We start from the raw sequence: 57,671 nt of genomic DNA on the forward strand, positions 1-57,671 counted from the left end.
TGGGATTTCGATGTCACCGTGATCCGCAACAATTCGCAGATCTTCCGTTTCCTGACCGCCGTGCCGAAAGGCAGCGACGCCCTTGAGCCAACGGCCAGTGTCTTGCGCGCGAGTTTCCGCCGCATGACGCCCGCAGAGGCAGCCTCGCTGAAGCCGCTGCGCATCCGCGTCGTCACCGTCCGGCCGGGTGAGAATATCTCGACGCTCGCAGCCCGCATGATGGGCACAGACCGCAAGCTCGATCTCTTCAAGCTCATCAACGCCCTGCCCACGGGTGCAGCCGTTTCTACAGGCGATCGCGTCAAGATCATCGCCGAATAAAAAGGCCCGGCTTGCGCCGGGCCAGTCTGTGCTGCTGGAGGGGATAGGCTTCAGGCGTAGGCCGCCATATGCGGATCGGCGCTGACGAGCGCGCTGCGAAGCTTCTCCATCGCCCGGCTTTCGATCTGACGCACACGTTCCTTGGAAATACCGAGATCGGCGCCAAGTTCTTCAAGCGTGGCACCGTCCTCCGCCAGACGCCGGGCGCTGATGATCTTCATCTCGCGTTCGTTGAGATGTTTCAGCGCCGAGGCTAGCCAGACGCGGCGGCGCTCACCGTCGATCATGTTGGACACCTGCTCGTCCGGCAGGGGATCGTCGCTGACGAGGAAGTCCATCTTCTCCGCACTCTCGGCATCGCCGGAGACCGAAGGCGCCTGCAGGGAAGCGTCGTTGCCGGAAAGCCTGGCATCCATCGTTTGCACATCGGAGAGGCTGACGCCGAGGGCCGCGGCGATTTCCTGGTGAATGGATTGCAGCGTCAACTGCGTGTCACCCTTGGCGAGTTTGGCGCGAAGACGGCGCAGATTGAAGAACAGCGCCTTCTGCGCCGAACTCGTACCGCCGCGCACGATCGACCAGTTGCGCAGAATATAGTCCTGGATTGAAGCCCTGATCCACCAGCTTGCATAAGTCGAAAAGCGCACGTCGCGCTCCGGCTCGAAGCGAGCGGCGGCTTCCAGCAGGCCAACATAGCCCTCCTGCACCAGATCGCTCATCGGCAGGCCGAAATTGCGGAATTTGCCGGCCATGGATATGACGAGGCGCATATGGGCCATGGCGATCTGGTTGCGCGCGCCGCGGTCGTCGTGATCCTTCCAACGGGTGGCGAGATCGTGCTCTTCCTGACGGGCGAGATAAGGGGCGGCCATCGCGATTTTGATCATGCGCCGATCTGCAGACATGTTCTTCATTTCGATCTCCCGAAACAGGCCTCTCGCCCTGAAATGAACAATAAAACTCATCTTCCGGAACATCGCTGTCCGGATTGAATGGTGTTCTGAATGCATAAAAGCCTCGCCCCTGGACTTTTCAGGGGGAGGCCCTATTTCTCATCATGTGCCGGTAAGACGGCTGGGCTGGACCTGTTTCTTCACCTTGCCGGATTGGCAATATAGAAAAGGCATGATCCGCTCCTCATCGAACATTGACGGAATAGCAGTTCGCTCGCTGAGGCATTGCCCGACGAGCAGTCCGCAATTACGTATGTTAAACGCGGCAGTCGGAAAAAAGTTCCAATAAAAAAACCCGGCGCGAAGGCCGGGTTTTTTGATGGAAAAACAGGGTCGCTTTATGCGGCTTCGTCCTGTGAATCGTCTTCTTCGATCGCCTTGCCCCGCTTCGGACCCTTGTTGAGATTGGTCTCAACGAGGCGGACGGCTTCTGTTTCCGACATCTTGTTGACGGCGGCGATTTCGCGCGCCATGCGATCAAGGGCAGCCTCATAAAGCTGGCGCTCGGAATAGGACTGCTCGGGCTGGTTCTCGGCACGATAGAGATCGCGCACGACTTCAGCGATGGAAATCAGGTCGCCGGAATTGATCTTCGCATCATATTCCTGGGCGCGGCGGGACCACATGGTACGCTTGACGCGTGCCTTGCCCTGCACAACCTTCAAAGCACGCTCGACGAAATCCGTTTCCGAAAGCTTGCGCATACCGATGCTCATGGCCTTGGCGACCGGAACCTTCAGACGCATCTTGTCCTTCTCGAAATCGATAACGAAAAGTTCGAGCTTCATGCCGGCAACTTCTTGCTCTTCGATAGCGGTGATGGTACCGACGCCATGAGCGGGGTAGACAATCGATTCACCGGTCTTGAAGCCGTGACGTGCTGTAGAAGGCTTTTTCTGCTGAGTCGTCATTCTATTCAAAAACTCCCTGTTACGCTTCCGGCGGCGGCCGGAGCCGGGTCAGTCAGGCCCGGGTGAGACGGTAGTATCCGTCGGGTGACTTCACTCTGGTCCCATCGGGCAAAAGCAAAGACTTCTTGCGCTCGATCTTGGGACCCGGCGCTCAAAGCGTTGATATGTCACGGAAACCGTGTACGGATTTGTTTTGCTTTCGTGATGGTTTTGGGCATGCGTCATGCCACAAATGGAACAGTAGACGAAACCTATCATAAAAATATGAGGAAATCAATAATTTGCTTCGCTTGAGTCATGCGGGCAACACATGTCACCCATATGCCTCACGCAGCTTTTAAAACGTTTTGCCCGACGGTCGCCCGAATCCGGCGACCGAATGTAGGCGCTGTCTCAATCGCCGGAACCGGGCTTGTCGGAGAAATACTTCTCGAATTTTCCGGTCTCGCCATCCATTTCCTTGGCCTCGGGCAACGGGTCCTTCTTGATCGTGATATTCGGCCAGATCGTGGCATATTCGGTGTTGATCTTCAGCCATTTGTCGAGGCCCGGCTCAGTATCGGGCTTGATCGCCTCGGCGGGACATTCCGGTTCGCAGACGCCGCAATCGATGCATTCGTCAGGATGGATGACGAGGAAATTCTCGCCTTCATAAAAGCAGTCGACAGGGCAGACTTCCACGCAGTCGGTGTATTTGCACTTGATGCAATTGTCGGTCACGACATAGGTCATGAAGAACTCCAGGATTTCCATGCGGATGGGGCCGGGCAACCTGGAACGTCGCGCCTATCCCCGTGCCGGAGGAAAAGCGTGAGCAGGCTTGGGAGGCAAGCACGCTTCCGGCAGGTTGTCAGTGACGTATCGGCTTTAGCGCCGGATTTCAAGGATAAACGATCTGCAAAAACCGCCGCCGCAGACAGAGTTTTCTAATCCTCGTCCGACATCAGCCTGTCGATTGCACGTCTTTCCTTTTTGGTCGGACGGCCGGCGCCGGTCGCCCGGATCGCCTGCTCGTAGGGTGTGAGACGTTTTGCCTCATCCGGCGGCGGGGATTGGTCGTCGTAGAGCAGGCGCGCCTCCTCGTAAGGACCGCGCCGCTCGCCGGCAAGGCGCATGACGAGAACGACATCGCGCCGCTCCAGCGTCAGCTCGATACGGTCGCCCGGCTTGACCATCTGGCTCGGATGGCTGCAGCGCTCGCCGTTGATGCGCACATGGCCCGATTGGATATGGCTCTGCGCCAGCGAGCGCGACTTCACCATGCGCGCGAAGAACAGCCACTTGTCGATGCGCTGGCGCGAACCGCTTGTCGGCTGTGTCTCCCCGCTCATGATTACTTCTTCATCTGCTCCTTGAGAGCTGCAAGCTTGGCGAAAGGCGAATCCGGATCGATCGGCTTCTCCTTGCGCGGTGGCTTGGCCTCGAAGCGCAGCGGCTGCGAGCCGCTGCGATTGTTGTTGCGGTCGTTACGATCGTTACGCTCGCCGCGATCCTTGCGATCGCCACGATCCTGCCGGTCGCCGCGCGGCTGGTCGCCCCGTGGTTGATTGTTGCGGTCGCCTCTTGCCTGCTGCGGTCGGCCGCCATCGCGACCGGCGCCGTCCTTGCCGCGGTTCTGGCGATTGTTGTCGCGGCCGTCGCCACCGCGATTGCCCTCGCCGCCTTCACCGCCGCCCGGCCGGCGATTGCGGTCGCCGCGCTCCTGGCTTTGACCGCGCTGCTCGCCCTGGCCGCCACGGCGTTCGCCATGCCCGCCACGCGCCTGGCGCTGATTGTCGTTGCGACCGCCAAGACGCCACAGAAGAACCGGCTTCGGTTCCGCCGGCTCGCCGGCTTCCCCGGAAGCAGGTACTGCTTCATCGGAAGCCGATACCGCTTCCGCAGGAGCCGAGGTTTCCCCGGCAGCTGAGGCTTCCGCAGGAGCGGATGTCTCGATCGGTTCGGCCGGAGCGGCGATTTCCAACCCTTCCGCCACGGGCGCGTCGGCGACTGCCGAAGCCGCCTCGGTTGCGGGGGGCTCGGCAGCAGTCTCTTCTGCCGCGCCGTCGGCATCGTCGTGGTCGGCCTTTTCGGCTGTTTCTTCCGCGGGCGCTTGCGCGCTGGCGGCGGGCGCTGAGGCTGCATCCTGCGTCGCAAGATGTGCCGACGCTTCTTCCGCCTTCACGGCATCGGCGCGATAGCCGAGACCCTTGAGGATTTCTTCCATGTCCTCGAGTGTCGCACCGAGGATCGACAGCATCGCCGTCGTCGTCGTGAAGCGGCGGCCGTCATAGGCGCCCTCCGGACGGTTGTTCTGACCGGGCTTCCATTGCAGCAGCGGACGGATGATATCGGCAAGCCGTTCCAGGATGTCGATACGCACGGCACGCTTGCCGAGGAAACGGAAGCCGGCGAGCTTGTAGAACATCCGCTCGAAGCTCGGATCGGTGACGACGGAGGTGCGGCCGGCGGCAAGCACGGGAATGAGATCGCCGTAGCCCGGCTTGTCCAAACCGTCGTTCTTCAGCGCCCAGAGCAGCGTGATGAGTTCGGCCGGCGCCGGCTTCAGAAGGGCCGGAACGAAGATATGATAGGCGCCGAAACGCACGCCGTAGCGGCGCATGGAGGCGCGGGCTTCCTGGTCCAGCGACTTCACCTCCTCGGTCACGTCGCGGCGGAACAGCACCCCGAGATTCTCGACGAGCTGGAAGGCAAGCCCCTTGGCGAGCCCTTGCAGGTCCTCGGCGCGCGACAGATCGTCGAGCGGCTTCAGCACCGTGCTGATATGATGATTGACGAAGCGCTCGATGCGCGCGGCAACGTGATCGCGGGCATTGCCCGTCAATTGCTCGTCGGCCAGCAGGATCACGCGCGGACGCATGATGTGATCGCTGCCCGAAAGCCGCGCCACCGGGTCGCCCAGCCAACGGATCAACCCATCCGAACCGATCACCAGATCGCTGTTACCGGCGGCATGCATCCGGGCCGCGCGGGCTTCGAACTCGAGCCCGAGCGCCTTCTGCGACGCAGCCTGAACCGCCTTGGCATCCGGCCCGTCCGTTCCCGCCACCGGCGTGAAACGGAATCCGCTCAACTGCCCTACATGATGTCCTTCAACGAAGACATCGCCATTCACACTGATTTCAGCTTCCAGCATCGCATTCTCTCTCAGGCGCTTCATGAGCACAGATGTCCTGCGATCAACAAAGCGTTTCGTCAACCTTTCATGTAACGCGTCGGACAATCGATCTTCGATTTCCCGCGTCTTTTCCTGCCAGTGTGTCGGATCGGCAAGCCAACCGGGCCGATTCGAAACGTAGGTCCAGGTCCTTATCTGCGCGATTCGCGCCGAAAGCGTGTCAATTTCGCCATCTGTTCGATCGGAGCGATGAACCTGCTCCGCAAGAAACTGCTCGTTCACCGTGCCATAGCGGACGAGATCGGAAAAGAGGGTCGAGATAAGATCGGCATGTTGTGCTGGGGTGATACGCCGATAGTCGGGAAGCGCGCAAGCCTCCCAGAGTTTTTCGACGCGCGCCGGCCTGTCGGCGAGATCGATGACCTCGGGATAACGCGAAAGCTGCTCCAGCGCCTGCTGGTCGACCGCAGGCAGCGCCCGCGTCAGCCCCGGCACGCGCGGCCCGACCTCAAGGCTGGCGCGCAGCGACGCGATTGAGGAGAAGTCCATCTCCGTCGTCCGCCACTGCAAAACCTTGACGTTATCGAACTCGTGTCCTTCGATGCGCTGCACCAGCTCGTCGTCAAAAGGCGAGACTTGTCCGGTGACGCCGAAGGTCCCGTCTCGCACGTGCCGCCCGGCGCGGCCAGCGACCTGGCCGAGTTCGCCCGGATTGAGATTGCGGAACTGGTAACCGTCGAATTTCCGGTCCTGGGCAAAGGCGACGTGATCGACATCGAGGTTGAGGCCCATGCCGATCGCATCGGTCGCCACCAGGTATTCGACGTCGCCCGCCTGATAGAGCGCCACCTGCGCATTGCGGGTGCGCGGGCTGAGCGCACCGAGCACGACCGCCGCGCCGCCGCGCTGCCGGCGAATGAGCTCGGCGATGGCATAGACCTCGTCGGCGGAGAAGGCGACGATGGCCGAGCGCTGCGGCAGCCGGGTGATCTTCTTCTGCCCGGCATAGAAAAGATGCGAAAGCCGCGGCCGCTCGACGATTGTGATGCCGGGCAGGAGCTGCTGCAGGATCGGCCGCATTGTCGCCGCGCCGAGCAACAGCGTTTCCTCGCGGCCGCGAAGATGCAGGATGCGGTCGGTGAAGATATGGCCACGCTCGAGATCGCCGGCGAGTTGCACCTCATCGATCGCGACGAAGGCGGCTCTGGTCTCTCGCGGCATCGCCTCGACAGTGCAGACGGAAAAACGCGCATTGGGCGGCGAAATCTTTTCCTCGCCGGTGACCAGGGCCACATTCTGTACGCCGACCTTCTCCACCACCCGCGTATAGACCTCGCGCGCCAGCAGCCGGAGCGGCAGGCCGATCACGCCCGTTCCGTGCGCGACCATGCGCTCGATGGCATAATGGGTCTTGCCGGTATTGGTCGGCCCGAGCACCGCGGTCACACCGCGCCCGCTCAGAATCATCGGCTGCGAAGTCAGAGTCATGGGTCCATGCAAATGAGGCGGGTGGCCCCAGGAAAATCTCGGCTCCTCGGTGGAAGCAGAGAACACATGGACAGCTGCCGCCGCAAACGCAAGGGCAGATTTCAAAATGCCTCGGGGATTACGACCTTTGCGAGTCGTGCGGAATGCCCGAATTTCCGATTCGGAACAGCGTGAGAACGAATCAGCGACGAATCGCTGACTCCCGCTGATTCAGCTTTTGTTCACGGCTAAGTATTGATTTTGAATCACTTTTTCCCACTAGATGCTGAATCATGAGACTCTCTCCCGTTTGCATTTTCGAGATCGCGGTGACGATTCCCGCCCCGATGTTGAACGGGTGAATATCCGCCCGAAATTAACCTCTCGACCAAAGCCGGAACGAATCGGAGACGAATCGCTGACTCGGCCATTTTCACCTTTCGTTCACGGCCACATCTGGTAGCGACTGCAGGTCCGGGTGCTAGATGCGGATCGATGATAGATCCCTTTGCCCTGCCTCGTTGTATGGGCATTAATCTTTCGAGAGCCGGATTCAGACGGCGTTAAGTCAAAGGCGGCTCATATTGGGGCCCCGATCAAACACGGAACGAATCGCTGACGAATCGGCGACATCGCGATTTTCCCGATTTGTTCACCGCAACATATTGTATTTACATGTCTTTTTAACCATAATGGCAATTTCCGGAAATAACGGAACCTAAACCGTGAATCAGGCGCCGTCACATTTCCGGAGCTTAACCGGGAACAAAAATCGCCAATGTGTGTTTCTCGTCCATCCAAATTGCCGATGAAATGAAGGAAACACACCATGCTTGGCACAATACTTCTTATTATCCTCATTCTGCTCTTGATCGGAGCCCTGCCGAATTGGGGTTATAGCCGTGGCTGGGGCTATGGACCTTCCGGCGGTTTGGGGCTAGTTCTCGTGATTATCATTATCCTTGTACTAATGGGCCGCATCTAAAGCCCAACTAACCTGGGGAGTTACGACATGATGAAGAAGATTGTTCTTATTGGTGCCCTCGTCGGCGCCTTGGCATCCTGCACACCAACCGAGCAAGGTACGGCGATCGGCGCCGGCACCGGCGCGGTTATCGGCGGTGCCGTTACCAATAGCTGGGGTGGTGCCGCCGTCGGCGCCGTTGCCGGCGGCCTGACCGGCGCTCTGATCGGCCAGTCGGTCGAACGCCGCGGCTACTGCGTCTATCGCGACCGCTACGGCCGCCGCTACGAGGCTCGTTGCCGCTACTGATCGGCAAGCATATCGGACTCCCAACGGGCGCTTCGGCGCCCGTTTTTCTTTTGGCTGCCACATCCGTCAACGTAACGTTGACAATTGGTTGCGAAAGTCAAATCTACCGCCGCCAAACGGCCAGGCACATATTTCCTTTACGAGCGCAACGGATAGGCAAAGCCGCCCGGCGCACCGGAAAGGAAACGTTTCCATGATTCACACTTTGCTGAATTCCCTCGTCGCCGTTCTCATCGCGTCGGCTTTCCTGGCGACCGCGATATCAGTCCTCAGCAGCGAAGATCGCTCGCTGCGCAAAGTGCCGGCCAGTGTTCGGCCACAGCGACGTCCATAAACAGAGATTGGCGCGTTCAGCCGGACGCGCCAATTGCTTTGAATCTGATCTCTACTGTCGACTCCAAGACAGAAATGTCTAGGCGAAGAACTGTCCGCCATTGGCCGTCAGCGTCGAACCGGTGATGAAACCGGCATCGTCGGAGACGAGGAAGGTGACGCAGCGCGCGATCTCTTCCGGTTCGCCGAGACGGCCGACGGGAATCTGCGGAATGATGCGTTCGTTCAGCACCTTCTCCGGCACGGCAAGGACCATTTCCGTTCCGATGTAACCGGGGCAAATGGCGTTGACGGTGATGTTCTTGTTCGCCCCTTCCTGGGCCAGCGCCTTGGTGAAACCGAGATCGCCCGCCTTGGCCGCCGAATAGTTCACCTGGCCCATCTGGCCCTTCTGCCCGTTGATCGACGAGATATTGACGATACGGCCGAAGCTTCGGTCACGCATGCCGGTCCAGACCTGATGCGTCATGTTGAACAGGCCGGTGAGGTTCGTATTGATCACCTCGTGCCACTGCTGCTGCGTCATCTTGTGGAACATCGCGTCGCGGGTGATGCCGGCATTGTTGACGAGGATTTCGACCGGACCGATCTCGCTTTCGACCCTGGCAATTCCCTCGCCGCAGGCGAGGTAATCCGAAACATCCCATTTGAACACCGGAACGCCGGTAACGTCGTGGAAGGCTTTGGCCTTCTCGTCGTTGCCGGCATAGCTGGCAGCGACCCTGTATCCGGCATTTTTCAGTGCCATGGATATTGCCGCGCCGATGCCGCGTGTGCCCCCGGTGACCAAAGCCACTCTGCTCATGTTCCGCTCCCCTATTGTTTTTCGCCCCGCCGCGTGGCGGGATCTTCAATCAAACATGGATCGTATGCTATTTAAAGCGCCTCAAAGCACATGGCCACACCCATGCCACCGCCGATGCAAAGCGTGGCGAGACCTTTCTTCGCGCCGCGGCGCTTCATTTCGAACAGCAGCGTGTTGAGAATGCGCGCGCCGGAGGCGCCGATCGGATGGCCGATCGCAATCGCCCCGCCATTGACGTTGACGATCGACGGATCCCACCCGAGATCCTTGGTGACGGCGCAGGCTTGCGCCGCGAAGGCCTCGTTGGCTTCGACGAGATCGAGATCCTTCACCGACCAGCCGGCCTTCTCGAGCGCCTTGCGCGAGGCCGGGATTGGTCCGGTGCCCATGATCTGCGGATCGACACCCGCCGTTGCCCAGGAAACGATGCGGGCGAGCGGCTGGATGCCGCGCCGGACCGCCTCCGCTTCGCTCATCAGCACCGCCGCAGCGGCACCATCGTTGAGGCCGGACGCGTTCGCGGCGGTGACCGTGCCGTCCTTGTCGAAAGCCGGGCGCAATTTCCCCATCGCCTCCAGCGTGGCGCCGTGACGGATATATTCGTCGGCATCGACCGTAACGTCGCCCTTACGTGTCGTGATGACGTAGGGGATGATCTCGTCGACAAAGCGACCGGCTTTCTGCGCTGCCTCCGCCTTGTTCTGCGAACTGACGGCGAACTGATCCTGGTCGTCGCGCGAAAGCTGCCACTGGCGCGCAACATTCTCGGCGGTGATGCCCATGTGGTAGCCGTGGAAAGCGTCGGTCAAGCCGTCCTTGATCATCGTGTCGATCATCTTCATGTCGCCCATCTTGACGCCGCCGCGTAAGTGCGCGGCATGCGGCGCCATCGACATGGATTCCTGGCCGCCGGCAACGATGATCTTGGCGTCGCCGGTGGCGATCTGCTGCATGCCAAGCGCCACCGCGCGCAGGCCCGAGCCGCAGAGCTGATTGACGCCCCAAGCCGTCGCTTCCTTCGGAATGCCGGCCTTCATCGCCGCCTGGCGGGCCGGGTTCTGGCCCTCGCCGGCGGAAAGCACCTGGCCGAGGATCACCTCGTCCACCTCGCCGGGATCGACGCCGGCGCGCTCGAGAGCGCCCTTGACGACGGCCGCCCCGAGCTCATGCGCGAGGACTGTCGCGAAAGCGCCGTTGAAGGCGCCGACTGCTGTTCGCCCTGCACTGGCGATGACGATGGATGGATTGCTCATGGGGACGCTCCTCGTTTTCGTCTCACTTACATAAGTGGAAACTGGCAAAGCTTGGAGCACAAGTCAAACGCGAAGACCGGCAGCCGTCATTTTTAGGCAAAGCCCGTCAAAGCCCGATTCATCTGCTCTGTGAAAGGTTTGCCGCATCGCACAAAGAGATTGTCACCGGGCTTCTTTTGCGTTTACAGTCTCAAATGGAGGAATATCCATAAATCAGACGGGGGTCCAGGAGACTGATATGGCGAAGCATGAGGGTCAGATCGTTATCAAGAAATACGCCAATCGCCGCCTATACAACACGGGCACCAGCACCTACGTGACGCTGGAAGACCTGGCGGAGATGGTGAAGAAGGGCGAAGAATTTACCGTACAGGATGCAAAAAGCGGAGATGACATCACCCATTCGGTGCTGACCCAGATCATCTTCGAACAGGAATCGAAGACCGGCAACACGTTGCTCCCGATCTCCTTCCTGCGCCAGCTCATCACCTATTACGGCGATCAGATGCAGATGGTCGTGCCGAGCTTTCTCGAACATTCGATGCGCTCCTTCACCGAACAGCAGGCCCAGATGCGCGAGCAGGTGACCCGCGCCTTCGGCGAAACGCCGCTCGGCAAGAACCTGCAGTTGCCGATGCAGATGGTCGAGGACCATGTTCGCCGCAACACCGAGCTGTTTCAGCAGGCGATGCAGATGTTCTCGCCCTTCATGACGCCGCCCGCCAAGGAAAGCCGCAAGGCCGAGGCCAAGGATATCGACGAGTTGAAGGAACAACTCCGCGCTCTTCAGAACAAGCTCGACAACCTATAATCCGATCGACACATCCCGCCCGGCGCTCCGGATCGACACGGCAAAACCGCCGATGACATCGATCAGAGCGATCGTCATCAAAATGAAGAACACCTGCGTCGCAGCATCCCGGACGAGCAAAAACTCAACCAGGAAGGCGATGAACACCAGCATCGACAGCATGTGGTTGACGAGATTGCCGGGGCCGGTTCTGGTGGCTTTGAGGATTTCGAAGAACAGCACGACAAGTGCGATGACGATGAAAAGATCGCCGAGCGCCATGCTCCAGATGGCGCCCGAGATCATCGACAGCACGATGATATCATGTTGCAGTGCCGGAATGCCGCCATCGCCCATCAGGCCCAGCATCGCGAGATTGTAAAGAATAAACGGGATAATCATTAGGGGCATGGCGGCTATCATCTGCAATCTCCCAGCGCATCATGGAAGAATACTGCCGCAAACCGTTGCCTGACTGCAAGTCATTGCAAATATTATATCGTCGATATGCAAAAGGCCGGCGTGACGCCGGCCTTGAAACTTCGATCGGACAAGCCGGATCGGGAAATTATGCGCTTTCCTTCGGCGTCAGAACCTGGCGGCCGCGATACATACCGGTCTTCAGGTCGATATGATGCGGGCGACGCAGTTCGCCGGAGTTCTTGTCTTCGACGTAAGTCGGAGCCTTCAGGGCGTCTGCCGAACGGCGCATACCGCGCTTGGACGGGCTTGTTTTTCTCTTCGGTACAGCCATTTCTCTTACTCCACTTGCGGGCAAAACATTCCCACGGCCAGACTGGCGGCCGAAACGGACATGTCGCGATTTCGGAATTTGGCGCGCTTATACATGCAAGGGGTGGCGTTGACCAGTCCCCATGCGTATTTTTTGCGAAGCCGATGATTCCGGGCTCAGACTTCGTCCTCCGGTACGATCCACGGCTCGGCGCGGGCCGCCTCTTCCCATTTTCGCCAGGCCGGATGCGCCTTCATGGTCTCCATATAGGCCAGGATGTCGTTTCGGCTGACGAGATCATAGATGTCGAACCGGTTGACGACAGGTGCAAACATCGCATCCGCCCCGCTGAACGCGCCAAACAGAAACGGTCCGCCGGATTGCTGCAGGAGGTCGCGCCAGATCGTCTCGATGCGGCTGGTGTCGGCGTCGACACCATCCGGCAACGCGATCTTGCCCTTTGGCCGGCGGATATTCATCGGGCAGGCGCTGCGCAGCGCCCGGAAGCTCGAGAGCATTTCCATCGAAACCGATCGGGCGAGCGCCCGCTCGGCCCGATCCCTCGGCAGAAGGCCGGCGTCCGGATAAAGTTCGGCGACATATTCGATGATCGCCAGCGATTCCCAGATCTTCAATGCGCCGTGCTTGAGAAGCGGCACCCGCCCGGTCGGCGAAATCGCCTTGATATTGGGATTGCCACCCGCATCGTCGAACGGGATCAGGACTTCCTCGAAATCGATTCCGGCAGCCGTCAGCGCCATCCACGGCCGGAACGACCAGGAGGAATAGTTCTTGTTGGCGATGTAAAGCGTCGGTTTGTCCATGGGCCTCTCCCGTTCAGGCTTCGAAATCGAAGATCAGCAATTCGTGGAAATGGTTCATATCCTCGAACACGCAGAATGCCGGCGGTGTCAGCTCGAAAACAACCGCCTTGCGGCGGATATCGTCGGCCACATCATCGAGCATCGCCTGCCAGCGCGGCAAGGCTTCATCCTCCAGCCGTTCGATCGCATAGGCGAAGGTTATATGGAACTTATAGTCCTCATGGTTCGGCTGGCGATAGCCGAGAAGATCGGCCAGTGCGCTGCGCCAGGCGCGCATGATCTTGCGGTCGTTCGCCGTCGCCCCGTCGACGAGCAGGCCCGACGGACGCGCTTCGACGATGGCGACCTTGAAGGGGTCAAACATCGAGAAACCTTCCAGCCTTGCCGCCATCAGCGCGGTCATGTCGTCGATGGGCGTATCGAGAGGGAGATCGCTTGGCCAGTAATCCTGCCGGCGCCTGGTCTCGATGACACCTTCGAAAAGCGTCATGTGAATGCTTGATATCGGCGTGAAGAGGAACTGCGGGGCCTCGGTCATCGCCAGATATTTTTCACGCGCTTCGATCAGCGCCGTCTGCGTCTGCGAGCCCTTCTCGAGATGACAGACGATGGTGTTGCCGGCTTCCGGCAGAAAGCCGCCGTGCTTGCCATAACGGCTGCCGAGATGGGCGGGCGGGGTCGGATTATGCGCCTTCGAATAAAAGAGAAGCTCCGGCGAAAATGTCGTGATGGTCATGGGCGAATCGGGGCTCTGGTTGGACTGCATTCGCCCATATGGCAGAACCAAGACTGTCAGATGACGCTTGCCGGTTTCAATGACAAGTTCTGATGTCAATCATAGATGCACCTGATGTAATCGCCCGAACCTTGCCCGCGTCTCTCGATGACGCCCGCGAGCCGGCGAAGGCCTCGTCCGGGCTTGCCGGCATTGCGGTCGATCGGGTTTGGCAGCGAGACGGCAAGCAGCGATGCCTGGCGCCGCGTGAGCTTCGAGGCGGGCACCTTGAAATGATGCTGGGCCGCCGCTTCGATGCCGTAGATGCCGGGACCCCATTCGGCAATGTTGAGATAAATTTCCATCAGCCGTCGTTTCGACAAGACGAAATCCGTGGTCACCGCGAGCGGAAGTTCCAGCCCCTTGCGCACGAAGGAGCGGCCGTTCCAGAGGAAGAGGTTCTTCGCCGTCTGCATTGGGATGGTACTGCCGCCGCGCGTCGCCTGACCTTTCAGCGTATCCTCGACCAGCATGCGCATTTCCGCCCAGTCGACGCCGCCGTGAAAGCAATACTGCCCGTCCTCCGACATCATCACCGACTGCACCGCAACTGGGGCGATTTTATCAAGCGATACCCATTGCCTGTCGTAACCACGCAGCAGCACGAGATCGCGCAGCATCAGCGTCGAGACGGGGTGAATGAAGGGCAACAGATAGAAAAAGATCAACGCATAGGGAAGGATCAGCACGATCAGCATGGCAACAACGATGCGTTTCAACACACGCCGGTCTTCGAACCATCGCCGACGAGCCGGCATGTCGACGCTGTCCTCTCTCTCTGGCGCTATATCCAATGTCCCCAGTCCGATTTCGCTCCTGTCGTTCTCATAACGCCTGTGCAGAGCTTATGCCAGAGTGCGTGGCAAAACTTGCTGCCGCCATCGACAATTCCGTTGCAAGCCCGGGGGCGCTCATGCCAAACAGCGCCCATGGACGCGAACCGGGACACTTTCGAGACGAGGCTGAAGAACAACGCCCGCGAGATCGAGGCGCTGCTCGACGCATTGCTTTCACCAAATGCTCTTTCCGATGAAATGGCCAGGCCCGAGACGCTGCGCGATGCCATGCACTATGCCGTGTTGAACGGCGGCAAGCGGCTGCGCCCGTTTCTCGTCGTCGAAAGTGCCGCCCTTCTCGGCGGCGACGCCGAGGCGGCACTTCGCGTCGGCGCCGCGCTCGAATGCGTCCACTGCTATTCCCTCGTGCATGACGACCTGCCGGCCATGGACGATGACGACCTGCGCCGCGGCAAACCGACGGTACACATCAAGTTCGACGAAGCGACGGCAATCCTCGCCGGCGACAGCCTGCTGACCTATGCCTTCGACATCATCGCCGCGCCGGAAACGACCCTTGCCGATACGAGCAAGGCATCGCTGGTACTGGCCCTTGCCCGCGCAGCCGGTCTCGGCGGCATGGCCGGCGGCCAGGCGCTCGATCTCGCGGCGGAAAGGCAGGCGCCCGACGAGGCCGGCATCATCCGCCTGCAGGCGATGAAAACAGGCGCGCTGATCCGCTTCGCCTGCGAAGCCGGCGCCGTCATCTCGGCAAGCCCGCCGGACGATCGCCGCCGCCTGCGCGCCTTCGGCGAAAAGATCGGCCTTGCCTTCCAGCTTGCCGACGACATTCTCGACCTGACCTCGGATGCGGCGACCATGGGCAAGGCGACCGGCAAGGATGCGGCCCGCGGCAAGGGAACACTCGTCGCCTTGCGCGGTATGGAGTGGGCTGAGAGCCAACTCCGTGAGCACGTCCGCGATGCCGAGGCGCTGCTGGGCCCCTACGGTGCCCGCGCCTCGACCCTCATCGCTGCAGCGCATTTCATCGCCGACCGGAAGAACTGAACCGCAGGTCAGGCTGCCAGTATCTCCTTGAGAGCTGAAACCAGGCGAGCACACTCCTCGTCCGTGCCGATGCTGATCCGCAGGAAATCCGAAATACGCGGCTTGGCGAAATGCCGAACGAGAATGCCGCGCTCCCGCAGGGCGGCTTGAAGCGCTACCCCCGACCGGCTTTCGTGCCTCGCGAAAACGAAATTCGCCTGCGACGGCAGAACCTCGAAATCCAGCGCTTCAAGTTCCGCGACCAGGTTTTTCCGGCTGGCGATGACTTTCCCCCGGCATGTCTCGAACCATGCCTCGTCCTTAATCGCCGCCGTCGCAGCAAGCTGCGCCAGGCGATCGAGCGGATAGGAATTGAAACTGTCCTTGACCCGCTCCAGCGCCTCGATCAGCGGCCGCTGTCCCAGCGCGAAGCCGATGCGCAGACCGGCAAGCGAACGGGATTTCGACAGGGTCTGGATTACCAGCAGGTTGGGATGCCTGGCTATCAGCGGGATAGCGCTTTCACCGCCGAAATCGATATAGGCCTCGTCTATGACGACGACCGCATCCGGATGGGCGGCAAGAAGTGCTTCGATACCGGCAAGCGGCAGGCCGATACCGGTCGGTGCATTCGGATTGGGGATGATGATCGCGCCGCATGCTCTGTCGTAATCTTCCAGCCGGATCCGGAACCCATCATCAACAGGTATCTCGATCGCTTCGACGCCGTATAGCAGGCTATAGGTCGAATAGAAGGCATAGGTCACATCGGGATAGAGAAGCGGTCGCTCATGTTTCAGCAGCGCCTGGTACGCATGCGCAAGAACCTCGTCGGAGCCGTTGCCGACGAATATTTCTTCCGCCGTCAGGCCGAAACGGGCCGCGATCGTCTCGCGCAATTCGGTAGCAGTGGGGTCGGGATAGAGCCGCAGGCGATCGTCCGCCGCTTCCCGGATCGCCTCGAGTGCCATCGGGGACGGCCCGTAAGGATTTTCGTTGGTATTGAGCTTGACCATGTTCGCGATACGGGGCTGCTCGCCGGCGACATAGGGCCGAAGCTTGCTGACGATATCAGACCAGAACCGGCTCATGCGAACCTGCGGGCGCTCATTCCGCCGCCGTCCGCTGGCCGAAACGCTTCTCGATATAGTCGACGACAAGCGCTTCGAAGTCGGCGGCGATATTGGGACCGCGCAGCGTCAACGCCTTCCGGCCGTCGATGAAGACGGGGGCCGCCGGCGTCTCGCCGGTACCGGGAAGCGAAATGCCGATATCGGCATGTTTGCTTTCGCCCGGCCCATTGACGATGCAGCCCATGACGGCGACGTTCAGTGCCTCGACGCCGGGATATTTCTCGCGCCAGACCGGCATGTTCTTGCGAATGTCGTTCTGGATGTTCTGGGCAAGTTCCTGGAACACGGTCGATGTCGTGCGTCCGCAGCCCGGACAGGCCGCAACGACGGGAATGAACTGGCGGAAGCCCATGACCTGCAGGATTTCCTGCGCCACCTGGACTTCGCGCGTGCGGTCGCCGTTCGGTTCCGGCGTCAGCGACACGCGGATCGTATCGCCGATGCCGTGCTGCAGCACGAAGCCCATCGCCGCCGACGAGGCGACGATGCCCTTGGTGCCCATGCCGGCCTCCGTCAGACCGAGATGCAGCGCGTGATTGGAGCGTTCGGCAAGCATGGAATTGACGGCGATCAGGTCCTGCACCTGGCTGACCTTCGCCGACAGGATGATGCGGTTGCGCGGCAGGCCGATCTCTTCGGCAAGGGCTGCCGAAAGCAGCGCCGACTGCACGATCGCCTCCCGCGTCACCTGCCGGGCCGAAAGCGGCGATCCGGCTTCGGCGTTCCGGTCCATCAGCGCCGTCAACAGCTCTTGATCGAGCGAACCCCAGTTGACGCCGATACGCACCGGCTTGTCATAGCGGATCGCCATCTCGATGATCTCGGCGAACTGCTTGTCCTTCTTGTCCTTGAAGCCGACATTGCCGGGATTGATGCGGTATTTCGCCAATGCCGCGGCACAATCAGGATGATCGGCGAGCAGCTTGTGACCGATATAGTGGAAGTCGCCGATCAAAGGCACGTCCATGCCGAGGCGCAGCAGCCGCTCGCGGATCTTCGGCACGGCGGCCGCACTCTCGTCGCGGTCGACGGTAATGCGCACCAGCTCCGAACCCGCCCGGTGGAGAGCGGCGACCTGCGCGACGGTCGAATCGATATCGGCCGTATCGGTATTCGTCATGGATTGCACGACGACCGGCGCCCCGCCGCCGACGATGACGCCGCCGACATCGACGGCAACGGAAGCGCGGCGCGGTTTCGGATCAAAATCGGCGGCTGAAGACATGGAGAGTTCTTGCACCCCTAAAAACAGTGCTTTTCAGGTGGATCAAGGCCGGCTGCTTGTCAACCGCCCCTGATATCACTTTTGTTGGGAGGCGGCTCAGTGACCGCCCCTGGAGGTCTCATCGGCATAATGGGCTAGGTTAGACAGCAGCAAAACGACGAGCAGCAGCAACGGCAGCGCCATGAAAACGACGGCAAAGCCGATATGCTCGGCGACGAAGCCGATCAACGATGGCGCAACCAGCATGCCGGAATAGCCAACGGTCGTGACCACCGAGATACCGATGCCAGGCTTGAGGCCGGGTATATTGCCCGCCGCCGAAAAGGCGATCGGCACCATGTTGGAAATGCCGATACCGCAACAGGCAAAGCCGAGGATGGCAAGCTCGGCATTGGGCGCCAAGCCTGCAAGCAGCATGCCGACAATGGCAAACAGCGTACAGATGCGCAACGTCTTGACGCCGCCGAGACGGTCGCGCACCAGGTCGCCGCCAAAGCGCATGATGGCCATGGTCGCCGAAAAGGCTGCGAAGCCAAGACCGGATAGTGCCACGGATGCATCCATTTCCTGCCGGAGATAGAGCGCGCCCCAGTCGAGAACCGCGCCTTCCGGCACCATCGAGAACAGCGCCATCAATCCAAGCAGCCACGGCAGCGGCACCATCGGCAGCTTCGTCTTTTCCTTCTTGGTGTCGGGATGCGGCGGATCCGCAAGGATCATCGGCCATGCCAGAGCAAGGAAGATTGCCGCCAGCACGGTCGCCAGTTGCGCATGGCCGAGCACGCCGAGCTTGGAAATCACGATGCCGCCGAGACCTGAGCCGATCAGTCCGCCAAGGCTCCAGAAAGCGTGGCAGGACGACATGATGGCGCGGCGCATGGACTTCTCGACCGAGACCGCATTGGCATTCATTGCCACATCCATTGCGCCGATAAGGCCGCCGAACAGGAAGAGCGAAATTGCCCCGGTCAGCACATTTGGCGCGAGCGTCAATGCCAGCAGCAACGGCAGCATGCAGACAGCCAGTACCTGAACGACGATACGCGAGCCGTGTTTGGCGATCTGTGCACCGGCGATCGGCATCATGACCAGCGAGCCGACGCCGAAAACGAGGATCATCAACCCAAGCTCGAACTTGGTCAGCGCCAGACGCTCGGCAAAATCCGGGATCTTCGGCGCCCAGCAGCCGACGACAAAACCGTTCATGAGAAAGAGCAGGGAAACCGCCGCCCTGCTTCTGGTAATGAAGCCGCTTCGGGCTCCCGGCATACTCACGTGACTATCCATTTCCGGTCTTTCCTCATTGCCGGGCTTGCTTGGCCCGGTTTCCCAAAACTCTGTGATGGCGCCTCAGTTCGCTTTCTCGGCGAGAACAGTCCTGCATCCGCGCTCGCGGTAACCGGCAAGAACGGCCGGATCGGCATCGTGCTCGACGACCAGGCATTCGCAATGCGCAACCGGCAGTATGCTATGGGGGGCAGCAGTGCCGAATTTCTCCGAGGTTGCGGCCACCAGCACCCTTTTGCTCCTGGATGTTGCAAACCGCTTGAACTCCGCATCCTCGAAGCCGAACACCGTGATGCCGGCCTCGAGATCGACGCCGCAGGCGCCGAGAATGCAGAGATCGGGCGAGATCTGCTCCATATCCCGCAAGGCCTTGGCGCCGAGCGAACCGCCCGTCTGCCGGTCCACCATTCCGCCGATCAGGATGACGTTGACAGCCGGCTTGTCGATCAGCGCCGCGGCAATCGCCGGCGCGTTCGTTGCAGCCGTCAGTGCTAGGTCGGCCGGCAACGCATTGGCAATCGCCAGATTGGTGCTGCCCGCGTCGAAGAACACGGTCGAGCCGGCGGCAATCTGCTTTGCCGCAGCGCGCCCCAGCGCCTGTTTCCGGTCAGCCGCAAAGCCGATGCGCTGCGACAGGCTTCCACGCGCCGGTGAGACCGGCAATGCGCCGCCATAAACCCGCTCGCAGAGCCCTGCTGCCGCCATCTCGCGCAAATCCCGCCGTACAGTGTCCTCGGAGACACCGAATTCGAGCGCAAGCTCCGTCGCCAGCACGCGGCCATTCAGCCGCAGCCTCTCGGAAATCACGCCTTGGCGCTCTCGCAACAAAAAATCCTGCATGTTCCTACCGAATCGAGATCCTATAAACCGAGAACGTGCATAAACGCTTATGATCATGCAGGCAATATGCACGGTCACACGTTTTCTGACGTTCGGAAACAAAGCTGCACTAGCAGAGCGAACATGCCCTATTGACCGAGGCGGCAAAATCGATTGGTCATTCCGATTTTTCGCAGTCATACGTCGGGCGCCCGTCTCCGTGCCCGCGCCATTCGAATATAGCTCTCTCGTCTGGGCTTGCTTCCTGGGTTGTCTGATCTGGGCTGGCATCCCGACACGGAATGTGGTTGTCGGCGCCGGATTGATCATCATCGTCAGCGAAAAACTGCGCGGCCGCATCGCCGCTTGATGCCTGTTTCTGCCGGATTCATGGTTCGAGCGGCCGTTTGAGAAAAATATTTGCAGTTGCTGCTTTTATTCGCAGTTTTCTACGCTTCCGGCGCCCTAATTTTCTGCCAACTATCCTCATCCGAAGCACCTCCCAAGGATGGATAGAACAATGAACTGGTTGAAAACCGTCGCCGCCGCCGCCCTCATTCAGGCTGCGGCCCTCCTGCCCGCCCATGCCGGTGAAAACCTCGCCGCCATCAAATCGGCCGGCGTCTTCAAGATCGGCACCGAAGGCACCTATGCGCCCTTCACCTATCATGACGAAAGCGGCAAGCTCGTCGGCTTCGATGTCGAGATCGGCGAAGCGATCGCCGCCAAGCTCGGCGTCAAGGCCGAATTCGTCGAAGGCAAGTGGGATGGCCTTATCGCCGGCCTCGACGCCAAGCGCTACGACACGGTCATCAACCAGGTCGGCATCACCGAAGCCCGCAAGCAGAAGTATGATTTCTCCGAGCCCTATATCGCCTCCAAGGCCGTGTTGATCGCCCGCGACGGCGACGACAGCATCAAGTCCTTCGCCGACTTGCAGGGCAGGAAGGCCGCCCAGTCGCTAACCAGCAATTTCGGCAAGCTCGCAACCGAAGCCGGTGCCGAACTCGTCGGCACCGACGGTTTTGACCAATCGATCCAGCTGGTGCTGACCAAGCGTGCCGACGCGACGATCAACGACAGCCTCTCCTTCCTCGATTTCAAGAAGCACAAGCCCGACGCGCCGGTGAAGATCGTCGCCGAGCAGGAAAATGCCGACTACTCCGGCGTCATCATCCGCAAGAACGAGCCCGAGCTTCTCGCCGAAATCAACAAGGCGCTTGCCGACATCAAGGCCGACGGCACTTACAAGAAGATCGCCGACAAATATTTCGGCCAGGATGTTTCCAAGTAAGTTCAACTGAAGAAAGACTCCCCTCGCCAGCCCCTCCCCACAAAGGGGGAGGGGCTTAGCCGGCGGACCGCCTCATCTCCAGATAATCGTTTCGGCCGGCCGCCCGGTCGTTATTTCTTGCGAGGCGGCACCTAGATAAGTCCCTCCCCCTTGTGGGGAGGGGTTGGGGAGGGGTATTCGGGTATCACGACCCAACCGACGAGAGAGAACTCCCTTGGCGCACTGGCTCCAACTGATGGCGGAATCGCTGCCCTCGCTCCTGTGGGCGGGGCTGATCTTCACCATTCCGCTGACCCTGCTATCCTTCGTCTTCGGCCTGGCCCTCGGGCTCGCCACCGCGATCGCCCGGCTCTTCGGGCCGATGCCGCTTTCGGCCATCGCGCGCTTCTATGTCTGGGCCATCCGCGGCACGCCGCTGCTCGTACAGCTCTTCGTTATCTTCTACGGCCTGCCGAGCCTCGGCATCCTGCTCGATGCCTTCCCGGCCGCCCTCATCGGCTTCACACTGAATATCGGCGCCTACAGCTCCGAGATCATCCGTGCTGTCATTTCCTCGGTGCCGAAGGGCCAATGGGAGGCCGCCTATTCGATCGGCATGAGCTGGCGCCAGGCGATGAGCCGCACGATCCTGCCGCAGGCCGCTCGCGTCGCCGTGCCGCCTTTGTCGAACACCTTCATCTCCCTGGTCAAAGATACCTCGCTTGCCGCGGCCATCACCGTGCCCGAGCTTTTCCAGGCGGCGCAGCGCATCGTCGCCACCACCTATGAGCCACTGATCCTCTATATCGAGGCGGCGCTGATCTATCTCGTCCTGAGCTCCGTCCTCTCGCAGCTGCAGGTGCGGCTGGAACGCCGCTTCGCGCGTTATGGCGGCATGCTGGAGGCAAATGCATGATCGAGCTTTCCAACATCGAAAAGCGCTTCGGCGACGCCATTATCCTCAAGGATATCAGTATCCGCATCCCCGAAGGCAGCGTTACCGCGCTCGTCGGGCCTTCCGGCGGCGGCAAGAGCACGCTGCTACGCTGCATCAACCTGCTCGAAATTCCGACCGCCGGCTCGATCCGCCTCGGAGAGGAGAAGCTGGCCTTTGCGCCAGGCAAACGAACAAGTTGGCAGGCGATCCAGAAGATCCGCCGCCAGACCGGCATGGTCTTCCAGAACTTCCAGCTATTCCCGCATCAGACCGCGATCGAGAATGTCATGGAAGGCCTGGTGACGGTGCTGAGATGGCCGAGGGAAAAGGCCCGCGAGCGTGCGATGGAATTGCTGACCAAGGTTGGCATGACGCACAAGGCCGATGCCTGGCCTTCGACGCTGTCGGGCGGCCAGCAGCAGCGCGTCGCGATCGCCCGCGCACTGGCGCCGTCGCCGCGCGTGCTTCTCTGTGACGAGCCGACATCCGCCCTCGATCCCGAGCTTTCGGCCGAAGTAGTCGATGTGTTGGGCCAACTTGCCAGCGAGGGCACGACGATGGTGATGGCGACCCACGATCTCCGGCTCGCTTCCAAGATCGCCAATGACGTGGTTTTCCTGGAAGCTGGCAGCGTCGTGGAAACGGGCAGCGCCAGAGCTATCTTCAGTGCGCCGGAGCGCGAGCGCACCAAACGTTTCATCTCGACGATCAACGCCGCCCATACGTACGATATCTGAGCTAGAGCATGATGCCGAAAAGTGCGAGCGGTTTTCGGACGACTTCATACTCTATTTCTTTGATTTAGTCCGGAAGACTTTAGGCCGACCTGGCCCAAAATCATCCGGATCTAATGCCGGGATGCGAACATCCCGGCATTGCTGGAATTCCACTCAGGAGGCGGTGACGACGGCCCGCGCCGCCTTCAGCGCATTACCCCACCAGGTGAGCTGGTCGAGCTGGTTCTTCGCCGCTTCGTTGAGATGCGCGTAATCGCTGAGGCTCTTGCCATCCTTGAGGACGCCGAGATATTCACCAAGCGCGATATGCACGCCGGTTTTCACCGACGTCGCACCCATTTCCACGAAGATCAGACGAAGGTGCTCGACCGCGCGTGCGCCGCCGACGCCGCCGTAGCCGACGAAGCCGACCGGCTTCTGGATAAATTCGCCGAGATCGATGGCGTTCTTCAGAACGGCCGTCGGAGCGTGATTGTACTCGGCAGCGGTGAAGATGAAGCCGTCGAATTCACGCAGCTTCTTTTTCCAGCGCTCTGCCGTCTCGCTTTCAGCGGTCGTCGCACGCTGCTCACCGAAAAAATGCATGGGGTAGTCGAGCAGGTCGAGAACCTCGACCTCGATGTCCTGCCGCTCGGCGGCGATAGCGGCAATCCACTTGGCCGGATGCTCGGCAAAACGGCCAATACGCGTGCTGCCGACGATGACGGCAATCTTCAACTTGCTCATGGATATTGTTTCCTGGATTGGTCTTGGGGCGGGTGATGGAAGGCCAAGTTTAGGAGAAAGCCCCCGCGCCGGGCAAGGCGCGGAGGCTGCTAACTATCAGCTTTTTGACAGGCCGATCATACACGATCGGGTGAATGAGCCAGGTTCGCAAAGACGCTGAAGGCGCCTTTTTAACAATGGCCAGCTGCCCTTCAGCCTGCGTAGACGACGAGCAGGTCCTTGGCATCGATCTGATCGCCGGCCCGCACCAGCACCTCGGAAATCGTGCCGTCCTTTTCCGCATGCAGCGCCGTTTCCATCTTCATCGCCTCGATCGAGACGAGCACGTCGCCGGCATTGACGGCCTGGCCGGGCGAGACGAAGACGCGGCTGATGACACCCGGCATCGGCGCACCGACGTGAACGGCATTGCCCGGTTCGGCCTTGCGGCGGACGGCGGTCCCTGTCGCCCCATGGGCCCGGTCCGGCACCTTGATGCGGCGCGGCTGGCCGTTGAGCTCGAAGAAGATGGTCACCATGCCCTGGCTGTCGGTGGCGCTCATCGCCTGGTTGACGATGACGAGCGTCTTGCCGCGCTCGATGTCGGCAAACAGTTCCTCGCCGTCCTTGAGACCGTAGAAATAGGCGGGCGTCGGCAGCACCGAGACCGGGCCGTAGGTATCGGAGGCGAGCGCGAAGTCGGTGAAGACTTTCGGATACATCAGGTAGGACGCGAATTCGAAGTCGCTGATCTCGCGCTCGAGCTTCGTCTCGATGACTTTACGCTCCGCATCGAGATCGGCCTCCTTGAGCAGCGAGCCGGGACGCACGGTATAGGGCTTGTCGCCCTTCAGCGCCTTCTTCTGCAGCGCTTCAGGCCATCCTGACGGCGGCTGGCCGAGATCGCCCTTCAGCATCGAGACCACCGATTCTGGCAAGGAGACTTCCTTGTCGGGGCTGACGACATCGGCTACCGTCAAGTCCTGGGACACCATCATCAGCGCCATGTCGCCGACGACCTTGGAAGACGGCGTCACCTTGACGATATCGCCGAACATCTGGTTGGCGTCTGCATAGGCCTGCGCCACCTGATGCCAACGGGTCTCGAGGCCGAGCGAGCGGGCTTGTTCCTTGAGGTTGGTGAACTGGCCACCCGGCATTTCATGCAGATAGACTTCGGATGCCGGACCCTTCAGATCGCTTTCGAAGGCGGCATACTGATTGCGCGCCGCTTCCCAATAGAAGGAAACGCGGCGGATCCATTGCGGATCGAGGCCCGGATCGCGCTCCGTACCGCGCAACGCCTCGACGATCGAGCCGAGACAGGGCTGCGAGGTATTGCCGGACAGCGCATCCATGGCGGCGTCGACGGCATCGACGCCGGCATCGACGGCGGCAAGAACGGTCGCGGCCGCAATCCCTGAGGTATCATGCGTGTGGAAATGGATCGGCAGGCTGGTCGCCTCGCGCAGTGCTTTGAACAGAACCTTCGCAGCCGCAGGCTTGAGGAGGCCTGCCATATCCTTGAGTGCGATGATATGCGCGCCGGCCTTCTCGAGCTCGACCGCAAGGTTGGTATAGTATTTCAGATCGTATTTCGGACGGGCCGAGTTCAGGATATCGCCGGTATAGCAGATCGCCGCCTCGCAGAGCTTGTTCTCCTCGGCAATGGCATCCATCGAGACGCGCATGTTCTCGACCCAGTTCAGGCAATCGAACACCCGGAAGAGATCGATGCCGCCCCTGGCCGCCTGGCGGACGAAATACTTGACGACATTGTCGGGATAATTGGTGTAGCCGACGCCGTTGGCGCCGCGCAGCAGCATCTGCAGCAGGAGGTTCGGCGCGCCCTCGCGGATCAGCGCCAGGCGCTCCCACGGGTCCTCGGTCAGAAAACGCATGGAGACGTCGAAGGTCGCGCCGCCCCAGCATTCAAGCGACAGCAGGTTCGGCAGCGCGTGCGCATAGGTTCCGGCAATGCGGGCGATGTCATAGGTGCGCATGCGGGTGGCGAGCAGCGACTGGTGGCCATCGCGCATCGTCGTGTCGGTCAAAAGCACACGCTTCTCGTTGCGCATCCATTCGCCGAATTTCTTCGGGCCGAGCGTGTCGAGGAGCTGCTTCGTGCCGTCCTTGACCGTATTGCCGTTGGCGTAGGGGACCACCGGCTCGGCCGCATTTTCCAGCGGCCTCGGCCTGTCCTTGGCTTCGGGGTGACCATTGACGGTGACGTCTGCGAGATAGGTCAGGAGCTTCGTGGCGCGGTCCTGGCGCTTCACCTGCTGGAAGAGTTCCGGCGTCGTGTCGATGAAGCGTGTCGTGTAGCTGTTGTCCCTGAACTTGGGATGGCCGATGATCGCTTCGAGGAAGGTCAGGTTGGTTGCCACGCCGCGAATACGGAATTCGCGCAGCGCCCGGTCCATGCGGGCGATCGCTTCGGAAGGATTGGGCGCCCATGCCGTGACCTTGACGAGAAGCGGATCGTAAAAGCGGGTGATGATGGCGCCCGAATAGGAAGTGCCGCCATCGAGGCGGATGCCGAAACCAGACGCTGACCGATAGGCAGTGATACGGCCGTAATCCGGAATGAAGTTATGCTCCGGATCTTCCGTGGTGATGCGGCATTGTAGCGCATGGCCGTTGAGGCGGATATCTTCCTGGCGCGGCACGCCCGATTCCGGCGTGCCGATCGCAAAGCCGTCGAGGATGTGGATCTGCGCCTTGACGATGTCGATGCCGGTGACGACTTCGGTCACTGTATGCTCGACCTGGATGCGCGGATTGACCTCGATGAAGTAGAATTTTCCGGTATCGGCATCCATCAGATATTCGACGGTACCGGCGCCGATATAATTGGTCGCGGCCGCGATCTTCAGCGAATAGGCGGCGAGTTCCTGGCGCTGCGCTTCCGAGAGGTAGGGCGCCGGGGCGCGCTCGACAACCTTCTGGTTGCGGCGCTGGATCGAGCAGTCACGCTCGAAGAGATGCACGACATTGCCATGCGTATCGCCGAGAACCTGGCTTTCGACATGGCGGGCACGCTCGACGAGCTTTTCCAGATAGACCTCATCCTTGCCGAAGGCGGCCATCGCCTCGCGTTTGGCCTCCGTCACCTCGCGGGCGAGATCCTTCGGATCGCGGATCGCGCGCATGCCGCGCCCGCCGCCGCCCCAGGAAGCCTTCAGCATGACGGGATAACCGATCCCTTCCGCCATCTTCGCCACTTCCGCCATGTCCTCCGGCAGAGGCCCGGTGGCCGGCACCACAGGAACGCCGACCGAGATTGCCAGGTTGCGCGCTGCGACCTTGTTGCCGAGCTGGCGCATCGTATCAGCCCTTGGGCCGATGAAGATGATACCGGCCTTGTTGCAGGCATCGACGAATTCGGGGCTTTCCGACAGCAGGCCATAGCCGGGATGAATGGCATCGGCGCCGGAGAGTTTCGCAACGCGGATCACCTCCTCGATCGACAGATAGCTCTCGATCGGACCCATGTCCTTGGAAAGATGCGGGCCGCGGCCGACCTGGTAGCTCTCGTCCGCCTTGAAGCGGTGCAGCGCCAGCTTGTCCTCTTCCGCCCAGATTGCCACCGTTTTTATTCCAAGTTCGTTGGCCGCACGGAACACGCGAATGGCAATTTCAGAGCGATTGGCAACGAGAATCTTGGAAATGGGCAAAACGGTCTCCTCGGACGTTCAGACGCGGGCATGCTGCACCCGCGAAGGAAATTCTTAACTTCTTGTCACAGAAAGTTCAATTTATCTTGCGACTGCGAAATGCAATTTTTCGACATTCTGGAGCAACTCCAGAAAAAGTGCGAAGCGGTTTTCCGTCCGGAGTTGCATCAAAATAAAAACCAGAGCAATTCCGCTTCGATGAGAGGCGGAATTGCTCTAACTTATCAGTCCATGACGGAAGGCAATCGCCACCGCCTGCTGCCTGTTTTTCGCCTTCAGCTTGTTCTGCAGGCCGTTCATATACCAGTCGACCGTGTGGTTTGAGATCTTCAGCACCTTGCTGATCTCCATCGACGTCATGCCTTCGGCGAGATAATGCAGGATTTCCATCTCGCGCCGCGTCAGCGGCGTATCGGCCGGCAACACGGTTTCCAGCGCCGGCGCCTCGCCTTTCAGATCGAGCAGCCGCCAGAAGGCTTTGCGCGCCACCGCCTCCAACAGTGCGATCTCCACCGGCGACAACTCGATCGGCTTGCCGGCGAGACTGAGGCTGGCGAGAATGCCGTTACGTCCGTGGATCGGAAAGATGTAGCCATCCTCCATTCCATGCCCGAAGGCATCGACCATCATCTGCTCCATGCGGCGCTGATGCGCATCCTTGTGGAAGGCCGCCATTGCCTCCCGCCAGCGGTAAGGCCGCTGCGCATGAGCGAGATAGCGCACCATCGGATCAATCAGAGCATATTTTTTCGCAGTGTATATTTGCGGCCATTGTTCCGGCCAGCGGCCGGCAAGCGCCGCAGCCCAGGGCTCTGGGTTCTGCTGCACCGGGTTCCGCGGCGCATGGCGCAGCAGACCGTAATATTCGAAGCCGCAACCGTGGAGGATCTGCTCCAGTTCGGTGACGACAGCTTCAGGATTTGAGCATTCTTCCAGAATTACAAGCAATTGAATTAACAAATTAATATTCACAAAAATGCCCCTTGCCCGGACCTGATGCCCGCCTGAGGCCGTCGGCGGCTGGTCAAACTGGTCGCGAAACGGTCTTCAATAAATGCAGTCTGTAATTTAATGCTGTGCTAAATATTGAATAAAATGCAAGTGCAAATTGCTGCGAGATATAGCCGGATGGCAATTTCGACGCCACGGCCATCCCGTCGCGTCCTGCGACAGTACCATCGTGTCAGTCATCACATCGACTGAACCCCGAATACTCCGTTAATCGCCCGTTCAGGTAGCCTTTTGTAGCATCGCATCATCCCGTTTTCGCAGATGCACAAGAGGTTCGACGTGACGCTATTTAAGGTCTATGCAAGGGCTCTGCGCTATCTTGGCGTCTACAAGCTGCGCGTATCCCTGGTCGTTGTCGCAAACATTGTTCTTGCGACGATTACCATCGCGGAGCCGATCCTGTTCGGTCGCATTATCGATGCGATTTCGGGCAAGGGCGAGGTCAAGCCCATCCTCTTCATGTGGGCGACTTTCGCCGTCTTCAACACCATTGCCTTCGTCCTGGTGGCCCGCGAGGCCGACCGGCTGGCCCATGGCCGGCGGGCGACGCTGTTGACGGAAGCCTTCGGCCGCATCATTTCCATGCCGCTTGGCTGGCACCATCAGCGCGGTACCTCCAACGCGCTGCATACATTGCTGCGCGCCTGCGAAACGCTGTTCGGCCTCTGGCTGGAATTCATGCGCAACCACCTGTCGACGGTCATCGCGCTTGCCCTTCTGGTGCCGACAGCGATGTCGATGGACCTGCGCCTTTCCGCCGTGCTTATGGTGCTCGCCATTGCCTACTGGCTGATCGGCCGCGTCGTCATGAGCCGCACCAAGGACGGCCAGGCTTCGGTCGAGAACCATTATCACACCGTCTTCTCGCATGTCAGCGACTCGATCAGCAACGTTTCGGTCCTGCACAGCTACAACCGCATCGAAGCCGAAACCCGAGCGCTGAAATCCTTCGCCGACCGTCTGCTCGAAGCTCAGTATCCGGTGCTCGACTGGTGGGCGATCGCCAGCGCACTGAACCGCATGGCGTCGACCATCGCGATGATGGTGGTCCTGATCATCGGCACCATGCTCGTCCAGGCCGGCCAGCTGCGTGTTGGCGACGTCATCGCCTTCATCGGCTTTGCCAACCTGTTGATCGGCCGTCTCGACTTGATGCGCCAGTTCGCGACGCAGATTTTCGAGGCCCGCTCCAAGCTCGAGGACTTCTATACGCTTGAAGACTCGGTGCGTGAACGTGAAGAGCCAGCCGGCAACGGCGAGATCAAGGACGTCAAGGGCGCGATCGAATTCCGCGACGTCTCCTTCGGCTTCGGCAACAGCTCACAGGGCCTGCACAATGTTTCTTTCTCGGTGAAGGCAGGCCAGACGGTCGCGATCGTCGGCCCGACCGGCGCCGGCAAGACGACGCTCGTTAACCTGCTGCAGCGTGTCTACGATGCCCAGGGCGGCAAGATCCTCGTCGACGGCACCGATATCACCAAGGTGACCCGCAAGTCGCTGCGTCGCCACATCGCTACCGTCTTCCAGGATGCGGGCCTGTTGAACCGTTCGATCAGCGACAATATCCGCCTTGGCCGCGAAGGCGCCAGTGAAGAGGAAATGCGCCGTGCAGCCGAAGCCGCCGCCGCTGCCGACTTCATCGAAACCCGCGAGGATCGCTACGATACGCATGTCGGTGAACGAGGCAACAAGCTCTCCGGCGGCGAGCGCCAGCGCATCGCGATTGCCCGCGCCATCCTCAAGGACGCACCGATCCTGGTGCTCGACGAGGCGACCTCGGCGCTCGACGTCGAGACCGAGGCCCGCGTCAAGGCCGCGATCGACAATCTGCGTGAGAATCGCACCACCTTCATCATCGCCCACCGCCTGTCGACGGTCCGCGAAGCCGATATGGTGCTCTTCCTGGATGACGGCCGTGTCGTCGAACAGGGCAGCTTCGACGAGCTCAGCCACAGCAATGGCCGCTTCGCCGCCCTGCTGCGCGCCAGCGGCATCCTGACGGATGAAGAGGTCCGCAAGGCCCACACCACCGAAGCTGCCTGATCGTTCGGGTTTCAAGATAAAGGCCGGAAGGTAGCTCCTTCCGGCCTTTTTTGTTTGCCTGGGTTAGGCGGCTGCATCGAACTGCATTTAAGATGCCACGCCTTAAGACTTTGCTTTCTCCCAATACCGCTGTGGACGATATGCATTGGCAGTGTGCCGTGTGGCCACCCCCCTCTGCCCTGCCGGGCATCTCCCCCACAAGGAGGGAGATCGGCTGGGCGCGATGGTTTCCCCAACCACTGACCAACTGATGTTCCGCACCGTAGTAGAGAGAGATTGAGGGCCAACCACTGGCCAATCTCCCCACCTGTGGGGGAGATGCCCGGCAGGGCAGAGGGGGGTGCCACACGCCGTCACGTCGCCATTTCAAGCCAAACCCCAATTGACCACCGTGCCCATGTTCCTACCTTCCGCCCTTTCACCAAGCATCGGGAGAAAACCCATGAAGGTCCTGCGCATCGTCGCCAATAGGCATCGGATATCACGCCGGCCCGGCGCTTCTATCAGGATATCCTCGGTCTTGACGTCATCATGGATCACGGCTGGATCGCGACCTTCGGTGCCGCAAGGCCGATGAACGTCCAGCTGAGCATCGCCAGCGAAGGCGGCTCCGGGACGCCGGTTCCTGATCTTTCGATCGAGGTTGATGATCTCGATACGGCTTTCGAAGCGATGTCGGCTGCCGGTTTTCCGATCGAGTACGGCCCGGCCGACGAGCCTTGGGGCGTCAGGCGCTTTTATGTCCGCGATCCCTTCGGCAAGCTGGTGAACATCCTCATTCACAATTGAGCCGGCGGCCATCGGTCGCCGGCTCCTCCATGTCGGGCAAATCCGGGCCCTATTTCCGATCGTTCCGGCGATAGGCATTTGCCGTCCCGCCGATGCGGACGGGAACGGGGATGGTATCGGCGACAAGTTTCCCCTTGACCTTTCCCTGCTGGCGCTTGCGCTCGAGATAATAGGCATAGGCGAATTGTGTCGCGACTCCAGCGATTACGAAGAGCGGGCCGACCAGTTGGTCCTTGTTGGTGATGTAGAGCACCACCTGGCCGATCATGGCGAGGATCGTGCCGGCAACGAAAATGTTCAGCGAGTGGCGGCCGAGGATCGTCAGCGGATGGTCCGCAGGACGGCGCAGGATACGCGAGAGTGCCGGGATGCTGATAACGAGATAAGTCAGCGCCAGCACATGTAGCAGCCGCGGCAGCGACAGGAAGGTCTTGTCGAAACCGGTGATGACGGGCGGCAGGCCAAGGGCTGCCAGCGAGTTGCCGAAAATCCAGAGATGGCCGGTCACCCAGATGAAGGACGAGATGACGTAACCGGCAGCGGTCGCCAGCAGCAACGGATGCTGCGGGATCGAGCCGCCGCGCTTGATATGCAGCATCGAGACGATGCCGATCGAAAACAAGAACTGCCAGGAGAGCGGATTGAGGAACCAGTAGCCCTCGATCAGCATGTTGTGCGGCGCCACCTCGTAGATGCCCGCAAGCAGCCAGACCGTGCCCGAGACGCCGAGCGCCAGCCATGGGCTGCGCGCATTCAAGAGCAGGATGATCGGCACAATCAGCATCAGCGCCCCGTACATCGGCAGGATATTGTTGTAGCCGATCTGGTGGCCGAGCAGGAGCAGCGCCGGAATGCCTTCCTTCAGGTTCATCAGAACCGCCAGAATATTGATTTCGACCAGCAACCCCGGCCGATGGAACAGCCAGGCACCGCAGATGAAGAGCGCCAGCGTCATGAAGGTGGTGATCATGTGGGCGAGATAGAGCGTGAAGGCGCGCTTTGCCGCCTTGATCGCCACCGTGAGCCGGTTGCCCGGCTGGAAGCGGCCCCCATAGGCAAGGCCGACGGCAATGCCCGAAATCAGCACGAAGGCTTCGGCGGCATCGGAGAAGCCGAAATTCTTCGTCGTCGCATATTCGAAGATCTGTCCGGGAACATGATTGATGAAGATCATGATCAGCGCCACGCCGCGCAAGACGTCGAGCCTTGTGTCACGCACCGGCGCAGCTGCGGATAGGGAACTGCGCCCCGTGACGATGGCTTCGGTCGGCGTGCTTGCCATGGGTCTCTCCTTATTATCCGATTTGCAAACGCGACGACGGCCAAAAGGGTTCCCTTTTGGCCGTCGCGAATCGCCGTGTTTTTCAGCGTGGAGAACGCTGTTATCCGAGCGGATATCCCTCTTCGGGATCGGTGACTTCGCAGCCGTTTATCGACAGAGTGTAGCCGCTGTCATTGGACGCTTTTGAGACCGAAATGCGGTATTTGCCGCCGCCTTGCTCCACCTCTGCCGCAAAACCGTCCCATTCCGAAGGGAGCGACGGGCGCACGTAGAGCCGGCCGTCTTTCAGCCGGATACCGAGGATGCCCTCGACGGCGGCGCGGTAGAGCCAGCCGGCTGACCCGGTATACCAGGTCCAGCCGCCGCGCGACGTATAAGGCTCGTTTCCGTAGACGTCGGCCGCCACGACATAGGGTTCGACGCGGTATTGCTCCGCTGAAGCCTTGTCGAGCGCGTGGGTGATCGGGTTGAGGATCTGGAAGCAGCGGAAGGCATCGTCGCCCCGCTTCAGCTCCGCCAGCGCCATCACGACCCAGGTCGCTGCATGGGTATATTGCCCGCCGTTTTCGCGCACACCCGGCGGATAGGCCTTGATATAGCCGGGATCCCTGGCGGAATTGACGAAAGGCGGCGTGAACAGCCGGATGATGCGGGCATCCTCGTCGACCAGCTGATCGAGCACCGCATCCATCGCCGTGACGGCGCGGGCCGGATCGCCCTCGCCGGACAGCACGCTCCAGGACTGCGCGATCGAATCGATCCGGCATTCGGGGCTTTCCCTGGAGCCGAGCAGCGCACCGTCGTCGAACGTGCCGCGGCGATAGTAGCCGCCATCCCAGGCCGCAGTTTCCAGCGCCTTCTTCAGTTCGGTGAGATGCGCCGACCAGCGCTCTGCACGGGCCGTGTCGCCGCGCTGCTCGGCATAGGGAACGAAGGAGCGCAATGCCCCCGCCAGGAACCAGCCGAGCCAAACGCTGGTGCCGCGGCCGCCGATGCCGACGCGGTTCATGCCATCGTTCCAGTCGCCGCCAAGAAATAGCGGCAGGCCGTTAGCCCCCTTGCGAGCGATGGCGAGATCGAGCGCCAACGCCGCGTGTTCGTAGACGCTTGCCTTGTCCTCGGAAATCTCCGGCTTGTAGAACGAGTCGTGCTGGCCTTCGAGCAGTGCCGGCCCTTCCAGGAAGGCGATCTCCTCGTCGAGGACGTTTTTGTCGCCGGTGACGTTGCAATAGTGATGGATCGCGTAAGCGAGCCAGACGACGTCGTCCGAAATCAGCGTGCGCACGCCCGCACCCGTTCCCGGCAGCCACCAATGTTGCACGTCGCCTTCGCGGAACTGGCGCGAAGCGGCATTCAGGATCTGCCGGCGGGCAAGCGAGGGTTCGTGCAGCACGAAGGCCAGCGTGTCCTGCAGCTGATCGCGGAAGCCGAAGGCGCCGCTTGCCTGGTAGAAGGCGGTGCGGGCCATGATGCGGCAGCCGAGACTCTGATAAGGCAGCCAGGTATTGACGAGATTGTTCATCCCGCGATCTGGCGTCGATATCTGCAGCCTGCCGGTGAAATCCCGCCAGAAGGAGCGGTTCGCCTCGACGGCATCGTCGAACGAAGCCTTGCGAATATCGGCGATGACAGTGCGCGCTTCTTCTTCCGTCGGCGTATCGCCGAGGAAGAAGGTGAAGTCGCGCTCCTCGCCGGCGCCAAGTTCGATGTCGATCGCAAGCGCCGCGGCCGGATCACCATCGAGCTCGGTCGCGCCGGAAAGCGCGGCGGCCGAGATGACGGACTGCGGCGCCTGGATCGTTCCCGCCTTGCCGATGAATTCGCGCCGGCTTGCCGAGAAGCTCGAAAGCGTCTCGCTCGCCGCGAAGAAGGCGGTGCGGTTGGAAAAATCGATGCTGTAGGGATTGGTGGCAAACAGCGCCCCCGTCTCCTCGTCATGCTGCGACAGGATGAAGGGCACCGTGCGCGCCGGATTGCTGCCGAGGATCCATTCGACATAGCCGTAGAGACGCAGCCTGCGGCTGGCCGAACCGGTATTGCGCAGGCGCAGGCGCTGCAGTTTCACCGGCTTTTCGCGATCGACCGTCTGCGCCAGCTCGAGTGCGATCTCGTGCTGAACGCTGGCAAAGACGGAATAGCCGAGCCCGTGGCGGGCTTCGAAACGGATGTCAGGCCGGCGGGAAAGCGCTGCGAACGGCGTCATGACGGCGCCGCTGTCCAGATCGGTGAGATAGAACGCCTCGCCCGAACGGTTGACCACGGCATCGTTCGACCAGGAGGTCAGTTGATAGTCGCGCGAATTGACGCTCCAGGTGAATCCGGCGCCCTCGGCCGACACGTGGAAGCCGAAGCTGTCGTTGGAAATGACATTGATCCAGGGCTGCGGCGTCGCATGACCTCCGGGCAGGCGAACGACATACTCACGCCCATCTCGGGCAAAGCCGCCGATGCCGTTCCAGAAGTCGAGATCGCCTTCCTCCTCGATGACGACGGCGGGCACGACAGGCGCTGGCACTGGGGCAACACGCTTGACGGGGGGCTTGTTGCGCTCGGCCCGTTCGATCTCCTGCAGTTCCTCCTTGGAGGGTGCAAACAGCGCCACGGCGCGGTTGATCTGGTCGACCACCTTGCCGTTCTTGGTATGCAGCGTGACACGCGAAGCCGCGATCAGCGCGTGATAGGTGCTCTCCTCCATCAGGTCCTTGCGAACCGCAAAGATATGCTGGCGCAATCCGTCGGCCTGGCCGATGCGACGGACGTTCTCGCACATGGCGTCGAGTGCATGCTGCATGTCCTGCGCATAGGAGGAGGCGCGTTCGTTCATGATGACGAGATCGGCGGTGACGCCGCGCGACCGCAGATATTCCTGCGCCAGCAGCGCCTCGCGGGCGATCTCGAGATCCATGTCGTCGTTGATGCGCAGCGTGAAGATCGGGAAGTCGCCGGAGATTGCCAGCGGCCACAGCGCCGATTGCGACTGCAAGCCGGCCTCGACGGTCGCCTCGTCCTTGCGCAGTTGCATATCGGGATAGACGAGATAGCGTCCGAGATGCTGGAAGGCCGCCGCCTGCTGCGAGGTGACGCCGACATGGCGCATCTGCACCTGCGTGCGTGTCCAGGCCTGAACGAGCTCGTGGGTGAAGGCATCGGGATGACGGTAGCGATTGACCGCCTTGTCGACTTCGTCGCGGCTCGGCGCCGCAATCGTCCAGAAGATCACGCTGACTTTCTTGCCGGCCGGCACGCGGACGGTGCGACGCAGCGACATCACCGGATCGAGCACGAAACCATCGCTGCCGGAAAGCGTGGCACCCGGATCGAAGGCGGCCGCATCGGCAAGGCTGCGGCCACGGCCGATGAACTTACGCCGGTCAGTCTCGAATTCGGTATGGCGGGTGTCGCCGGCATTGTCGACGATCAGATGTGCGATGCTGATGTTCGGCTCGTTCGGGTCGCGCTTGTTGCGTTCGGCGCGGATGACGTCGCCGCGCTTGCCGATCTCGGTCTTGACGAACATGCGGGCGAACGCCGGATGCGCATTGTCGGTGTCGTCGGAAGTGATCACCGGTTCGAGATAGGAGGTGACCTCGATGAACCGGTCCTCCGTGCCCATGTTCAGCAGGGTGACGCGTCGGGCCTCGGCATCATGCTCGGTCGCGATGATGCATTCCACCTCGCTTGTGAGGTCACCGACCGTCTTGGTGAACTGCGCCTTCTCGTCGGCAAATTCGACCTTGATTTTTTCGCCTTCGACACCCTTCGGCTCAGATGTCGTCGACCACCATTCGTTGGTGGCGGTATCGCGCAGGAAGATGAAGCTGCCCCAGCGGTCTTCGGTCGGATCGGCTTTCCAGCGGGAAACGGAAAGGCCGTTCCAGCGGGAATAACCGGCACCCGTCGCCGTCAGCATCAGCGAATAATGACCGTTCGACAGGAACACGAGCTCGCGGTCGCGCGATGCCGGATCGCTGATTTTCCTGAGCTCCGGCCGCAGGAGATCGTCCTGGATGCTGGCCGGCGTGTCGGATTCATGCTTGCCGCTCATGACGGGAATGTCGCGCGGCGCCTTTTCCTGCAGCAGCAGCTCCGCTGCCTCGATGACGGGATCGGAGTGGAAGAGCTCGCGCAGATGACCGTTGAAGGCGACGTTGGCCACCGCCGCGATCGACATGCCGTGATGGTGGGCATAATAATTGTAGACCACCGCGCATTTCTTGCCTTCCGGCACGCGCGTCGGCGTGAAGTCGACGGCGTCGTGGAAACCGAACTTGCCGAGCGCCCCGACCTTGCGCAGCCTCTGCAGGTTTTCGAGCGCGGCCGGCGGGTCGTACTGGCTGGCAAGCAACGATGCATAAGGCGCGATGACGGCATTGTGGCCGAGGCCGCGCTTCAGGCCGAGCGTCGGCACGCCGAAATTCGTGTACTGATAATTGAGGTTGTGGTCGCGGGCATTGAAGGCCGCTTCCGAAATGCCCCAGGGAATGCCGAGCTTGCGGGCATAATTCATCTGTTCGATCACGACCAGATTGTTGGTCTGGTTGAGAATACCCCCGCCGCGCTCCTGCATGACGAGCGGCGGCATCAGATACTCGAACATCGAGCCGGACCAGGAGACCAGCGCACCGCGCGACCCCACAGGTACGACCTGGCGGCCGAGGCGATACCAGTGTTCCGTCGGCAGATCACCCTTGGCGATGCCGAAGAGGCTGGTCAGGCGGCATTCCGAGGCGAGAAGGTCGTAGCAGGCCTGGTCGAGTTCGCCGCTTTCGACGCGGTAGCCGATCGACAGCAGGCGCCGCTCCGGCCGGAACAGGAAGCCGAAATCCATCGAGAAGGCAAGATCGCGGGCCTTGTCGCGCAGCGCCACCAGGCGCGGCCTCAGCGCATCGACTTTGGAAAGATCGAAGGTGCTGTCGGAAATATGCGCCTCGCAGACCTTCACCAGCGATGCCGCCCACAGGGTGACCTCTTCGCTCTGCTTCGACTTGACCTCATGGTCGAGATTGGCGGCGAGTTTCTCGATGTCGCGCGCGAGAACGGCGAGGTTGATGATGCGGATCGAGGCGAATTCGTGCTCGCGCTTGACGGCGGCAAGCGCGTTCTGGAAGCCGACGATGCGCTCCTCCAGGCGCCGGCGCAGCGGGCGCACGGTCTTGCGGTCATCGGGCAGGTCCGCCAGCACTTCGCCGAGAATGCCGGCCGTGTCGCCGACGCCGTCGAGATTGCCCTGCATATGGGCGGACGGCGCCTCCGCCCAGTTGCGACAGGCCGACGAAATCGCGATTAGATGACCGGCGAGATTGCCGCTGTCGACGGCCGAGACATAACGGGGCCCAAGCGTCTGCAGCGTATCGGTGTGGTACCAATTGAACAAATGGCCGCGGAATTTCTCCATTTTGTCGATCGTCGCGATCGTCTGCTCCAGCCGCTCGAGCGTCTCCTCGAAGGAGAACCAGCCGAAATGCCGGCCGGAAACGACGGAAAGCAGATAGACACCGATATTGGTCGGCGAGGTGCGCGCCGCAACGATCACATGCGGCGTTTCCTGGATATTGTCCGGCGGCAGATAATTCTGCTCGGCCGTCGTGAAGGTTTCGAAATAGCGCCAGGTGCGCCGGGCGATCTTGCGCAGTTCGCTCGACACCGAATCGGCAACTTCGAGCCGATCCTCGGTCTCTGCCGACTGGCTGACATACCAGGCCACCACCGGCGAAAACATCCACAGCAGCGCGAAGGGAATGCCGACGAGGAAGGCGCTGTTGCCGGGAAGGGCTGCAAAACCGAGCGCCAGCAGCGCCAACGCCGGCGCATGCCACATCGCCTTGTAGTAGGAAATCAACGTGCCCTGGCCGCCGGCCTGAACGCTGGCGGCGGTCCGCCACTGCAGCATCAGCTTGCGGCTGACGAAGAGGCGATAGAGTGAACGGCCGATTGCATCCGCCATCATGCAAGCCGAATCGGCGATGAAGACGATACGCAACGCAACCTGCGCATTGGCGGCCGTGATATCGGACCAGACCGTATAGAGATGGGCGCGGGCGATGATATCGCTGGTGCGCGGGATGATGCCGTTGATGAGCGACAGCGTCGGCGCAACGAAGAGGCAGAAGATCAGCAGAATCTGCCAGATGAGCGCGCCGAGCGGACCCATGAAATACCAGCCGAGCACGGAGGCGAAGAACCAGGCGATCGGCGTCAGCGAACGGCGCAGATTGTCGAACATCTTCCAGCGGCCGAGTGCCGTGACGCCGTATTTCGGATTGAACATGTAGGGGAGAAGCTGCCAGTCGCCCCGCGCCCAGCGATGCTGGCGCGAGGTTTCCACCTCGTAGCGGATCGGGAAATCCTCGACCAGTTCGAGATCGGTGACGAGCGCGCAACGCGCCATTGAGCCTTCGAGAAGATCGTGGCTGAGCACGGAGTTCTCGTCGATCCGTCCCTTCAGCGACGCTTCGAAGGCATCGACATGATAAAGGCCCTTGCCGGTGAATGTGCCTTCGCCGGCGAGATCCTGATAGACGTCGGAAACGGTGAAGACATAAGGATCGAGGCCGCGGTTGATCGAAAAGACGCGCTGGAAGACCGACGCGTCCTTGCCCGTCGTCAGCGACGGCGTGACCCGCGGCTGCAGTACGCCATAGCCGCTTTCGACGCGGCCGGTTTTCGGGTTGATGACCGGGCGGTTGATCGGATGATAGAGCTTGCCGACGAGCTTGGTGACGGCATCGCGCATCAGGCGCGTATCGGCATCGAGCGTCATGACATATTGCACCTTGGCCGGCACGGTATTGGCGCCCGGCAGATACGTCGTGTCGCGGTCGCCGCGCAGAAGCATGTTCAGCTCGTGCAGCTTGCCGCGCTTGCGCTCCCAGCCCATCCAGACGCCTTCCGAGGGATTATAGAGGCGACGGCGATGCAACAGGTAGAAACGCGTCTTGCCATCATAGGCATAGCGGGCGGAGAGATTGGCGATCTCGCGCCTGGCATAATCGAGAACCTCGAGATCGGCGGGCGTTTCCTCGGCCTCGCTATCCGGCCAATCGCTGAGCATCGCGAAATAGATCTCGCCACGCGGATTGGCGAGATAATGAACCTCGAGATTGCGCACGTGGTCGTCGACGCTGTCGCGGTTCGAGATCAGGCAGGGCACGACGAGCAGCGTGCGCGCATCCTCCGGAATGCCTTCCTTGAACTCGTAGCCGACGAGGCGCGCCGGCGTCACGAAGAAGGACAGCACGGTGTTGAAGAGACCTGTCGCCCCCTCCGATGCCGGCACTGAGAACATGATCAGCAGCAGGGCGATTTCGAACGCACCCATGCCGGCATTCGCCATGAACTTGCCGACGATCGCCATGGCGATGACCGTCAGCAGCATGACGGGCACGGCAATCGCCAGCCAGTTGAACCGGCGCACCGCACGCACGAAATATTGGATGGCCGTCGGCCGATAGTTCGCCCGCGCCTCGAGTTTCGGCCGCTGCGCGCCCGACAGGAAGCCACCGACATTCGGTTCATGCGGCTGCGGCTCGCCGGAGGCCTTGGCGGCATCGGTCATGTCGAGCGCCAGCTGGGCGATTTCCATTTCCGACAGCGGCGAGCGCTTGGCCAGCTTCTCGATCTGTTTGCGGTATTTGTTACGCGAGCCGGAATCGAGGATACCATAATCCGAATGCTCCCAGAGGAGCTTGTCGACATGGCTGACCTGCTCGACCCAGACCGACCACTCGGCATCATCGATCTCGCGAAGGCTGCGGATGATGTTGCCCATCGTCACGTTGCCGGAAGAGAGCCGGCTGTGTTCGGCCGTCGTCGCCTCTTCGGTGTTGCGGCCGAGCTCTTCCAGCCGCTCGTCGAGCCAGGTGATCGCCAGGCTCGACGTCTGCGAGCCGTCGCGCAAGCGATAGAGGAACTGCGTCGAGAAGGTATTGTCCTCGGCAAGCGGTTCCAACGTCTTCAGATAGGCGGCCGCCGCGGCTGGGTCGGTCAGGCGCACCAATTCGTCGGCCGCCTCGTTGGCGCGGCGGCGCAGGCGGCGGCTGGCTTCGACGCGGCTCGAAATACGGCGAAGGTTTTCCACGAGCACGTAGCGCACGAGGGAGGGCAACGCCCAGAGTTCGCCGATCCTGAGCGTCTCGCTGGCCTGGAAGCCGTCGACCAGTGCCGTCAGACTTTCCTGCGAGATCGTGCTGTGGGTATGGGCGACATAGAGCCAGGCAAGCACAAGGGTGCGCGGTACTTCGACGCCGCCGACGACCATGGTCGGCAATTCGCGATAGAAGCGGCGGGGGAAGTCGCGCCGCACCTCCTGGATCGCCTCTTCGACGATATAGTGATTATCCAGCAGCCATTCTGCCGCCGGCGTGATGGTATCGCCGGCCTCGACATCGGTCGCCGTGGTCCTGTAGACGCGCAGGATTTCCTTCTGGTTTTCCTTATGACGCGCAAAGAAATCGAAGGGGGCGAAAGCCGGCAGCTTGTCGACGCCGTTGCGGGCGACCGCATCGCCCATCGCCTTGATGTCCTCGATGGAAAGATAGGTCGAGCGGATCGAATCGTTATGATCGATCTGCTTCGTCTCGGGTTCGCGCGAAAGGCTCGGAGAAAGATTTGAAATAGACATGGGTTCGGTTCTGGATCCAAACGAAGTTATGGCTGTTTTGCTCGGCCTTTTGCACTGCTTATCATGACTGCTACATGAACGGAGCCCTATTCTTCAAAGATCGATGAAGCCGGGGTGAACGACACCTGGCAAGCGATGCAAACGGGTTAAGCCCTGGTCAGGACACGGCCCGACGGGTGATCGAGACCATCGATAACCTCTCCGCGAAAGCCATGTCGAAAATTTGGACATCCTTGGGAAAATTCAAGTCGGCAGGCATTCCCCGCCGCCCGGCGAGCTTGTCTGGGCGGTGGGAAATGACGAAAATGCCTGGTTCCGGCAATGCAAGAGCTGTTCGATTCCAGAAAAACGAAAGACGCATGATTGCCTCACCATGCTGGCGTCAGTCTGGGCGGCCGGCCCACGCCGTTTGCGCTCAAGATCAAGGCCTTCGTGGGACGCTTCAGATGGCGTAAAAAAATAGAGAAGAATGATGATGGGGGATCGGAATGCCGATCAACCATAACAAAATGCCTCTCGTGATCACTCTCCTTTTGACATTTGAGTGCCAGGAGAATGCCGAGACAAATTGAATGGTCCGGAATTCAATAGAGGCGGAAACCGCCGCAGCGCCGGCATCTGCCGACGCTTCATCCGCCGGATTACCCGACGACGCCGCAAACCATGGCGACCACGAACAGGAACGCCGCGGTGAAGATCGCGCCATGGAGCACCGTCTGAAGCCTGTGGCGCTTGGTGAGCGGCTTCTTGGTCGGCACGGAACCATACTGGTTCACGTGAGCATGCGAAATACCCAGATCTGCCATATGTCGCCTCCGTTGTTCTCGTGCGGCCGGTTGTGCGGCTCGCGCTTATATTCGTATTTTCTCTATCAAGTAGGTAGAGATAAATTTCCGTCCAGAGGGAGCGGAAGAGAAAATTCAACCAGCCCTTTTAGCAGAGCGTGCGCCATGCCCAGATCAATGAGCGCTCGACGGCGTTCTCGTTCTGCGACGGGTTGGAGGAACTCTCGATCAGCCGACGGTCCTTTTCCGCAGGAATGGATGCCGAAATCTGTTCCCGGCGATCGGCTCTCACAGGAGGATCGAGGTAACCCATGGTCATCCCACCGAGAAAGAACATGCATCAACCTCCACCGATCACGAAAGCTAACAGTCGTTAACGGGATCATGACAGAAGCGAGGCAGCTGTCAATAGTCTAGTTGAATGGTCGTCTTTTAAGAAAACATTATCCTTAACACCGCCGCCAATCATTTCTTTTCAAAGGTTTGAAAAGGTTGGCTTTCAGCCTTGACGAAACCCTTGCTCGCGATCATCAAATTTCTCGTATAGTCCTCATGAACAGCGCCTCCAGCCAGCTCTTGCGAGCTTAGCCGCTCGACGACGGCGCCGTTGCGCATTACCGCGAGCCGTTCGCACATATGGGTGACGACACCGAGATCATGGCTCACCATCACGAAGGTGAGCTTGCGGTCGCGTCGGATCTCTTCCAGCAGGTTCAGCACCTCGGCCTGCACCGAGGCGTCGAGCGCCGATGTCGGCTCGTCGAGCAGCAGGATCGACGGTTCGACGATCAGCGCCCGGGCGATCGCCACGCGCTGGCGCTGGCCGCCGGAGAGCTGGTGCGGGTAGCGGAAGCGGAAACCATTGCCGAGGCCGACCTCGTCGAGCGCTCGGGCGATGCGCTTCTCGCCGTCGGCGATGCCGTGGATTGCAAGCGGTTCGAGCAGAAGCCGGTCGATCGTCTGGCGCGGATGCAGCGAACCATAAGGATCCTGGAAGACCATTTGCACGCGCCGGTAGAAGACTTTGCTTCGCTTCGAACCTTTCAACGCTTCACCGTCGATGTTGATCGCGCCGCTGCTCACCGGCGCAAGTCCGGCAACGGCCCGCAACAAGGTCGATTTTCCCGAGCCGGATTCGCCGACAAGACCAAAGGATTCGCCGCGTTCGACGGCGATGCTGACATCCTTCAATGCATGAAAATGATCGTAAACGACACTCAGATCGTCGATCTCGAGAGCTGCGCTCATGCCGCCCACTCCGGTTTTCGGTCGAGCACCGGCAGCGGGTGGCGGTTCGCGCCGATCTCGGGCATGCAGTTCAGCAGCCCCTGCGTATAGGGATGCCGCGCATGTTTGAGATCGGCGGCCGCCAGCTCCTCGACGATCTTACCGGCATACATGACGATGACGCGGTCGCAGAAGGAGGAAACCAGCCTCAGATCGTGGGAGACGAAGATCAGCCCCATGCCGCGCTCGGACACGAGCTTGTCCATGATCCTCAGCACGTCGAGCTGCACCGTCACGTCGAGCGCCGAGGTCGGCTCGTCGGCAATCAGCAGCTCAGGCCCGGCAATCAGCATCATGGCGATCATCGCACGCTGCCCCATGCCGCCCGAAACCTCGTGCGGATGCAGGTCGAAGACACGTTTCGGGTCGCGGATCTGCACCGCTTCCAGCATGGCGAGCGCGCGCTCGCGCGCCTCCGCCTTGCCGACCTTCTCATGCGTGCGCAGCGTTTCGCAGATCTGCCGTCCGATCGACATGACGGGATCGAGCGAATATTTCGGATCCTGCAGGATCATGGCGATGCGCTTGCCGCGCAGCCTGCGCCTTTCGCCGGCAGACGCATTGATCAGATCGATGCCGTTGAAATCAAGCCTGTCGGCCGTGACGACGCCGTGTTTCGGCGTCAGGCCCATGATTGCCCGGCCGGTCTGCGACTTGCCGGAACCGGATTCACCGACGATGCCGAGTCTTTCCTTGCCGAGCGTAAAGGAGACGCCGCGCACGGCCTCGATCAGGCCGGTGCGCGTGGGGTAGCTGACCTTGAGCTTGTCCACCGTCAGAAGTGTTGTCATTGGCCGCTCTCCTTGGGATCGAGCGCGTCGCGCAGGCCGTCGCCGAGGAGATTGAAGCCGAGGCTGACGATGAGGATGGCGATGCCGGGCATCGCCGCGACCCACCATTGATCGAGGATGAAACGCCGTCCCGAGGCAATCATCGCACCCCATTCCGGCAGCGGTGGCTGCGCCCCCAGACCGAGGAAACCGAGACCGGCCGCCGTCAGGATGATGCCCGCCATGTCGAGCGTCACACGCACGATCAGCGAGGAAATACAGAGCGGCATCACATGGCGCACGACAATGCGAAGCGGCGAGGCTCCCATCAGCTTCACCGCCGAAATATAGTCGGAACGCCGGACCGTCAGCGTCTCGGCGCGCGCGATACGGGCATAGGGCGGCCAGGACGTGATCGCAATCGCGATGATCGCGTTCTGGATGCCGGGCCCGAGCGCCGCGACGAAGGCGAGCGCCAGCACCAGCTTCGGGAAGGCGAGGAAGATATCGGTAATCCGCATCAGCGTCGCATCCACCCAGCCTCCGGCATAACCGGAGACCGTGCCGACGATCAGCCCGATCGGCGCCGAGATGATGGCGACGAGCGCGACGACGAGCAGCGTCAATCGCGATCCGTAGATCAGCCGCGAATAGATATCACGGCCCTGGTCATCCGAACCGAGCCAGAATTCCCCCGTGCCGGGCGGCAGCAGGCGGGCATTGCGCAGATCGCCGACCACCGGATTATGCGTGGCGAGCACATCGGCAAAGGCGGCGATGAAAAGCAGCGCCACGATGATCAGCAGGCCGACGACGGCGAGCCTGTTGGCCGTGAACTGCCGCCATGTGACATAGGCACGACCGAGGCGGGCCTGCAGGCGCGATTGCGGCCGGTCGGAAAGCAGCCATTCGCGGCGGCTCATCGCAGGAGATGGGCTGGCATTGGCCGTCATCGGTTTCGCGTCCTCGGGTCGAGCGTCCGGTAGAGAAGATCGGACAGAAGGTTGATACCGATGAAGATCGTACCGATGACGATCGTGCCGCCAAGAACGGCGTTCATGTCGGCGTTCTGCAGCGAATTGGTGATGTAGAGCCCGATGCCCGGCCAGGAAAAGACCGTCTCGGTCAGCACCGATCCTTCGAGCAGGCCGGCATAGGAAAGCGCAATCACGGTAACGAGCGGCACGGCGGCATTGCGCAGCGCATGGCCCCAGATCACCCGTGTTTCCGAAAGCCCCTTGGCGCGCACGGCGACGATATATTCCTGGGAAAGCTCGTTCAGCATGAAGCTGCGCGTCATCCGGCTGATATAGGCGAGCGAGAAATAGCCGAGCAGGGATGCAGGCAAGATAATGTGGCGGAACACGTCGTAGAAGACATCCCACTGCCCCTGCCAGGCGCTGTCGAAGAGGTACAAGCCGGTGATCGGCGTGAACGTGTATTCGAAGACGATATCGATCCGGCCTGGAAAGGCCACCCAGCGCAGTTGCGCATAAAAGATGACGAGCGAAATCAGCGCCAACCAGAAGATCGGTACCGAATAACCGACAAGGCCGATGACGCGCACGACCTGGTCAACGATACTGCCGCGGCGCACCGCGGCGAGAACGCCAAGCGGCACGCCGACGACGGCGCCGATGATCGTTCCAAGCGTTGCCAGCTCGACCGTCGCCGGCAGAGCGCGGCGAATATCGACCATCACGGGATTGGTCGTCAGTACCGAATTGCCGAAATCGCCGGAGAGGATGCCTTTGATATAGATGAAGAACTGCTGATAGAGCGGCAGGTTGAAGCCCATTTCCTGGCGAACGCGCTCGACGACATGATGGGGCGCGCGATCGCCGAGGATGGCGAGCACGGGATCGATCGGCACGACGCGGCCGATGAAGAAGGTGACGGCCAGCAGGCCGAGATAGGTGGTGACGGCGGCAAACAGAAACCGCCCTAACGCCTTTGCGAAGGCGCTAGCACGGCCCTTTCGGGGCCGCGCCTCCTGCATTGTTTCGACGGTGCTCAAGCGACCAATCCTGCCGGACTATTCCTTGGCGATCGGACCGACGAAATTGGTGTCGAAACTCGGACCCAGTTTGAAGCCCTTCAGGTTCTTGCGGTAGCCGGCCACCTCGATCTGCTGGAAGATGAAGACGAAGGGGCTGTTTGACAGGTACTTCTTCTGGATATCCTGGTACATGGCGGCGCGCTTGGCGGCGTCGCGTTCGAGAAGTGCTGCCTTCGCTTCCTTGTCGAGCTCCGGCGCTTCCCAGGTGTTGCGCCATGCGAGCGTCTTCACCGTGCCGGCATCGGAATTGTCGGGATTACTGGTAAAGGTATCGGCATTCGAATTCGGGTCGAAATAGTCCGAACCCCACTGGCCGATATACATGTCGTGGGTGCGGGCGCGATATTTGGTCAGCGTCTGCTTGCCGTCGCCGGGGATGATGTCCATCTTGACGCCGGCCTGGGCCAACGTCTGCTGCATGGATTCGGCAATACCCGTCACCGGCTGCGTGTTGCGCACATCCATGGTGATCGAGAAACCATCGGGTACGCCGGCCTTGGCAAGCAGTTCCTTGGCCTTGGCGACATCGAGCTTGTAGGGATTCTCGTCGAGCGCGCCGAGCTGGCCCTTCGGCAGGAAGGTCTGGTGGATCTCGCCGATCCCCTTGATCAGCGTTGCGCCGATCGCATCGTAGTCGACCAGGTATTTGAAGGCTTCCTGGACTTCCGGCTTCTTCAGGTTCTCGTTCTTGTTGTTCAGACTGACATAATAGATCGTGCTCTTCGGCGCACTCGTTGTCGCCAGATCGGCATTCTTCGAAATGGCATCGAGGTCACCCGGCTCGAGGTTGCGGGCGATATCGATATCGCCGGCTTCGAGCGCCAGCCGCTGGGCCGAACTTTCCTTCATGTAGCGGTAGATGACGCGGTTGAGCTTTGCCTTGTCGCCATAAAAATTGTCGTTGCGCTCCAGCACGACGACTTCGTTGGCGCGCCATTCGCGCATCTTATAGGCGCCGGAGCCGGCATAGCCGGTCTTCAGCCATTCATTGCCGAAGTCGTTGTCGTATTTGTGCTCGGCATCCGGCGTCACCGCCTTCACATGCTCCAGCACCAGCTTCTTGTCGACGACGGAAGCGACAGTTGCTGTCAGGCAGTTGAGCACGAAGCTCGGCGCATAGGCCTTGTCGACCGTGAAGACGAAAGTGCCGGCATCGGCCGCCTTGGCTTTTTCCGTGACGTTGTCGCCGGTCAGGCCGAACTGGGTGAGGATGAAGGCCGGGCTCTTGTCGAGCTTGACGGCGCGCTCGAACGACCAGGCAACGTCTTCGGCGGTGATCGGGTTGCCGGAGGCGAATTTCAGGCCTGATTTCAGCTTGAACGTATAGGTGAGACCATCATCGGAAACGCTCCAGCTCTCGGCCAGATCGCCCTTCACCTTCGACGTATCGTCCATGTCGAGACGAACAAGCAGGCTGTAGCTGTTGGTGGTGATTTCAGCCGTCGAAAGCTCGAAAGCCTCGCCCGGATCCATCGTGATGATATCGTCGATGGCAAATCCTTCGACCAGCGTATCCTTCGGCGTCTCGGCGAAGGCCGAGGGTGCAGCCATCATCAGGAGCGAAAGAGCGGCCCCTCCAGAAAGCATGCGAAAATTGCGGCTGAGTTTGGTCATCATCATGGTCTGTTCCCTTGTTTTTTGTTTTGATACGAAAGGCTTAGGCGTGGTCCTCCAGCCAAGCTTGGGCCAGAATGCGAAGCCAGTTTTCACGGGCAAGTTTTGCCAGGTCGGCGTCAGCATAACCAACCTCTCTGAGAGCGGCAATCAGCTTCTGATTGCCCGCGGCATCACCGATTTCTTCAGGAATGGTGGCCCCGTCGAAGTCCGATCCGAGCGCCACGCAGTCGATGCCGATGCGGTTCACGAGATAGTCGATATGGCGGATCATGTCGGCAAGCGGCGTATCGCTGTCCGAGCGGCCGTCGGCACGCAGCATGGCGGTCGCATAATTGATACCGACGAGCCCGCGGCTTTCGCGGATCGCATCGAGCTGCCTGTCCGTCAGGTTGCGCGCGACCGGCGTCAGGGCGTGGGCATTGGAATGGCTGGCGACCAGCGGCTGGTCCGTCGTCTTCGCCACGTCCCAGAAACCGTTCTCGGTGATATGAGCGAGGTCGATCAGGACGCCGAGGCGATTGCATTCCCTGACCAGCGCGAAGCCGGCAGCGGTAAGGCCCGGCGCCGTGTCCGGCGACATTGGGAAGGCGAAGGGCACCCCGTGACCGAAGACATTGTGCCGGCTCCAGACAGGCCCGAGCGACCGCAGCCCCGCCGCGTAGAATACCTCGAGCGCCGAAAGATCGGCGCCGATCGCCTCGCAGCCTTCCATATGCATGACGGCGGCGAAAATGTCGTCCGCCATGGCGCTGCGGATATCCTTCACCGTCCGGCAAAGCCGCCAGGCGCCGGCCTGATCGAGGCGCAGCGCGATCGCCGCCATTTCATTGGCGATGGCAAGGGAAGGCAGCGGATCAAGAGGGGCCGCCATCGGCGTGATATAGCGACCGCTGGCATCCGGATCGGCGAAGACGAGATCGCCCGAGGGAATGTAGATGGCGCAAAGACCGCCCGAAAGACCGCCCTCTCTGGCCCGACGCGCATCGATATGGCCGACCGTCGTGCCGTCTACGAACTCCGCGATCGGGTCACTGCCGTCTTTTGAATGTGTCCAGAGTCGAAGGAGAACGTCGTTGTGACCGTCAAATACGAATTGCATCTGTCTTCCTGCGCTGCCCTACTGCCTAATTCCTTAAATCGGAATCGATTGGAGGGCGAATGAAGCGGCAGAATAGAAAAGCTGACGGAATTCGCCACTTCTTTTTTAGAAATTCGTCGGCGCTGAAAACGAAACGGGGGCCGAAGCCCCCGCAAGAAAACCATCGCATGCCAGAGATCAGTGTTTGCGGCGTTTCTTCTGTCTGTAAACGTCGATGACAACAGCCGCGATGATGATGAGACCCTTGACGATCTCCTGGTAATAGGCGTCGATCCTGAGAAACGTGAAGCCGGAGGTCATGACGCCGAGAATGATGGTGCCGATGACGGTGCCGGTGATGCGCCCGACGCCGCCGGTGAGCGAGGTGCCGCCGATGACGGTCGCGGCGATCGCGTCGAGTTCATAGCCGACGCCCATGCTGGCCTGTGCGGTTTCCGCGCGTGCCGCCGTGACGATACCGGCAAGGCCGGCAAGCAATCCGGCAATCACATAGACCTTGACGAGATGCGCCTCGATGTTGATGCCGGAAACACGCGCAGCCTGCGGGTTCGCGCCGATGGCATAGGTGAATTTTCCATAACGCGTATAGCGCAGCGCAATATGAAAGATCAGCGCAACGACCAGGAAGACCACAACCGGCCAGGCTTTCGTTCCGATGAAATGAAACTGTTCGGTGATCCCAGAAACCGGCTGCCCCTTCGTATACCACTTCGCCACACCTCTGGCCGAAACGAACATGCCAAGCGTTGCAATGAACGGCGGGATCTTCGTGTAGGCGATGAGCGCGCCGTTCGCGAGACCTGCGGTCGCCCCGATCAGCAGACCAACGATGATCGGCACGAAAGCCGGCAGGTCGGTCAGCGAGGGAAAAACGGCTCGTCCCCAGGTCGAGGACTGGGCGAAGCTTGTTGCGATCATCGCCGTCATGCCGACGACCGAACCCGACGAAAGGTCGATGCCGCCGGTGATGATGACCTGCGTGACGCCGACGGCGATGATGCCGATGACGGAGACTTGCAGGATCATGATCGTCAGACGCTGCGAATTCATCAGGAAGCTTTGGCCGATGAACATCCAGCCGAGCACTTCGTAGATGAGCGCGATGCCGACGAGCACGAGGAAAATGCTGAGCTCCGTCGGTATGCGCCGCCGCCTTTGCCGGGTTGCGAGCGGAGCCGCACCCTCTGCTGCCTTGGTAGTCATGTCAAACCTCCCTTGGGAAATCGCCGGCAGCGCATCACTGCGCAGCCAGTTCCATCACCTTGATCTGCGTTGCTTCGTCGCGATTGAGGAAACCGGTCACGCGTCCCTCGTGCATGACCATGATGCGGTCGCTCATCCCGAGAACTTCGGGCATCTCGGACGAGATCATCACCACCGCCACGCCATTTCGCGCCATCTCCGTGACCAGCCGGTGGATTTCCGCCTTGGCGCCGACATCGATGCCGCGGGTCGGCTCGTCGAGAATGAGGATGCGCGGATCGGTGAGCAGCCAGCGCCCGATCAGCACCTTCTGCTGATTGCCGCCCGAAAGATTTTCTACCCGCTCGTAAAGATTGGGCGTTTTCACGCGCAGCTTTTTTGCCATGTCTTCGCAGGTTGCCTCGACTGCGCCCTGCTGCACGAAGCCGCCCTTGACGTATTTGTCCTGCAGAACGGCGATCTGCATGTTCTCGAGAATATCGAGGATCAGCAGGCAGCCGGTATCTTTCCGGTCTTCGGTCAGGAAAGCCATCCGATTGCGGATGGCCTCGGTCGGCGAAGAAATGGCCGTCGGCTTGCCGTAGAGCTCGATCGAGCCGGAGCTTGCCGGTGTCACCCCGAACAGCGTTTCGGCGACATTCGACCGGCCGGATCCAACGAGGCCGGCGACGCCGAGGATTTCGCCGGCTCTCACTTCGAACGAGACGTTGGTGAAGACGCCCTTGAGACACAGATCCTTGACGGAGAGCACGACCTCGCCGATCGGCACCTCTTCCTTGGGAAACATCTGGGTGATCTCGCGCCCGACCATCATGCGAATGATGTCGTCGCGGGTGACGTCGGTCGAGGCATGCGTGCCGATATATCGGCCGTCGCGGAAGACGGAGAACTCGTCGGCGATCTCGAAAAGCTCGTTCATCTTATGGGTGATGTAGACGATGCCGATGCCCTGGGCCCTGAGATCGCGGATAATACGGAAAAGATGCTCGACCTCGCGCTCCGTCAGCGCCGAAGTCGGCTCGTCCATGATCAGCACGTCGGAATTGTAGGAAACCGCTTTGGCGATCTCGACCATCTGCCGGTTGGCGACCGACAGGAACCGGACCTCGATATCGGGATCGATTGATATATTGAGCCGAGTAAACAATTCCTCGGTCATGCGGTGCATCACGCCGTGATCGATGAAGCCGAAGCGGTTCTTCGGTTCGCGCCGAATCCAGATATTTTCGGCGACCGTCATGAACGGCATCAGGTTGAGTTCCTGATGGATCATGGCAATCCCGTTTTCCAGTGCGTCGAGCGGAGATTTCAGCTGGATCTCGATCCCTTTCAGCCGAATATCGCCCTTGTCGGGCGTATAGATGCCGGCGAGGATCTTCATCAACGTCGATTTGCCGGCGCCGTTTTCGCCCATCAACGCATGCACGGAGGCGCGCTTCAGCCGGAACTGCACGTCGTCAAGTGCGACGACGCCAGGAAATTCCTTGCGGACACCCTCGGCGCTCAAGAGATATTCCGCATTCGGGACGGCGCCGCTTGCACGAACGGCGGCCATGGTTGTCGGGCTGACGGCCATATCATCTCCTCCAGATACGGGTAGGCGAAAAGGATGCGGGCAAAGCCCGCATCCTCTGTGGCATTCGTCTCAGTTCTTGGTGACGAAGTCCTTGACGTTGGCAGGTGTGACGAGCTGGAAGGGAATGTAGACCTTCTTGTCGATCTTTTCGCCCTTGGCGAGCTTGAGCGCTGCATCGAGAGAGCCCTTGCCTTGGCCGGCGGCATCCTGGAACACCGTGACGTCGAGATCACCGGCCTGCATGGCGGCAAGCGCGTCCTGCGTGGCGTCGACACCGCCGACGACAACCTTGCTCATATCCTTGCCGGCTGCCTTCAGCGCCTGGAGGGCGCCGATGGCCATTTCGTCGTTGTTGGAGATCACGGCGTCGAATTCGATACCGCTGGAGAGCCAGTTGGTCATCAGGTCGGCGCCCTGGGTGCGGTCCCAGTTGGCCGTCTGCTCTTCGACGATCTCCAGGCCCTTGCATTCATCCGTCTTGATGACGTCGTGAACGTCCTGGGTCCTCATGCGCGCAGCCTGGTTGGAAAGCTCGCCCATGATGACGACGGCCTTGCCCTTGCCGCCGAGAATGCGGCAGATTTCCTTGGTTTCCAGCGTGCCGGATTCCTGCTCGTTGGATGCAACGAAAGCCTGCTTCTCCGGCAGCGTGTCGACGTTAACCGGCTGGCGGTTGACGTAAACCAGCGGAATGCCGGCATCGGCCGCGAGCTTCGACATTGCCGTGGTCGCATCGGTATCGACAGGGTTGACGATGATCGCATCGACCTTGGAGGCGATGAAATTCTGGATCTGGCTCTGCTGCTTGGAAACGTCGTTCTGTGCGTCTTCGACCTGCAGCGTCACGCCGCTCAGTGTCTTTGCATAATCGGTCATGCCATTGCGCAGAACGGTCAGGAAATTGTCGTCGAATTTCGCCATCGAGACGCCGACCGTTTCTGCGTGAGCGGCCGTCGACATGACGAGCGCCATCGCAGTGCCCAGGATAAACTTTTTCATTTTCACTTCCTCCACAAAGCGGTGCCCGGCTGCACCCTCCTCACGCCGGAGCTCCAGGCATTTGCTCTGAAGCCGCAATTCACCGCGCTACCTCTCCCGCAGCGCTCCGCAAAACGGAACAAACAAACCGTCAAATCTGTTCTGCGGAATATTCATTCCATTTTCTGGGAACGGCGTCAAGTATCTTTAACAGCGACGAGATATGGATGAAGGCGCAATGCCATGCGGGCGTCAGGACCGACGCCCGCATTGTCGGTGTTGTGAAAGACGAAACGAGCATCCATCTATGCAGGGTCGAAGGCAGGCTCACGGCCGCAGGCGCCTTCGACCTCTCGCCGCGACCCGATTATTTGAAGATTTTGGAGACAGGACACATGTCTATTTCGATGCATCGCCTCACCGTTCCGATGTTCCAGCGCGGCCTCGCCAGCCTGAAAACCTACCTCGACAAGGCCGAAGCCTATGCGAAGGAAAAGAATATCGATCCGGCTATATTGATTGCCGCTCGCCTCGCGCCCGACATGCTACCGCTCTCCGGCCAGTATCAGCGCGCCAGCGACACCGCCAAATTTGCGCTCGCCCGCCTGACGGCGACCGATGCCCCGAAATTCGAGGACAACGAAACGACATTCGACGACCTGCGTGAGCGCCTGGCAAAGACCGGCGCCTATCTCGCCGGCTTCTCGGCGGAGGCATTGGAAGGCACTGAAACCCGCCAGATCACCCTACCGGGAAAGAGCGGTATCGTACTGCCGGGTGACGAATATATCGCCACCTTCGCCCTGCCGAACTTCTATTTCCACGTCGCGACGGCCCACGCCATCCTGCGCAACCAGGGTGCGCCGATCGGCAAACGCGATTATCTCGGCTAAGTAATATTAGGGCCGGTGCCTCACCGGCCCTCTTTCCGTCAGCTCGGTATAGGCGAGCGTCTGATCGAGGTGGCGTGCTCGGAGCGACAGCAGCTTTTCGGCATAGTCGAGCCGCACCGCCGCATAGGCTGGATCCGCTGCGACATTATTGAGCTCCATCGGATCGTCGGCAAGATTGAAGAGCAGCGGCGGCAAAGCGGTAAAATGCACATATTTGAACCGCGCGTCGCGGATCACCGCGAGATTGCATTCGTTGGGCCGCAGCCGGAAATGCTGCTCGGCCTCGCCATGCGCAATGTCGCGGAAATCGAATTCCCAAAATGCCGCATCCCGCCAGCCGTCTCCGCTCCCACCCCAGACAAACGGCATCAGCGACCGGCCATCGAGCCCGTTCTTCGCGTCGATGCCGAGCCTTTGGCAAAGGGTCGGAAAAATATCCGCAGCGCTGGTGAAATTGTCGACGACCCCGCCCGCAGCACTGCTTGCGGGATCGCGAATGACAAGAGGAATATGATAGCTGCCGTCAAAGAAGCCGCCCTTGCCGAGCATCCAGTGATCGCCCGCCATCTCGGCGTGGTCCGAGGTGAAGATGATGAGCGTATCGTCCCAGGCGCCCGCATCCTTGAGAGCCTGCCAGATGCGGCCGAGCTGTGCATCGACCTCTGATATCATCCCGTAATAGATCGCCCGGATCGCGGCGAAATCTTCGGCGTTCCAGCCGCTAAGCGGCCCGGTTGCACCGTGAATGAAGTTGCCCTTGTCGGAGCGTGGCATGGCATAGGCGAGATAGGGGTGACTGTTCTGTTCCGCTTCGCGGTTTGCCGCGCGCGCAAAAGCCGGTCCCTCGCCCGGCGTGAACATTCGGTTGAACGGTTCCGGCACGGAGAACGGCGGATGCGGACGTAAGAAAGAGACATGCGCGAACCACGGCCTGTCCTGTTCGCCCATCCAGCGGATGAACTCGCCGGCCAGAAAAGCCGTCTGGGTCTCGTCGCGCGAATAGGCCGGCGACGCATCCGAAATGTCTCCGGCTCCAGCACCGACCGGAATATGGATATCGCGGCTGACGGCATCCGCATGGCTGCGGGACCTGAGCCAGGAGAGCCATTGTTTCTCATGCTCCGGCAGAAGCTGGCGGGCGGTAAAGCCCGGCAGCACGCCTTCATAACTCGTCAGATGCGGATCGCCGGCATCCATCCCGCGCGGATCGGGCGCCGTATCCGTGTAGCCGAACAGCGTCGGGTCGTATCCCGCCCGCCGGGCCGCCAGCGCCAGATTGTCGAAGCGGGCATCGAGCGGCGAACCGTTGCGGCAGACGCGGTGGTTCATCTGATAGAGACCGGTATAGAGCGTGGCCCGCGCCGGTGAGCAGGGTGCTGCCCCCGCATAATGCCGCTGGAATAGCGTGCCTTCCCGCGCCAGCGCATCAACACCAGGCGTCTTTACGCAGGCATGACCGACAGCCGACAGGCAATCGCCGCGCCACTGGTCCGCCGTGATCAGCAGGATGTTCGGCCGGCGCGCTTTCTCAATGCCGGTTGGCTCAATGCTGGTTGGATTTTGCATGCCAGTCCCAGGCGGAGCGGATGATCTCGGACAGATCATACTGCGGCACCCAGCCGAGCACGTCACGCGCCTTGTCGTTATTGGCGACCAGCGTATGCGAATCGCCTTCGCGACGGCCGATATATTCGACCGGGAAAGGCCGGTTCGACACATCCTCGATAGCGTCGAGCAATTCCTTGACCGTCGTGCCGGTGCCGGTGCCGAGGTTGAGCGCGACGGATTGGCCGCCCTTCAGCAGATATTCGACGGCGCGCACATGCGCATCGGCAAGATCCAGCACATGGATATAGTCGCGCACGCAGGTGCCGTCGCGGGTCTCGTAATCGCTGCCGAACACCTTGAAACCCTGGCGGCGGCCGAGCGCCGCGTCGATCGCCAGGGGTATCGCATGCGTTTCCGGCTGGTGCCATTCGCCGATCCGGCCCTCGAAATCGGCGCCGGCCGCATTGAAATAACGCAGCACCACCGAGCGCAGGCTTCTGTACTGGTCGTAATCGGCAAGCGCCTGCTCGACGATATATTTCGTCCGCCCGTAGGGATTGATCGGCACCTGCCGGTGCGTCTCGTCGAGCGGCACGCTCTGCGGCAGGCCGTAGGTCGCGCAGGTGGAGGAGAAGACGAAGGCATTGACGCCGGCGGCCTGTGCCGCCGAAAGCAGCGTCAACGTGCCGATCACATTGTTCTCGTAGAAGGAAACCGGATCCTTGACCGATTCGCCGACCTCGATCAGTGCCGCGAAATGCAGGATCGCCGCCGGCTTGTGTTTTGCCAGCACCTCATCCAGCCGGGCGCGATCGCGAATATCGCCCTCTTCGGCCGGCCCCCATCTGACGAACTCGCGATGGCCGTTCGAAAAATTGTCGAAGACGACAGGCGTATAGCCCTTGTTCGCCAGGTCGAGGCACGTATGCGAGCCGATATAGCCGGCACCGCCGACGACAAGAACCGTTTCACCTGCCATGCACCACCCTTATTATTCAGTGAGAGATGGAAGAAACCTAGACGAGATACACGTCAATAAAAAGAAGGAACTGCAATCGGCGTCAATGGACAATACGTCAAATGCCGAAGTCGCCCCATTCGTGCGGTTTGTGCCGGATCAGCAAATAGTCTTGAATTATTCGCGTGATTTGCACGGTCGCCCGATCTAATGGGCTTCCCACCACCAAGTGATGATCAACGGTCTGCAGCTATAAAGCAGGGAGAGCGCGAATGAGGAAGGCATTGATCGTTTGGGGCGGCTGGCAAGGCCATGAGCCGGAGCAATGCGCTCAGATTGTCGCCGATCTGCTGCGCGAGGACGATTTTACGGTCGAAGTGACCGGCGATCTCGGCGTGTTCGGATCTTCGACGCTAGCGAAAGCCGATCTGCTGGTGCCGATCATCACCGGCGAAAAGCTTGAGAAGGAACATGCCGCTGCCCTCGTCGAAGCCGTGCGCGGCGGGCTCGGGCTTGCCGGCCATCACGGCGCGCTCGCCACGTCCTTCAAGGAAAGCGCGCCTTTCCGCTATGTCTCCGGCGTCACCTGGGTCGCCCATCCCGGCAACATCATCGACTTCCGCGTCGCCGTCACCCGCCAGGACGACCCCGTCATGGAGGGCATTCCGGACTTCGACTATCGTTCGGAGCAATATTACCTCCACTATGATCCCACAGTCGAAATCCTTGCGACGACCACCTTCACCGGCGCCTACGATCCGGCAGCCCGCAATGTGGTGATGCCCGTCGTCTTCAAGCGCCATTTCGGTGCCGGCCGCATCTTCTATTCCGCCCTCGGCCATGTCGCAGCCGAATTCGACCATCCCTATATGCCCCTCATCCTACGGCGGGGCCTGAGCTGGGCCGCACGCCAGTAGCGCCAGGACGATCTCCCTCGAACGAGGAGCGGCGGCGACAGCCCAACGATGTCGGCGGCTGAAAAACGAGCGTTCAAGCTGGAGGGCAGCCGCGCCTGATCGGCCAGCACGGTCGACCGCTTGCCGATCGTCCGCCTGCGCCATAATTTAGCCGAATGCAGGATCGCTTGTCTTTCTTTCCCGCCACCACCGACCGCCTGGCCCATATAGAAGCGGTCTTCGACGATTGCGCCGACGGCCGGAATTGTCGCTGCGCCTACTGGTATCGTCCGAATGCCGACTACAAGGCAGGATGGGGCGAGGGAAATCGCAACTGGTTCCGGAGCATGGTCGACGAACCGCGCCCGCCCGGCATTCTCGGCTATCACGAGAATGAGCCGGCCGTATGGTGCGGCGTCGCGCCGCGCGTCGTGTTCGATCGGCTGCGCCGCTCAAAACCCTTCGCGCCGGTCGATGACAGGCCGGTCTGGTCGATCAATTGCTTCATCGTCCGCAAGCCGTTCCGGCGGCAGGGATTTTCGCGATTATTGCTGAACCATGCGGTCGAATTTGCGCGGGCAAACGGCGCCGAATGTCTCGAAGCCTACCCCGTCGACCAGGCTGCCCGTGCTTCGAACGGAGCCGAGCTTTATCCGGGAACGCTCTCGATGTTTCTGGATGCCGGTTTCGTCGAAGTGGCAAGACGCCTGCCCGCAAGGCCGGTGGTCCGCCTGGAATGCGCTTGAATATGTCGGCAGCTCAGGAATTGGCAATACGGTCTACCGAGCCGCTTTGATCTGCCGGTCGTTATCGACGCCGGGGGCGGCCCCGTCATAGATCCGCATCAGCCGCCCGGCTGCCTTCAGTTTCTCGATGAGATCGTTTCCATCAGGCGAAGCCCTCGTCAGCTCCAGCTGTTCGAACTCCCTCAGCGCCTGTGCCCAATGGCTTTCCCCGCGCCCATCCGGCCTGCCTTCCAATTCCCATAGTGAATAAGCGCGCTGGCTGACCCAGGCGTCTCTATTATGACTCATGACCAACCCCAGCGGAAAATTTGGAAGCAATATTCGACAGGCAACAAGGTG

General features: G+C 60.8%; 48 protein-coding genes and 2 pseudogenes (1 of these 50 running past the window's edge). 14 read left to right on the forward strand and 36 right to left on the reverse strand.

Translation table 11 applies throughout. The annotated features are described in order from the left end of the window. A protein-coding gene (locus N1937_RS21390) for a M48 family metalloprotease (RefSeq protein ID WP_260056925.1) crosses the window boundary here: on the forward strand, positions 1-321 show its 3' end. The gene continues 1,224 nt to the left of window position 1, outside the view; only the last 321 of its 1,545 coding nucleotides appear in the window; its start codon lies beyond the left edge, outside the window; it ends in the stop codon at positions 319-321. Positions 322-371: 50 nt separating this feature from the next. Here N1937_RS21390 and N1937_RS21395 read toward each other — a convergent pair whose 3' ends face one another. The 5 genes from N1937_RS21395 to N1937_RS21415 form a co-directional block, all read right to left on the reverse strand. Continuing rightward, the gene (locus N1937_RS21395) at positions 372-1,235 is read right to left on the reverse strand and encodes an RNA polymerase factor sigma-32 (RefSeq protein ID WP_012759432.1); all 864 of its coding nucleotides are present in this window, start codon (positions 1,233-1,235) and stop codon (positions 372-374) included. 377 nt (positions 1,236-1,612) lie between these two features. Continuing rightward, positions 1,613-2,185: a CarD family transcriptional regulator gene (locus N1937_RS21400; RefSeq protein ID WP_003543775.1), complete on the reverse strand. Its 573-nt coding sequence runs from the start codon at positions 2,183-2,185 to the stop codon at positions 1,613-1,615. A gap of 393 nt (positions 2,186-2,578) precedes the next feature. Then, positions 2,579-2,917 (reverse strand): ferredoxin FdxA, encoded by a 339-nt coding sequence (fdxA, locus tag N1937_RS21405; protein WP_026154348.1) that lies wholly within the window; start codon positions 2,915-2,917, stop codon positions 2,579-2,581. 194 nt (positions 2,918-3,111) lie between these two features. After that, positions 3,112-3,516, reverse strand: coding sequence for an RNA-binding S4 domain-containing protein (locus N1937_RS21410; protein WP_017966113.1), 405 nt, complete (start codon positions 3,514-3,516; stop codon positions 3,112-3,114). Positions 3,517-3,518: 2 nt separating this feature from the next. Then, complete coding sequence (locus tag N1937_RS21415) at positions 3,519-6,791, reverse strand: helicase-related protein (RefSeq protein ID WP_260056926.1); 3,273 nt, start codon at positions 6,789-6,791, stop codon at positions 3,519-3,521. 808 nt (positions 6,792-7,599) lie between these two features. Between N1937_RS21415 and N1937_RS21420 the strand changes: the two genes are divergently transcribed. Together N1937_RS21420 and N1937_RS21425 are read left to right on the forward strand one after the other, a co-directional pair. Further along, positions 7,600-7,755, forward strand: a complete 156-nt coding sequence (locus N1937_RS21420; protein WP_017962528.1) for a DUF3309 family protein — start codon at positions 7,600-7,602, stop codon at positions 7,753-7,755. A 27-nt stretch (positions 7,756-7,782) separates the two neighbouring features. Next, positions 7,783-8,043: a YMGG-like glycine zipper-containing protein gene (locus N1937_RS21425; RefSeq protein WP_017966111.1), complete on the forward strand. Its 261-nt coding sequence runs from the start codon at positions 7,783-7,785 to the stop codon at positions 8,041-8,043. Positions 8,044-8,455: 412 nt separating this feature from the next. Here the strand turns inward: N1937_RS21425 and N1937_RS21430 are convergent, their stop codons facing one another. Further along, complete coding sequence (locus N1937_RS21430; protein WP_017962530.1) at positions 8,456-9,181, reverse strand: beta-ketoacyl-ACP reductase; 726 nt, start codon at positions 9,179-9,181, stop codon at positions 8,456-8,458. A gap of 71 nt (positions 9,182-9,252) precedes the next feature. Next, positions 9,253-10,434 carry an acetyl-CoA C-acetyltransferase gene (locus N1937_RS21435; RefSeq protein ID WP_260056927.1) on the reverse strand — a complete coding sequence of 394 codons (1,182 nt, stop codon included), beginning with the start codon at positions 10,432-10,434 and terminating at the stop codon, positions 9,253-9,255. 238 nt (positions 10,435-10,672) lie between these two features. On the opposite strand from N1937_RS21435, the gene phaR reads away from it, so the two are divergent. Continuing rightward, on the forward strand, positions 10,673-11,245 hold the full coding sequence (phaR, locus tag N1937_RS21440) for a polyhydroxyalkanoate synthesis repressor PhaR (protein ID WP_003543798.1): 573 nt from the start codon (positions 10,673-10,675) through the stop codon (positions 11,243-11,245). On the opposite strand, the gene N1937_RS21445 is transcribed toward phaR, so the two are convergent. The 5 genes from N1937_RS21445 to mtgA all read right to left on the reverse strand — a co-directional run bounded on the left by N1937_RS21445 (position 11,240) and on the right by mtgA (position 14,350). Continuing rightward, positions 11,240-11,647, reverse strand: a complete 408-nt coding sequence (locus N1937_RS21445; RefSeq protein ID WP_003543801.1) for a hypothetical protein — start codon at positions 11,645-11,647, stop codon at positions 11,240-11,242. The genes phaR and N1937_RS21445 overlap by 6 nt on opposite strands. Before the next feature lie 145 nt (positions 11,648-11,792). Next, the gene (gene rpmF, locus N1937_RS21450; RefSeq protein WP_003543812.1) at positions 11,793-11,978 is read right to left on the reverse strand and encodes a 50S ribosomal protein L32; all 186 of its coding nucleotides are present in this window, start codon (positions 11,976-11,978) and stop codon (positions 11,793-11,795) included. A 155-nt stretch (positions 11,979-12,133) separates the two neighbouring features. Continuing rightward, entirely contained in the window at positions 12,134-12,781 is a 648-nt protein-coding gene (locus N1937_RS21455) for a glutathione S-transferase family protein (protein ID WP_222279792.1), read from the reverse strand. Between the two features lie 13 nt (positions 12,782-12,794). Then, a complete protein-coding gene (locus N1937_RS21460; protein WP_162115036.1) occupies positions 12,795-13,517 on the reverse strand; it encodes a DUF1868 domain-containing protein in 723 nt (240 codons plus the stop codon). Positions 13,518-13,612: 95 nt separating this feature from the next. Further along, positions 13,613-14,350 (reverse strand): monofunctional biosynthetic peptidoglycan transglycosylase, encoded by a 738-nt coding sequence (gene mtgA, locus N1937_RS21465; protein WP_162115035.1) that lies wholly within the window; start codon positions 14,348-14,350, stop codon positions 13,613-13,615. A gap of 135 nt (positions 14,351-14,485) precedes the next feature. Between mtgA and N1937_RS21470 the strand changes: the two genes are divergently transcribed. After that, entirely contained in the window at positions 14,486-15,400 is a 915-nt protein-coding gene (locus N1937_RS21470) for a polyprenyl synthetase family protein (RefSeq protein WP_260056928.1), read from the forward strand. An 8-nt stretch (positions 15,401-15,408) separates the two neighbouring features. Here the strand turns inward: N1937_RS21470 and hisC are convergent, their stop codons facing one another. The 4 genes from hisC to N1937_RS21490 all read right to left on the reverse strand — a co-directional run bounded on the left by hisC (position 15,409) and on the right by N1937_RS21490 (position 19,864). Continuing rightward, positions 15,409-16,470: a histidinol-phosphate transaminase gene (gene hisC, locus N1937_RS21475; protein WP_260056929.1), complete on the reverse strand. Its 1,062-nt coding sequence runs from the start codon at positions 16,468-16,470 to the stop codon at positions 15,409-15,411. A gap of 16 nt (positions 16,471-16,486) precedes the next feature. Beyond that, positions 16,487-17,737 (reverse strand): flavodoxin-dependent (E)-4-hydroxy-3-methylbut-2-enyl-diphosphate synthase, encoded by a 1,251-nt coding sequence (gene ispG / locus N1937_RS21480; RefSeq protein WP_260056930.1) that lies wholly within the window; start codon positions 17,735-17,737, stop codon positions 16,487-16,489. A gap of 96 nt (positions 17,738-17,833) precedes the next feature. Continuing rightward, positions 17,834-19,024, reverse strand: coding sequence for an MFS transporter (locus tag N1937_RS21485; RefSeq protein WP_170262931.1), 1,191 nt, complete (start codon positions 19,022-19,024; stop codon positions 17,834-17,836). 63 nt (positions 19,025-19,087) lie between these two features. Continuing rightward, positions 19,088-19,864 carry a DeoR/GlpR family DNA-binding transcription regulator gene (locus N1937_RS21490; protein WP_017966101.1) on the reverse strand — a complete coding sequence of 259 codons (777 nt, stop codon included), beginning with the start codon at positions 19,862-19,864 and terminating at the stop codon, positions 19,088-19,090. Positions 19,865-20,042: 178 nt separating this feature from the next. Between N1937_RS21490 and N1937_RS21495 the strand changes: the two are divergent. From N1937_RS21495 to N1937_RS21510, 4 genes and pseudogenes are all read left to right on the forward strand, one after another. Next, positions 20,043-20,213: pseudogene (locus N1937_RS21495) on the forward strand (DMT family transporter); the annotation flags it as partial. Between the two features lie 150 nt (positions 20,214-20,363). Next, positions 20,364-21,137 carry an amino acid ABC transporter substrate-binding protein gene (locus tag N1937_RS21500; RefSeq protein ID WP_260056931.1) on the forward strand — a complete coding sequence of 258 codons (774 nt, stop codon included), beginning with the start codon at positions 20,364-20,366 and terminating at the stop codon, positions 21,135-21,137. 214 nt (positions 21,138-21,351) lie between these two features. Continuing rightward, positions 21,352-22,032, forward strand: coding sequence for an amino acid ABC transporter permease (locus N1937_RS21505; protein WP_017966098.1), 681 nt, complete (start codon positions 21,352-21,354; stop codon positions 22,030-22,032). Beyond that, entirely contained in the window at positions 22,029-22,790 is a 762-nt protein-coding gene (locus tag N1937_RS21510; RefSeq protein ID WP_018481862.1) for an amino acid ABC transporter ATP-binding protein, read from the forward strand. The genes N1937_RS21505 and N1937_RS21510 overlap by 4 nt, the downstream gene beginning before the upstream one ends. Before the next feature lie 153 nt (positions 22,791-22,943). On the opposite strand, the gene N1937_RS21515 is transcribed toward N1937_RS21510, so the two are convergent. The 3 genes from N1937_RS21515 to N1937_RS21525 all read right to left on the reverse strand — a co-directional run bounded on the left by N1937_RS21515 (position 22,944) and on the right by N1937_RS21525 (position 28,144). Next, the gene (locus N1937_RS21515; protein ID WP_017966096.1) at positions 22,944-23,516 is read right to left on the reverse strand and encodes an NADPH-dependent FMN reductase; all 573 of its coding nucleotides are present in this window, start codon (positions 23,514-23,516) and stop codon (positions 22,944-22,946) included. A gap of 191 nt (positions 23,517-23,707) precedes the next feature. Beyond that, the gene (gene pyc / locus N1937_RS21520; protein WP_170258201.1) at positions 23,708-27,172 is read right to left on the reverse strand and encodes a pyruvate carboxylase; all 3,465 of its coding nucleotides are present in this window, start codon (positions 27,170-27,172) and stop codon (positions 23,708-23,710) included. Between the two features lie 216 nt (positions 27,173-27,388). After that, entirely contained in the window at positions 27,389-28,144 is a 756-nt protein-coding gene (locus N1937_RS21525) for a LuxR family transcriptional regulator (protein WP_170258200.1), read from the reverse strand. Between the two features lie 318 nt (positions 28,145-28,462). Here N1937_RS21525 and N1937_RS21530 point away from each other — a divergent pair, with 318 nt between their 5' ends. Both N1937_RS21530 and N1937_RS21535 read left to right on the forward strand, forming a co-directional pair. Further along, complete coding sequence (locus tag N1937_RS21530) at positions 28,463-30,226, forward strand: glucan ABC transporter ATP-binding protein/ permease (protein ID WP_026154346.1); 1,764 nt, start codon at positions 28,463-28,465, stop codon at positions 30,224-30,226. Between the two features lie 442 nt (positions 30,227-30,668). After that, a pseudogene (locus N1937_RS21535) lies at positions 30,669-31,015 on the forward strand (VOC family protein). Positions 31,016-31,064: 49 nt separating this feature from the next. Here the strand turns inward: N1937_RS21535 and N1937_RS21540 are convergent. The 14 genes from N1937_RS21540 to N1937_RS21605 form a co-directional block, all read right to left on the reverse strand. Then, positions 31,065-32,297: an OpgC family protein gene (locus tag N1937_RS21540; protein WP_260056932.1), complete on the reverse strand. Its 1,233-nt coding sequence runs from the start codon at positions 32,295-32,297 to the stop codon at positions 31,065-31,067. 100 nt (positions 32,298-32,397) lie between these two features. Then, entirely contained in the window at positions 32,398-40,917 is an 8,520-nt protein-coding gene (locus N1937_RS21545; RefSeq protein ID WP_170258199.1) for a GH36-type glycosyl hydrolase domain-containing protein, read from the reverse strand. Positions 40,918-41,074: 157 nt separating this feature from the next. Next, entirely contained in the window at positions 41,075-41,278 is a 204-nt protein-coding gene (locus N1937_RS21550) for a hypothetical protein (RefSeq protein WP_162114920.1), read from the reverse strand. A 280-nt stretch (positions 41,279-41,558) separates the two neighbouring features. After that, positions 41,559-41,723, reverse strand: a complete 165-nt coding sequence (locus N1937_RS21555; protein WP_017966088.1) for a hypothetical protein — start codon at positions 41,721-41,723, stop codon at positions 41,559-41,561. Between the two features lie 127 nt (positions 41,724-41,850). Further along, entirely contained in the window at positions 41,851-42,039 is a 189-nt protein-coding gene (locus N1937_RS21560; RefSeq protein ID WP_162115022.1) for a hypothetical protein, read from the reverse strand. A gap of 128 nt (positions 42,040-42,167) precedes the next feature. Beyond that, complete coding sequence (locus N1937_RS21565; RefSeq protein ID WP_170258198.1) at positions 42,168-42,950, reverse strand: ABC transporter ATP-binding protein; 783 nt, start codon at positions 42,948-42,950, stop codon at positions 42,168-42,170. Then, the gene (locus N1937_RS21570) at positions 42,947-43,780 is read right to left on the reverse strand and encodes an ABC transporter ATP-binding protein (RefSeq protein WP_162115020.1); all 834 of its coding nucleotides are present in this window, start codon (positions 43,778-43,780) and stop codon (positions 42,947-42,949) included. The genes N1937_RS21565 and N1937_RS21570 overlap by 4 nt, the downstream gene beginning before the upstream one ends. Then, positions 43,777-44,712 carry an ABC transporter permease gene (locus N1937_RS21575; RefSeq protein ID WP_170258197.1) on the reverse strand — a complete coding sequence of 312 codons (936 nt, stop codon included), beginning with the start codon at positions 44,710-44,712 and terminating at the stop codon, positions 43,777-43,779. Before N1937_RS21575 ends, N1937_RS21570 begins: the two co-directional genes overlap by 4 nt. Beyond that, entirely contained in the window at positions 44,709-45,776 is a 1,068-nt protein-coding gene (locus N1937_RS21580; protein ID WP_017966083.1) for an ABC transporter permease, read from the reverse strand. Before N1937_RS21580 ends, N1937_RS21575 begins: the two co-directional genes overlap by 4 nt. 18 nt (positions 45,777-45,794) lie before the next feature. Continuing rightward, the gene (locus N1937_RS21585) at positions 45,795-47,438 is read right to left on the reverse strand and encodes an ABC transporter substrate-binding protein (protein ID WP_170258196.1); all 1,644 of its coding nucleotides are present in this window, start codon (positions 47,436-47,438) and stop codon (positions 45,795-45,797) included. A 37-nt stretch (positions 47,439-47,475) separates the two neighbouring features. Continuing rightward, positions 47,476-48,534 carry a dipeptidase gene (locus tag N1937_RS21590; protein ID WP_170258195.1) on the reverse strand — a complete coding sequence of 353 codons (1,059 nt, stop codon included), beginning with the start codon at positions 48,532-48,534 and terminating at the stop codon, positions 47,476-47,478. Between the two features lie 177 nt (positions 48,535-48,711). Then, a complete protein-coding gene (locus N1937_RS21595; protein WP_162115016.1) occupies positions 48,712-49,737 on the reverse strand; it encodes an ABC transporter permease in 1,026 nt (341 codons plus the stop codon). A 34-nt stretch (positions 49,738-49,771) separates the two neighbouring features. Beyond that, positions 49,772-51,313, reverse strand: a complete 1,542-nt coding sequence (locus N1937_RS21600) for a sugar ABC transporter ATP-binding protein (RefSeq protein ID WP_170258194.1) — start codon at positions 51,311-51,313, stop codon at positions 49,772-49,774. 69 nt (positions 51,314-51,382) lie between these two features. Next, positions 51,383-52,312: a sugar ABC transporter substrate-binding protein gene (locus N1937_RS21605; protein WP_130662489.1), complete on the reverse strand. Its 930-nt coding sequence runs from the start codon at positions 52,310-52,312 to the stop codon at positions 51,383-51,385. A 374-nt stretch (positions 52,313-52,686) separates the two neighbouring features. Here N1937_RS21605 and N1937_RS21610 point away from each other — a divergent pair, with 374 nt between their 5' ends. Then, positions 52,687-53,184 carry a DUF1993 domain-containing protein gene (locus tag N1937_RS21610; protein WP_170258193.1) on the forward strand — a complete coding sequence of 166 codons (498 nt, stop codon included), beginning with the start codon at positions 52,687-52,689 and terminating at the stop codon, positions 53,182-53,184. 6 nt (positions 53,185-53,190) lie between these two features. On the opposite strand, the gene N1937_RS21615 is transcribed toward N1937_RS21610, so the two are convergent. Beyond that, a complete protein-coding gene (locus N1937_RS21615) occupies positions 53,191-54,750 on the reverse strand; it encodes an alkaline phosphatase family protein (RefSeq protein WP_170258192.1) in 1,560 nt (519 codons plus the stop codon). Next, entirely contained in the window at positions 54,728-55,711 is a 984-nt protein-coding gene (galE, locus tag N1937_RS21620; protein ID WP_170258191.1) for a UDP-glucose 4-epimerase GalE, read from the reverse strand. The genes N1937_RS21615 and galE overlap by 23 nt, the downstream gene beginning before the upstream one ends. 251 nt (positions 55,712-55,962) lie before the next feature. Between galE and N1937_RS21625 the strand changes: the two genes are divergently transcribed. Both N1937_RS21625 and N1937_RS21630 read left to right on the forward strand, forming a co-directional pair. Then, positions 55,963-56,607, forward strand: coding sequence for a ThuA domain-containing protein (locus tag N1937_RS21625; protein ID WP_260056933.1), 645 nt, complete (start codon positions 55,963-55,965; stop codon positions 56,605-56,607). Between the two features lie 155 nt (positions 56,608-56,762). Beyond that, positions 56,763-57,332 (forward strand): GNAT family N-acetyltransferase, encoded by a 570-nt coding sequence (locus N1937_RS21630; RefSeq protein WP_260056934.1) that lies wholly within the window; start codon positions 56,763-56,765, stop codon positions 57,330-57,332. 33 nt (positions 57,333-57,365) lie between these two features. On the opposite strand, the gene N1937_RS21635 is transcribed toward N1937_RS21630, so the two are convergent. After that, positions 57,366-57,620, reverse strand: coding sequence for a DUF2934 domain-containing protein (locus N1937_RS21635; RefSeq protein ID WP_222292674.1), 255 nt, complete (start codon positions 57,618-57,620; stop codon positions 57,366-57,368). Positions 57,621-57,671 lie beyond the last annotated feature (51 nt).

The organism is Rhizobium sp. WSM4643 (assembly GCF_025152745.1).
Taxonomy (GTDB): domain Bacteria; phylum Pseudomonadota; class Alphaproteobacteria; order Rhizobiales; family Rhizobiaceae; genus Rhizobium; species Rhizobium leguminosarum_I.

Excerpts from the sequence above, each read along its gene's own strand:
- N1937_RS21625 (WP_260056933.1), top strand. The coding sequence starts at position 55,963 with ATGAGGAAGGCATTGATCGTTTGGGGCGGCTGGCAAGGCCATGAGCCG.
- fdxA (WP_026154348.1), bottom strand. The coding sequence starts at position 2,917 with ATGACCTATGTCGTGACCGACAATTGCATCAAGTGCAAATACACCGAC.
- N1937_RS21500 (WP_260056931.1), top strand. The coding sequence starts at position 20,364 with ATGAACTGGTTGAAAACCGTCGCCGCCGCCGCCCTCATTCAGGCTGCG.
- N1937_RS21630 (WP_260056934.1), top strand. The coding sequence starts at position 56,763 with ATGCAGGATCGCTTGTCTTTCTTTCCCGCCACCACCGACCGCCTGGCC.
- N1937_RS21420 (WP_017962528.1), top strand. The coding sequence starts at position 7,600 with ATGCTTGGCACAATACTTCTTATTATCCTCATTCTGCTCTTGATCGGA.
- N1937_RS21415 (WP_260056926.1), bottom strand. The coding sequence starts at position 6,791 with ATGACTCTGACTTCGCAGCCGATGATTCTGAGCGGGCGCGGTGTGACC.
- N1937_RS21615 (WP_170258192.1), bottom strand. The coding sequence starts at position 54,750 with ATGCAAAATCCAACCAGCATTGAGCCAACCGGCATTGAGAAAGCGCGC.
- N1937_RS21585 (WP_170258196.1), bottom strand. The coding sequence starts at position 47,438 with ATGATGATGACCAAACTCAGCCGCAATTTTCGCATGCTTTCTGGAGGG.
- N1937_RS21570 (WP_162115020.1), bottom strand. The coding sequence starts at position 43,780 with ATGACAACACTTCTGACGGTGGACAAGCTCAAGGTCAGCTACCCCACG.
- N1937_RS21490 (WP_017966101.1), bottom strand. The coding sequence starts at position 19,864 with ATGCAGGATTTTTTGTTGCGAGAGCGCCAAGGCGTGATTTCCGAGAGG.
- N1937_RS21430 (WP_017962530.1), bottom strand. The coding sequence starts at position 9,181 with ATGAGCAGAGTGGCTTTGGTCACCGGGGGCACACGCGGCATCGGCGCG.
- N1937_RS21575 (WP_170258197.1), bottom strand. The coding sequence starts at position 44,712 with ATGACGGCCAATGCCAGCCCATCTCCTGCGATGAGCCGCCGCGAATGG.
- N1937_RS21635 (WP_222292674.1), bottom strand. The coding sequence starts at position 57,620 with ATGAGTCATAATAGAGACGCCTGGGTCAGCCAGCGCGCTTATTCACTA.
- N1937_RS21460 (WP_162115036.1), bottom strand. The coding sequence starts at position 13,517 with ATGACCATCACGACATTTTCGCCGGAGCTTCTCTTTTATTCGAAGGCG.
- N1937_RS21455 (WP_222279792.1), bottom strand. The coding sequence starts at position 12,781 with ATGGACAAACCGACGCTTTACATCGCCAACAAGAACTATTCCTCCTGG.
- N1937_RS21565 (WP_170258198.1), bottom strand. The coding sequence starts at position 42,950 with ATGAGCGCAGCTCTCGAGATCGACGATCTGAGTGTCGTTTACGATCAT.
- N1937_RS21555 (WP_017966088.1), bottom strand. The coding sequence starts at position 41,723 with ATGGCAGATCTGGGTATTTCGCATGCTCACGTGAACCAGTATGGTTCC.
- N1937_RS21470 (WP_260056928.1), top strand. The coding sequence starts at position 14,486 with ATGGACGCGAACCGGGACACTTTCGAGACGAGGCTGAAGAACAACGCC.
- N1937_RS21400 (WP_003543775.1), bottom strand. The coding sequence starts at position 2,185 with ATGACGACTCAGCAGAAAAAGCCTTCTACAGCACGTCACGGCTTCAAG.
- N1937_RS21560 (WP_162115022.1), bottom strand. The coding sequence starts at position 42,039 with ATGTTCTTTCTCGGTGGGATGACCATGGGTTACCTCGATCCTCCTGTG.
- N1937_RS21605 (WP_130662489.1), bottom strand. The coding sequence starts at position 52,312 with ATGAAAAAGTTTATCCTGGGCACTGCGATGGCGCTCGTCATGTCGACG.
- N1937_RS21515 (WP_017966096.1), bottom strand. The coding sequence starts at position 23,516 with ATGAGCAAGTTGAAGATTGCCGTCATCGTCGGCAGCACGCGTATTGGC.
- N1937_RS21545 (WP_170258199.1), bottom strand. The coding sequence starts at position 40,917 with ATGTCTATTTCAAATCTTTCTCCGAGCCTTTCGCGCGAACCCGAGACG.
- N1937_RS21595 (WP_162115016.1), bottom strand. The coding sequence starts at position 49,737 with ATGACTACCAAGGCAGCAGAGGGTGCGGCTCCGCTCGCAACCCGGCAA.
- N1937_RS21590 (WP_170258195.1), bottom strand. The coding sequence starts at position 48,534 with ATGCAATTCGTATTTGACGGTCACAACGACGTTCTCCTTCGACTCTGG.
- galE (WP_170258191.1), bottom strand. The coding sequence starts at position 55,711 with ATGGCAGGTGAAACGGTTCTTGTCGTCGGCGGTGCCGGCTATATCGGC.
- rpmF (WP_003543812.1), bottom strand. The coding sequence starts at position 11,978 with ATGGCTGTACCGAAGAGAAAAACAAGCCCGTCCAAGCGCGGTATGCGC.
- N1937_RS21445 (WP_003543801.1), bottom strand. The coding sequence starts at position 11,647 with ATGATAGCCGCCATGCCCCTAATGATTATCCCGTTTATTCTTTACAAT.
- N1937_RS21540 (WP_260056932.1), bottom strand. The coding sequence starts at position 32,297 with ATGGCAAGCACGCCGACCGAAGCCATCGTCACGGGGCGCAGTTCCCTA.
- N1937_RS21435 (WP_260056927.1), bottom strand. The coding sequence starts at position 10,434 with ATGAGCAATCCATCCATCGTCATCGCCAGTGCAGGGCGAACAGCAGTC.
- N1937_RS21610 (WP_170258193.1), top strand. The coding sequence starts at position 52,687 with ATGTCTATTTCGATGCATCGCCTCACCGTTCCGATGTTCCAGCGCGGC.
- N1937_RS21425 (WP_017966111.1), top strand. The coding sequence starts at position 7,783 with ATGATGAAGAAGATTGTTCTTATTGGTGCCCTCGTCGGCGCCTTGGCA.
- hisC (WP_260056929.1), bottom strand. The coding sequence starts at position 16,470 with ATGAGCCGGTTCTGGTCTGATATCGTCAGCAAGCTTCGGCCCTATGTC.
- N1937_RS21600 (WP_170258194.1), bottom strand. The coding sequence starts at position 51,313 with ATGGCCGTCAGCCCGACAACCATGGCCGCCGTTCGTGCAAGCGGCGCC.
- N1937_RS21550 (WP_162114920.1), bottom strand. The coding sequence starts at position 41,278 with ATGCGTCTTTCGTTTTTCTGGAATCGAACAGCTCTTGCATTGCCGGAA.
- N1937_RS21410 (WP_017966113.1), bottom strand. The coding sequence starts at position 3,516 with ATGAGCGGGGAGACACAGCCGACAAGCGGTTCGCGCCAGCGCATCGAC.
- N1937_RS21395 (WP_012759432.1), bottom strand. The coding sequence starts at position 1,235 with ATGAAGAACATGTCTGCAGATCGGCGCATGATCAAAATCGCGATGGCC.
- ispG (WP_260056930.1), bottom strand. The coding sequence starts at position 17,737 with ATGTCTTCAGCCGCCGATTTTGATCCGAAACCGCGCCGCGCTTCCGTT.
- phaR (WP_003543798.1), top strand. The coding sequence starts at position 10,673 with ATGGCGAAGCATGAGGGTCAGATCGTTATCAAGAAATACGCCAATCGC.
- N1937_RS21485 (WP_170262931.1), bottom strand. The coding sequence starts at position 19,024 with ATGGATAGTCACGTGAGTATGCCGGGAGCCCGAAGCGGCTTCATTACC.
- N1937_RS21510 (WP_018481862.1), top strand. The coding sequence starts at position 22,029 with ATGATCGAGCTTTCCAACATCGAAAAGCGCTTCGGCGACGCCATTATC.